Source organism: Microbacterium sp. F1-18 (genome assembly GCF_052921305.1).
In genome coordinates, this window is the sequence record NZ_JBREVD010000006.1 from 57,444 (window position 1) to 115,114 (window position 57,671).

Consider the following 57,671-nt stretch of genomic DNA (forward strand, 5'->3'; position numbering starts at 1 on the left):
GAGCCTCGGACCGATCGACCTGTGGGTCAACAACGTCATGTCGGGGGCGATCGCCACCTTCCTCGACACGACGCCGGGTGACTTCGACCGCGCCACGGCGGTGACCTACCTCGGCGCCGTCAACGGCACGCGGTCGGCGCTCCGGCGGATGCGCGACCGCGACCACGGTCACATCATCCAGATCGGGTCGGCGCTCGCCCACCGCGGCATCCCCCTGCAAGCCGCCTACTGCGGTGCGAAGCACGCGATCCACGGATTCACGGATGCCGTCGTGTCCGAGCTCACCCACGAGAAGAGCCGCGTCGCCGTCTCGATCGTCGACATGCCCGCCCTCAACACGACCCAGTTCGGCTGGGTGAAGTCGAACTTCGCGCAGCATCCGCAGCCGGTGCCGCCCATCTTCCAGCCCGAGGTCGGAGCGCGGGCCGTCGCTGACGTCGCCGACCGGCCGCGCCGGCGGACATGGGTGGGGGAATCGACCGTCGGTCTCATCCTCGGCACGCGCGTCGCGGGCCGCTTCCTCGACTGGTACCTCGCCAAGAACGCGTGGGAAGGCCAGTTCGCCCCCGGGTCGGACGCACCCGCGACACCGCCGAACCTGTATGAGCCGGTGCCGGGCGACCATGGTGCGCACGGCGCATTCGACGACCGGGCGCGGGGCGAGAGCCTGCAGACCTGGGCCATCCGTCATCGCGCGCCGCTGTACGCCGCAGCGTCGGCGGCGGCGTCCGCGGCGGTCGTGGGGGTCATCGCCGGAGCGAGGTCGCTACTGCAGCGTCGTTGACGCTCCGCCGAACCCGGGGCCGCGCCCGTTGACTAATTCGGTTAAGTCGGGTTCTCTGGCACGCGTCGGCACCGTGCCGACGACAGCGAACTCAATGAGGAGCATCATGTCGAGGACCCCCCGCCCCGCCCGCCGTTCCGCCGCGCTCGCCGCGCTCGCGGCGGCCGCGCTGGCCACAGCCGCATTCGCGCCCGGTACCGCCGTGTCGGCCGCGTCGGCCGCGTCGACCGACCCGCTGACCGTTGCGTACGTCGAGGTCAACAGCAACGAGCTCCGGACCGTCGGCGACTACGAGCTGGCCGACGGCTCGAACGCGTTCGACGTCGCGATCATCTTCGCCGCGAACATCAACCACGACGGTACCGGGGCCGTGCTGCACCTGAACGATCAGGTGACAGCCACCCTCGAGGATGCCGACACGCAGATCCGGCCCCTGCAGGACAAGGGCATCAAGGTCACCCTGTCGCTGCTCGGCAACCATCAGGCTGCCGGCTTCGCCAACTTCCCGTCGCAGGCCGCCGCCGCGGCCTTCGCCGACCAGGTCGCCGCCGTGGTCGAGCAGTACGGTCTCGACGGCGTCGACATCGACGACGAGTGGGTCACGTACGGCTCGAACGGCGTGCCGGCGGCGAACGCCGACTCCGCTCGGTGGCTCGTCGACGCGCTCGATGCGAAGCTGCCGGCCGGCAGCATCATCTCGCTCTACGACATCGGCGCCGCGGCCGCGAGCCTGAAGTCCGCTCCGGCATCGGTGCTCGACAAGCTCGACTACATCTGGAACCCCTATTACGGGCAGTACAACATCCCCGCCTACCCGGGGGTCGGCAAGGACCGCCTCGGTCCCGCCGCGATCGACCTGACGCAGACGTCGGCGACGACGGCGGCGAACCTCGCCCGCCGTACCGTGGACGAGGGGTACGGCGTCTACGTCACCTACAACCTGACCGCGGGCGACCGCAGCTCGTACGTGTCGTCGTTCACGCGCCAGCTCTCGGGTCAGGAAGCGGTCTACGTCGGCTGATGGTCGACATTCCTACGCGGGGTCAGCGCGTCCGCCGCGCCGTCCCCGCCTTCGCACCCGCCGACACCGCCGAATCCGACCGGCGTCGCTGCTTCCGGATCGACGTCGGTGCCGGCCCGTCCGTGACCGACCTGCCCGCTGCGAACGAGCAGCCCGACCTGCGCGGGCGCCGTGTCGCGGCGGGGGAACAGCTCACCGTCGACGTGTTCCCCGTCGCGGCGGAGTCCCGTGAGGGGATGCCTGACGATCGCTACGCGGCGACCGCCGTGGCCGTCGACCTCGTGTTCGATGACGGCACCACCCTCTCGGGGGCCGGCGCGCGAGACCAGTACGGCGACGCCGTCGACCCCGGCGCGCAGGCACGCTCGAAGCGCCTCTGGGTCGATCAGTGGAACCGCCGCACCGTCGACCTCTCGCCCGTCGTCGGGCGTCGGATCGCGGGCGTGCGCGTCGTTGTCGGCCCGGGTCGGGGCGGGCGCATCGTGTTCGTCGCCCCACCCGTCATCGAGCCCGTGCCGCACCGCCCGGAGCACCTGATGGGATGGGCCGACACCCGCCGCGGAACCCGGGGATCGGATCGCTTCTCGCGCGGGAACACCGCGCCCATCGTGACCCTGCCCCACGGCGGCGTGTTCGCGCTGCCGATGACCGATGCCTCGGCGGGCAACTGGCCCTATCGCTACCAGGTCGACCGCCCGGCGATCCAGGCGTTCGCGACGAGTCATATCCCGAGTCCGTGGATCGGCGACCGTGGTGTGTTCGAGCTCATGCCGAGCCCGAACGAGAGGCCCCAGCGCGACCGTCGGAAGCGGGCGCGCCGATTCGCCAGGGCCGGCGAACACGCATCCCCGCACGAGTACCGGGTCGAGCTCGACGGAGTCTCGGTGCTGCTGACCGCGGCCCGCCATGCCGTGGGCATGCGGTTCCGCTCGCACTCGGACAAGCTGTCGGTCGTCGTCGATCACCTGGGCGAAGCGGTCTCGGCCGCGTGGGCGGAACACGACGGGGCACTGCACCTCGATGTCCACCTCCGCGACGGCGGCGGTCGCCCCGACCACCATGTGCACGCCGTGCTGCCGGGGGTTCGCCGCCACGACCTCGCGCTCTCACGCGGCTCGCTGCGCGGCGCGATCGTCTTCGAGCGACCCGCCGTCGACATCGTCGTGGGGATGTCGACGATCGACGCCGCTCAAGCGGCCGAGAACGCCCGTGCCGCCGACGGTGTCGACGACATGCGCGCCGCGGCCGAGGCGGCGTGGCGCGGGGTGTTCGAACGGTTCGAGATCTCAGCGCCGGGCGCCGTCTCGGACGACACCCTCCGCTCGATAGCCGGATCGCTCGCCCGCGTCTTCAGCTACCCGAACGCCCACGACGAGCCGTCGCCCGACGGCCTCCGTTACCGCAGCCCGGTGGACGGTGTCGTGCGATCGGGCAGGTACTCGTCGAACAATGGTTTCTGGGACACCTACCGCACCGCCTGGCCGCTCCTCGGGCTCCTCGCCCCGCGCACCGCCGCGGCCCTCGCCGACGGCTTCGTGCAGCACTTCCGCGACGCCGGATGGGTCGCCAGGTGGAGCGCGCCGGAGCCGGTCGATTCGATGACCGGCACGACCAGCGACACGGTCTTCGCGGGGCTCGAGGCACTCGGGGTCGCGATCGACACGCGGCAGGCCTACCGATCGGCCCTGCGGCACGCGACCGTGCCCGCCGCGGATCCGCGGGTCGGCCGCAAGGGGCTCCGCCCCGCGATCTTCCGTGGCTTCACCGACACCGACACGCACGAGGGCATGTCGTGGACGCTCGACAACGCGATCAACGATGCTGCCGCTGCCCGCCTCGCCCGCGCGTTGCTCCGGAAGGAGACGGATGCCGCCGAGCGCGACCGACTCGCCGCGGAGGCCGACTACCTCGCGCGCCGCGCGCTCGCCTACCGTTCGGTGTTCCGTCCCGGCCTCCGCCGGCACGGCGACCACGACCTCGGCTTCTTCCTGGGGCGACGCCCGGACGGCGAGTGGCGCGTGGGCGCGGACGAGTTCGACCCCGCCGAGTGGGGGTACGACTACACCGAGACCAACGCGTGGGGCACGATGTTCACTGCGCCGCACGACGGGGCGGGGCTCGCCGCGCTGCACGGGGGCGAGCAGGCGCTCGGCGCCGCTCTCGACGCCTTCTTCGCCACGCCCGAGACGGCCGCCCCCGACCTCGTCGGCTCGTACGGGTTCGTCATCCACGAGATGAGCGAGGCGCGCGACGTTCGCATGGGCATGCTGGGGCTGTCGAACCAGCCCGCGCACCACATCCCGTTCATGTACTGCTTCGCGGGGCGACACGACGACGCCCACCGGATCGTCGTCGAGGCCCGCGACCGCCTGTTCGCCGGTTCGGACATCGGGCAGGGGTACCCCGGCGACGAGGACAACGGCGAGATGTCGGCGTGGTACCTCTTCGCCGTGCTCGGCCTCTATCCGCTCGTGCCCGGCACGGGCGAGTTCGTGCTGACGCCGCCGCTGCTACCCCGCGTCGTGCTGCATCCGGAGGGGCGTGAGCGCCCCCTCGAGATCATCACGACCGGCGCCGGGCGGCCGTACATCCGAGAGGTGCGCATCGACGGGCGGGTGTGGGAGCGCATCGCGGTGCCCGCGGATGTCGTCCGTCGAGCCGAACTCATCGAGGTGGAGCTCTCGGACGAACCAGCGGGGTGGGCGAAGACGACACGGCCCACATCCTTCAGCGTCGAGTTCGACGCACCGCCGCTCGTCGACCTGCTCGAGGTCGTGCCGCGATCGGTCACCGACGACATCGGCGAGAGCGTCCTGTGCCTCGAACCCGGCGACGCCGTCGACCTCCCGCTGCGCGCTTCGTCGAGCATCGGGCTCTACACGGTCACGCTCGCGGGGCGGCCCGCGCCGCTGCCGGTGAGGTGTCCCGACCCGGGCTCGCCCGCAGCGGTCACGACGGTGTCCTGGCGACTGCGCGGGCGCACCCCGTCGGGGGAGTGGTTCGACCTCGACGAACGCGTCGACGAACCTTCTGGTGAAGAACTCCACATCGCGTCGCAGACCCGGCCGTTCGCTACGCGGGGTGGGGTCCCTGACATCGCATGGGTGCGTTTCGAAGCGGTGACCCGGATCGATCTCGCTCAGCTGGAGGTCTTCGCCGGGCCGGTGCTCTCGCGCGCGGACAACGCGGGCGGGGCCGCGGCGACGGATGCCACCGGGCCGTCCGACCCGATGACATCCATCAAGGTCCGCGCGGCGAGCTCCCCGAGCGCATAGGTGTCGCGCGTGAGCGCCGTGATCGAGGGGCGCACGAGTCTCATCGCGATCGAGTCGTCGAAGCTCGCGACCGAGACGTCGCCGGGGATCGAGACACCGAGCTCCTGGGCGACCCGCAGACCCGCGAGCGCCAAGACGTCGTTGTCGTAGACGATCGCGGTCGGTCGGTCACCGCCGGCGAGCAACGAGTGGGTGGCCTCAGCCGACTGCTCGGCGGAGTAGTCCGTCGCCACGGAGAGCGGCGCCGGGGCGTCGTAGCGCCGAGCGCACTCGCTCAGGGCAGACCGGCGCAGCTCGGTGTGCTCGAAGTCGAGCGGCCCCGTCACGTGCGCGACGCGACGGTGCCCGAGGTCGAAGAGCGTCTCGAAGAGTGCCGTGGCCACGGCGTGGTCGTCGATCCAGACGCTCGGGATCGCCGCATCGATGCTCGGGTGGCTGCCGATCTGCACCGCCGGCAGGTCGAGTTCGGCCAGGAGCGCGATGCGCGCGTCGTCGCGGCGCGGGTCGACGACGATCACCCCGTCGACGCGCTGCGTCGCCTGCCACGTGCTGTAGGCGGCGAGCTCCTCCTCGAGTGACGAGACGACGAGGGTCTGCAGGCCGGTGTGGGTCTCCGACAGTCCCGCCTGGATGCCGGCCATGAGTTCGGGGAAGAACGCTTCGGTGCCGAGGGTCCGCGCGGGGCGGTTGATGACGAGCCCGATGACGTCGACGCGCGAGCGCCCGAGCGCGAGCGCCGCGGAGTTGGGTCGGTACCGAAGCTCGGCGGCCACGGCGAGCACGCGTTCGCGCAGCTCGACGCTCACCCCGGGACGGTCGTTGAGCGCGAACGACACGGCCGCTTTCGAGACACCGAGCCGCCGGGCGATGTCGGCGATGGTCGCCCGTTTGCGCGGTGTGGTCATCGGTTTCTCCTCGCGAGCTGAACCGGATAAGTGATCCTTGACTTACTCGGTTTAGTTGCTCAGGCTATACCCCGTCGCACCGTTTGCATACGAAGGAGTTGCACACCATGAGGAACTCGCGAACCCCCGCTTTGGCAGGGCTCGGACTGCTCGCCGCCACCGCGCTTCTGGCCGGGTGCTCGAGCGGGCCCGGAGCCGGCTCCGACCCCGACGGCGAGGTCGCGGGATCGATCCGGTTCCAGACCTGGTCGCTCACGCCCACCTATGCCGAGTACCTCGACGGCGTCATCGACGCCTTCGAGGAGAAGTACCCCGATGTCACCGTCGAACTTCTCGACCAGCCCGGCGACGGGTACTCCGAGAAGGTGCTGTCGCAGGCGTCGACGAACACGCTTCCCGACGTCGTGAACCTCCCGCCCGACTTCGCCCTTCCTCTCGCCCGGCAGAACCTGCTCTACGACGTCAGCAAGGCCACCGACCTCGAGTCGACCTACTTCGCGGGCTCGGTCGACGCCTACCGCTTCGACGGCGTCGAAGGCGTGTACGGCTATCCCTGGTACCTCGGCACCGACGTCAACTACTGGAACTCCACCCAGCTCGACGCGTGCGGCCTCGACTCGGCGAACCCGCCGAAGACGACCGACGAGCTCTTCGCGCAGGCAGCGACGATGGCGGATGCCTGCCCCGACGATTTCCTGATCAGCCGGGTGCCCGGCATCGGCGACTTCACGCTCGAGGGCATCGACATCCTCAACGACGACGGCACCGAGTTCGTGTTCAACACCCCCGAGGCGGCCGCGCTCGTCGATCGCTACGCGGAGGCCTACGCGAACGGCGAGATGCCGCCGACCGTGCTGAACGCCGACTACCTCGGGAACGCGCAGCTGTTCACGCAGGGCAAGGTCGCGTGGACGACCGGCGGCGCGACCGCCATCGATTCGTTCGAGGAGAACAACCCGAGTCTGAAGGGCAACGTCGCCATCACCCCCGCCCTGAACATCTCGCCGCTGTACGTGCAGGGCGTGAGCGTGGCTGCGAGCAGCGAGAACCTGGCCGCAGCGCTCGCCTTCGCCGAATTCGTCACCAACGCCGAGAACCAGAACGCCTTCGCCCACATCGCGAACGTCTTCCCCTCGACCCAGGGGTCCGACGCCGACCCCTACTTCACCGACGACGACGGCACCCCGTCGGCGAAGGCGCGCATCACCGGCTTCGAGTCGCTGAAGACCGCCGAGGTGCTCACCCCCTACTCGGTCAACGGGGCGATGAACGACTACCTGAACCAGCAGATCGCCCTGGCCATCCGCGGTGACATCTCGGGCCAGGAAGCGCTCGACAAGTCGGTCGAGAAGCTCAACGACCTGCTGGCACGGCAGTAAGGCCGGCCATGACCCTCACCAACCTCCCCGCGGCCGGGCTCGCCCCGGTCGCGGGGGCGCCCGCCGCCACCGCGGCACGACGGCGCCGTCCCGTCGGGCACGGCCCCGCGAACGCGACCCGTTCGTGGACGCCGTGGCTCTTCCTCGCCCCGGCCCTGCTGTGGCTGGCGGTGTTCTCGATCTGGCCTTCGCTCAACACCATCCGTATGGCGTTCACGAACGCCAAGCCGCTCGGGGGCAACGAGCAATACGTCGGCTTCCGGAACTTCGAGCTGATCCTCCGCGACGACCAGGTCATGGGCGCGCTGCTGAACAGCGTCGTGTTCATGCTCGTGTGCCTGCCGCTGCTGACGATCCTCCCGCTGCTCATCGCACTCCTGGTCGAGAAGAAGCTCCCCGGCATCGCCTTCTTCCGCACGGCGTTCTACACGCCCGTCATCGCCTCCGCCGTCGTCGTGGCCCTCATCTGGACCTTCATGCTCGACGACCGGGGGCTGGTGAACGGCCTCGCGCAGGCGATGTCGATCATCCAGCAGCCGCTGCCCTTCCTCACCGACCGCTGGCTCATCATCCTCAGCGCCGTGAGCCTGACGGTGTGGAAGGGTCTCGGCTTCTACATGATCATCTACCTCGCCGCCCTCGGAAACGTCAGCCGCGACCTGCACGAGGCCGCCGCGATGGACGGCGCCGGCGCGGTGCGACGCTTCTTCTCCGTCACCCTGCCCGCCGTCCGCGGAGCGATGTTCCTCATCGCCGTGCTGGTGTGCATCGCCGCTCTCCGCGTCTTCAGCGAGGTGTTCATCATGACCGGGGGCACGGGCGGCGCCGGCGGTGAGGCGATGACGATGGTCATGCTCATCCAGCAGTACTCCCGCGGGTTCTCGGGCGACCTCGGCTACGCCAGCGCGCTCAGCATCCTCATGTTCTTCGTCACGCTCGTACCGATGCTCGTCCTCGCCAAGATCAACAGCCGGAGCAGCGAATGAGCGCCACCGCCACCCGCGAGCGGGTCGAACCCCGCCGACGTCGCCGCGGCGGGTTCGGCTCGATGCGGCCGGGCGAGATCGTCGCCCGGTACGGGCTGCTCGTCCTCGTGCTCTTCATCAGCATCGGCCCGTTCTTGTGGCAACTCTCGACATCGCTGAAGAGCACGAGCGAAGACATCTACACCCGCATCCCGCAGCTGTGGCCGAGCCAGCCCACGCTCGACAACTACACCCGCGTCATGGATGCGATCCCGGTGTGGCAGTTCATCGGGAACTCGTTGTTCGTCGCGGTCTTCGCCGTGGGCGGCAACGTCGTGTTCTCGACCCTCGCCGGCTTCGCTCTGTCGCGCCTGCGGTTCCGGGGACGCAAGATCGTCATCGGCCTGTTCCTCGCGACGCTGATCCTGCCGGGCGAGGCGACGATCATCGCCAACTTCGTCACGATCCGCAACCTCGGCCTCGCCGACACCCTGCTCGGTGTCGCGCTGCCCGGCATGGTCGCCACCCTCAACGTGCTGCTGATGTACAACGCGTTCCGGGTGCTGCCCGAAGAGATCGACCAGGCGGCGATCATCGACGGCGCCAACGCCCTGCAGCGGTTCTGGAGCGTGTCGCTCCCGTCGGTGAAGGGAACGGTCGCCGTCATCGCGATCTTCAGCTTCATCGGCGCCTGGGACGACTTCCTGTGGCCGCTCATCGTGCTGACGAGCCCCGACCAGTTCACCCTCACGATCGGCCTGCAATACCTGTCGGGCACGTTCTCCAACGATCAGCGCATGATCGCCGCGGGCTCGATGATCGCCTTCGTCCCGATCGCGATCGTCTTCGCGGTGCTGCAGCGTCACTTCTTCAAGGGTGTCGAGGAGGGCGGGGTCAAGGGCTGAGCCCCACCCCCGCTTCCTCGCGTCGCCCCCTTCTCCGCCCCGTCGTCCCCGACCCCGGAAGGCCCCATGACCTCCCCGATCGACCCCGTGATGAGATTCGGCGTGAACTACACGCCCCGCGCCGGCTGGTTCCATGCGTGGCTCGACCTCGACCTCGACGAGGTGCGCCGCGACTTCGAGGCGGTCGCCGGGCTCGAGGCCGACCATGTGCGCCTCTTCCCGCTGTGGCACCTCGTGCAGCCGAACCGCGGACTGCTCCGGCCCGCGGCCCTCGCCGACATCGGCGCGGTGGTGGATGCTGCGGCCGAGTTCGACCTCGATGTCAACGTCGACGCGCTGCAGGGGCACCTGTCGAGCTTCGACTTCCTGCCCGCGTGGGTCACGACGTGGCACGAGCGCAACATCTTCACCGACCCCGTGGCCCTCGCGGGCGAGGAGGCGTACCTGCGCGCCCTCGGAGAGGTGCTGCGGCCGCGCCCCAACGTCTTGGGGCTGACCCTCGGCAACGAGGTCAACCAGTTCGCCGCGAGGCCGCACCCGCACCCGCATCCGATCGACGAAGCGCAGGCCGAGGAGTGGCTCGTGCGTCTCCTCGGCGTCGCACGCGAGAGCGCACCCGGCCTCATCACGCACGCCGCCTACGACGCGACCTGGTACGACGAGCGTCAACCCTTCCTGCCGTCTCACGCCGCCGAGCACGGCGACCAGACCGTCGTGCACTCCTGGGTCTTCAACGGCGCGGCCCAGCGTCACGGCGGCCTCGGCGCCGGATCGGTGCGGCACGCCGAGTACCTCGTGCAGCTTGCGGCCGCGTGGCACGCTCTCGCCGATCGCCCGGTCTGGCTCCAGGAGGTCGGCGTGCCCGTCACCGTCGTCGATCGCGGCGACGCGGCCGACTTCCTCGAACAGACGGTGCGTCGCGCCGCCGACGTCCCCGTGCTCTCCGCCGTCACGTGGTGGTGCTCCCACGACGTCGCCCGCTCCCTGCTCGACTTCCCGCCGGTCGAGTACGACCTCGGACTGATCGACGAGGACGGCGCCGTCAAACCGACCGGTCGCCGGTTCGCCGAGCTGGCGCGCGAACTGCGCGGCGCACCCCGCCCGGCGGCATCCCCCGTCGGCCTGGTACTCGACGACTCCCGCCCCTACCGCGCCGACTGTGCACCGGGCGGCGCATTCTTCGAAGCCTGGGTGCGCGCCGCCGAACGCGATGGCCGCGGCCCGCAGGTCGTCCTCGCCTCGCGGCAGACGGATGCCGCGCTGCTCGCCGCACGAGGGATCTCGAGGATGGAGCGAGTGGATGCCGCCGACCGAGGCGCACCCACCCCCGTCCTCGGCGGTGGCGCCGCCGCCACCCTGCCCTGACCCGACCCGGCCCGACCCGACCCGACCCGACCCGACCGAACGGATCCACCCACCCATGCACGACGACATCCCTCTCACCACCGGCCGCGCCGCACGCGTGCTCACCGAGCGCATCCGCCCCGCCATCCATTCCGCGCGCATCCCGCTCGAGATCTCGGCGAACCGGTTGCCGGGCGAGCCCATCGCGCCTGCCGCCGGTCTGGCGCTGGAGTTCGAGCCGTTCGAGGCGGGATCTCCGTGGGGACCGGCATGGTCGACGACCTGGTTCCGCGTGCGCGGGCGGGTGCCGGCGGCGTGGGCGGGTCGCCGGGTCGAGGCCGTCGTCGACCTCGGCTTCGACCCGAACATGCCCGGCTTCCAGTGCGAAGGGCTCGTCTACCTCCCCAGCGGCGAGCCGGTGAAGTCGCTCAACCCCCGCAACCAGTGGGTGCGCATCGCCGAGGAAGCCGCCGGCGATGAAGAGGTCGAGTTCTACATCGAGGCCGCCGCCAACCCCGTGCTGCTGGACTACCACCCCTTCCTCCCGACGCAGGAGGGCGACATCCAGACCTCCTCGCCCCGGCCCCTCTACACGGTCCGGCACATGGACCTCGCCGTATTCGAGCCCGAGGTGCACGAGCTCGCGCTCGACCTCGAGGTGCTCGTCGAACTGCAGGCGGAGCTGCCCGAGACCGCGCCCCGGCGCATGCGCATCCTGCAGGCACTCGACGACGCGCTGGACCGTGTCGACCTGCAGCACATCGCCGAGACCGCCGCGGACGCGCGGGCCGCGCTCGCCGAGGTGCTGGCGTCGCCCGCCGAGGCCAGCGCGCACCGCATCTCGGCCATCGGCCACGCCCACATCGACTCGGCGTGGCTGTGGCCGGTGCGTGAGACCATCCGCAAGGTCGCGCGCACGAGCACCACGATGACCGAGCTGCTGGCGGAGAGCGCCGACTTCCGGTACGGCATGTCGAGTGCGCAGCAGTACGCCTGGCTCAAGGAGCATCGTCCCGAGGTGTGGGCGAAGGTCAAGGATGCCGTCGCCGCGGGGCGCTTCCTGCCCCTGGGTGGCATGTGGGTCGAGTCCGACACCGTCATGCCCACCGGCGAGGCGATCGCCCGCCAGTTCCTCTACGGTCAGCGCTTCTTCGAGGAGGAGTTCGGCATCCGCTCGCGCGGCGTATGGCTGCCCGACTCGTTCGGATACTCGCCCGCGCTGCCCCAGCTCATGCGCCGCGCCGGCTTCGAGTGGTTCTTCACGCAGAAGATCTCGTGGAACCAGGTGAACAAGTTCCCGCACCACACCTTCGCCTGGGAGGGGATCGACGGGTCGCGGATGTTCACCCACTTCCCGCCGATGGACACCTACAACTCGCAGCTGTCGGGCATGGAGGTGGCGAAGGCGTCGCGGCAGTTCCGCGAATCGCGTGTGGCATCCGGATCCATCGCGCCCGTCGGGTGGGGCGACGGCGGCGGCGGCACGACCCGCGAGATGACCGGCAAGGCCGAGCGCCTCGCCGACCTCGAAGGCAGCGCACGCGTGCAGTGGGAGCACCCCGACGCGTTCTTCGAACGCGCGATGGCCGAGCTGCCGAAGCCGCCGGTATGGGTGGGGGAGCTGTACCTCGAACTGCACCGCGCGACCCTCACGAGCCAGCACAAGACGAAACAGGGCAACCGGCGCACCGAGCACCTGCTGATCGAGGCCGAGGCCTGGTGGGCCACCGCCGCCGTGCGCACCGGTGCCGACTACCCCTACGACGAGCTCGACGCGCTGTGGCAGCAGGTCCTGCTGCAGCAGTTCCACGACATCCTGCCCGGCACCTCGATCGCGTGGGTGCACCGCGAGGCCGTCGAGCAGTACGAGCGCGTCGCGGCGGCCGCCGAGGCGCTCATCGATCGTGCCCAGGAGCTGCTGGCCGGCCCCGGCGACGAGCGCGTCGTCTTCAACGCGTCGCCGCTGGCCCGCGACGGCGTCCCCGGGCTCGGCGCCGCCCCCGCCGCACCCCCGGCGGGAGCGGTCGACGTGCTCGAGCGCGACGGCGGATTCGTGCTGGGCAACGACCTCGTCCGGGTGACGATCTCGGCCGACGGCCTCATCACCTCGGCGATCGATCTCGCCACCGGGCGCGAGACCATACCGGCGGGCGAACCGGCGAACCTCCTCCAGCTGCACCAGGACTTCCCCAACATGTGGGACGCCTGGGACGTCGATCGCTTCTACCGGAACCGCGTCACCGACCTCACGGACATCGACGCGCTCGTCGCCGACACGCGTGACGGGGCGGCCCACGTCACGATCACCCGGTCGTTCTCGGAGTCGACGCTCACGCAGGAGCTCGTCCTGCGGCCCGGCTCGCGCACCATCGAGATCTCGCAGCGAACCGACTGGCACGAGGTCGAGAAGTTCCTCAAGGTCGCATTCCCGCTCGCGATCCAGGCAGAGCACACCGCCGCTGAGACGCAGTTCGGCTACGCCCGGCGCGTGACCCACACCAACACCAGCTGGGAAGCCGCGAAGTTCGAGACCTCGATGCACCGCTTCGTCCACGTCGCCGAAGAGGGTTTCGGGGCGGCCCTCGTGACCGACTCGACCTACGGGTACGACGTCACGCGCGACGCCGACCCCGACCGCGGCGTCACCACGACGGTCCGGCTCTCGCTGCTGCGCGCGCCGCGATTCCCCGATCCCGAGACCGATCAGGGTGAGCAGACCCACCGCTACGGTTTGGTGATCGGCGCCGACATCGAGACCGCGACGGCCGCGGGTATCGCACTGAACACCGCGATGCGCGAGCGCGTCGGAGCGCCCGTGGCGCCGCTGGTCACGGCGACACCCGGCATCCTGGTCTCGGGCGTCAAGCTCGCCGCCGATCGCTCGGGCGACCTCGTCGTGCGCGTGTACGAGCCGGCCGGGCGGCGCGTGGCCGGCGACGTGCGCATCGACGGGGCGGTGATCGTCCGCGAGGCCTCGCTCATCGAGGACGACCTCGGCGAGGTCGAGCATGACGCCGGCCGTGTGACGGTCGAGCTGCGGCCCTTCGAGGTGCGCACCTATCGGGTGAGCGTGCCCGTCGGTGCGAGGATCGAGGGATGAGCGAACACAGCGGATCCTCTCGCGCCCTGCCCCTCGACGAGGCCGCAGCGGCCGAGATGTGGGAGCAGTATCGGGCCGCGCACCCGGAGGCGGTGCGCGCGGCGCCCGAGTACACCGTCGAGCACTTCGGCGACAACGCACGCCTGGCCGACGAGCTGCTCGAGATCGTTCTCGCGGGCGGCAAGCGTGCCACCGCCGAGCTCGTCGCCGACTTCGTCGCGCGGGGAGATCTCATCCCTCGCCTCGGCTCGCACTGGATCGCGTGCGACAGCACGGGAACCCCGCGCATCGTCATCCGCACCACGGAGTTGCGCCTGGGGCCTTTCGCGAGCGCGGATGCCGCCTTCGCCGCCGACGAGGGCGAGGACGACCTCTCGCTCGAGAGCTGGCAGCGCGAGCACCGACGCTACTGGACCCGCGTCGCGGCGGCCCGCGGAGCCGAGTGGTCGGAGGACGAGGACATCGTCTTCGAGCGCTTCTCGGTCGTGTGGCCGCCCGAGCACGCCGACTGATGAAACCGCCGCGAAAACCGGGCCGCGTGCGCAGGCGAGCACGCGGCCCGGTTTACGCTGTGGGCGGGGCGGTGAGCCCGTCGCGCCACTGCGGCGCGGCGCCGTCCTCGGGAGGTCGATGTGAACTGGCTGCTCAACACGAACATCCTCTCCGGCCCAGCCGTCGTCGGGACGTGCATCGCGGCTGCCCTCGCGTTCGTGCTGCTCGTCGTGCTGCGGCCGAGCAACCGCTGGCTCCGCCGGCGCTGGACGATGACGGCAGCGACGGCGGCGGTCGTCGCGGGGCTCCTGGGCATCGGCCTGACCTGGCTGCTGGCGGATCACTACAACCTGTTCGGCGTGGTCCTCACGGCCGACTCGCGGATGTGGATCGCGCTCGGGTTCGCCGCCATCGGGGTCGCCCTGGTGTCGCTCTGGCGTCCCACCTGGCGCCGGGCCGTCGCCGCGCCGCTGGCGATCGTGCTCTTCGCGCTCACCGCAGCGATGGGCGTGAACATCGCGTTCGGACAGTACCCGACCGTGCGCCTCGCCCTCGGGATGCCCGCGTTCGGTTCCGCTGACCTGCCGTCCCTCGACGGCAACGCCGACCGTCCGACGATCGCCGACTGGACCGCCCCCGACGGGATGCCCTCGACCGGCGAGGTCGGCACGGTCACGATCCCCGCGACGGCGTCGGGCTTCACCGCCCGTCCGGCCGTCATCTACCGCCCGCCCGCAGCCCTCACCGACAACCCGCCGCTGCTGCCCGTGCTGATCGTGCTGTCCGGACAGCCCGGCCAGCCCCAGGATCCGCTGATCGCGGCCCACCTGCAGCAGTCGCTCGACGCTTATGCGTCGGCTCACGACGGCCTCGCCCCGATCGTCGTCTCGCCCGATCAGCTCGGCTCGCCCGACACCAACCCGATGTGCATCGATTCGCCGCTGGGAAACTCGGCGACCTACCTGACGGTCGACGTGCCGACCTGGATCAAAGCCAACCTGCCGGTTCTGGACGCCCCCGACTTCTGGGGCATCGGCGGCCTGTCGCAGGGCGGCACCTGCTCGATCCAGCTCGGTTCAGCCCACCCCGAGCTCTTCAGTGCGATCCTCGACGCCTCGGGCGAGGAGTTCCCTTCGCTGGGTGACGAGGCGACGACGATCGCGCAGGGCTTCGGCGGCGACCGGGCAGCCTACGAGGCGGCTAAGCCCGCCGCGATCATGGCGGCCCACGCGCCGTACCGCGACATGACCGCCGTCTTCGGCGTCGGGAGCAACGACGCCGGGTTCCTCCCGGGCGTGCAGCGGATCTATCAGGCCGCGCAGGCCGCGGGGATGGATGCCACCTACGTCGAGGCGCAGGGGAGCGCGCACGATGCGGCCTCGTGGACCTACATCTTCCAGCAGGGTCTCGAGATCATCGCCGATCACTGGGGGCTCGGCCGCTGACGGCGGGCTCGCGCAGCGACCCCGCCATTCGTACCGCCTGCCCGAGGGTGAGGGTGGGCAGGTAGCACCGCGTCAGAGCGACGCCCAGCGCGGGCAGCATCGCCGGGTCGGGATACACGGCCCACAGCGGCACGAACTCGGGCTGGAACTTGCGCTTGAAGTTCAGCAGCGACCGGAACCCGTACGCCGGCTCGAGCAGCCCGCCCAGCAGGTCGAGCAGTCGCGCGACATTGGTGCGCTCGGCGTCATCGCCGAGCTGCGTCGAGGCCAGCGGCGAACCCGACAGGCTCAGCAGGCCGAGCCCGTCGCTTTTCATCCGGTCGGCGGCGGCGCCGATGACGAACTCCATGATCCCGTTCATCGCGTCGCCACGTCGCCGCATGAAATCGAGGGTGTAACCCGTCACGGCTCCGTGATCGAACATCGGCAGCCAGCTCGTGACCGCCTCGATCCGGCCGCTCTCGTGCACCGCCATCATCAGCCGCACCGCCGGGTCGTCGAGCTCGTCGACGCCGCCGAGGGTGAACTCCATCTCGGGCAGCGTGCGATCGGCGACCCAGCCCTCGGAGATCTCGCGGATCTGAGCGTGCTGGCTCGAGGTGAGCTCCCGCCACGAGGTCCAGACGGCCGTGATCCCCTCGCGCGACGCCCGGTTGGTCGCGGTGCGGATGTCCTGCCGCTTCTTTCCCGCCGTGTTCCACTCGGGCAGGCGCAGGACGGCCTCCTCGGCCACCGGCATCCGCTGCCAGCCGAGGTGGTCGAAGACACTGCCCTCACGCGCGTCGACGCTGTAGAAGGTCGCGGTCCAGCCGTGCGCCCCGCAGAACTCCACGAAGCCCGACACCACGTCGGGCCGGTCGTGGTCGGGGCCGAACGGACCGCCGAGGGTCACCGCGATCGTGCCGCGCACGCGGTAGGCGATCGCCGCGTCGGCATCGGGCGCGAACCAGTAGGAGTTGCCGCGCCACGTCGACATGAACGACAGCGTGTCGCCGCCACCGCGTTCGAGCACGCCCCGGGCGCGCAGCCGGTCGGGTGCATCGAGCACGGTGCGCGAGTCGACGAGCACGCGGGCGACGGCGACGACCAGGATCAGCCAGAACACCAGCGACGGGAGGTACCACATCGCCTGGGCGGCACCGGACTCGGGCACGAACTCGATGATGTCCGAGGGGATGAGGGTCGGCGGCACGAGGCGCAGGGGCAACGCGCGCAACACCATGAGCGCATCCACGCCGGGCTGGAAGCCGTCGGCGATCACGAGCGTCCCGACGAACGAGACGACGAGCGTCGCCGCCGTCCCGATCACGATCGTCAGGATGAACGTGCGCTTGGCAGCCGCGGTGGTCGTCACCCGGGCGGCTCCCCGGAACACGATCAGCACGATCGCGACGGCCAGGGGCACGATGGCGCCGACGATCACCCCGGTGAGGGTCTGCCACACGAAATCCGCGGTCTCGGCGTTGACGGCCTCGCCGATGGCGGCGACGGTGTCGGGCTCGATCACGAAGAACGTGTAGAGCATGCCGGCGAACATCGCGAGGTTGATCGCGACGGCGACCTCGAGCGCGATGCGCCGGCCGTTGCGGATGCCCCGCGCCGCGAGCAGGAGGACGACCAGCGGGAGCAGTGCCACGACGCTCGACCACCCCTGCAGATCGGAGATGGAGGAGAAGTCATCGGGGCACGGGGCGCCCGCCGAGCCGAACGCGCACACCTGGCCGTCGACGATGCTCAGCGGGTCGATCGAGAGATAGCCGTAGATCGAGAGCAGGCCCGCGCCCGACCCCGAGGCGGTCGCGACGACCGGGCCGATCGCCGTGATCGCGACGATCGCTGCGAGCAGCACCCGCTTCTCGTAGTACGAGCTGCGCACGAGGCGGAAACCGCTGCTGCGCCCACCGAGTGCGAAGCCGAGCGCGAAGCCTACCGGCACGGCGAGGAGCGAGAACAGGTCGTTCGCGCCGCCCGAGTAGAGATAGAGCGTGACAGCGGAGAGCACCCCCAGCAGTCGAGTGCGACGCCGCCAGATCGTGCCGAAGAACGAGCTGGCAGCCATGGCCGTGGCGAGCAGCGGGGCGGTGGGCGAGAACACGTCGACGGCGGGCGCGTTCAACGGGATGCCGGCGAGGTAGGTCTGCTCGAACAGGTCGATCGCGAAACCCAGGAAGGATGCCGCGACGCCGCCCACGAGGTACGCGATCACGGTGCGCATGCTCCCCATCGCCCGTTCGGCGGCGCCCACCACCACGAGCACGAGGACGACGAACACGATGAGGGCCGGCACCGTCTCGACGACGAACAGCGAGGTCACGGAGCTCCACCAGTGACGAGTCGCGGCGCCGGCGCCACCGGCGTCCTGGGCGGGGATGAAACCCCAGTCGATCGGCTCGAAGATCAGCCCCGCGACACTCAGCCCGATCGTGAGGATCGCGATCAGGAGCGTCACCGGACGGTGGCGCAGCCAGGAGCCGGCGCCCGCGGCGAACGAACGCAGGTCGCTGAGGGATGTCGTCACCTGACGCACGATAGTGGCTCCGCCTGTGCGCGCAGAGCAGGCGCACAGCGGGCACTTATCCGGCGGGAAGCCTCATCCGGCTCGCACCGAACCGAACCACAGCGCGAAGTAGTAACTGAAGTTGCGGTTGCCGTACGACGAGCACGGGCCGCCCGAGCCCCATCCCGCCGACATGGCCGCGGGGTCGGGCTGGTAGGGCGTGTAGTTGTACAGCGCCGCCGTCGCGTCGTTCTCGATCGCGACTTCCGTCCCGCCGCACGCGGGGTCGGGGTGGAAGGCGATGAAGTGGGTTCCGGGCTGTCGCATGAAGTTCGACGCGCGGTACGAGGCCAGGTCGGTCGCTCCGGCCACGATCTGCGCGCCGACGCCCTCGTACTCCGGGTCGCACGGGGCGGTGTCGGGGCAGCTGGCGCCCATCGCCGCGCGCAGCCGGCCTTCCGACGGCGCGCGGGCCGCGCGGCCCTCGATCAGCGACTGCTCCTTCTGGAGGGTCACGAGGATGACGCGCGCCGAGATCCCGCAGGCCTCCTGCACGCGATGGATGATCTCCGCGACGGGCAGCTCGCCGCCCTCGATCGCGCGGCAGATCACGTCACCGGTGCGTTCCGACACCCGCGCCTCGCGCGATGAGATGCCGGCTGTCGCGACGTTCAGACACGCTCCATTGACGCATTCGCCGATCCGGTCGTCGAGGAAGTCCTGGATCTCCGCGGTCGAGAGCGCGTCGCGATCGAAGAAGAGGTCGTCGTCGATGAGGTTGCCGGGGTCGATGTCACCGGCGTTCGGCGGGAGTGCGCGCGGCTGATCGCCCGGAGGCGCGGCGCCGCCCGGGATCGCCGCGAGGTTCGTCGCGGTCACCCCGATCGCGACGATCAAGGTCACCAGCAGCACGGGCACCGTCACGAGGACGGCGACGATCCCGATCCGGCGACGGCGCCGCCGCATCCGGGATCGAGAGGCCATGGGAACGATCGTGCCGCACCCGGTCACGAGAACGCTGGGAGCGGCGCTCAGCCGTCCGTGACCGACGACTGCCGCACGATGAGCCGGGTCGGCAGCGGCGTCGCTTCGGTCACCACATCGGGCTGCTCCACCACGAGCAGCACCTTCTGCATGATGAGGGCGCCGAGCGCCGGGAAGTCCTGTTCGACGGTGGTGAGCGCGGGGTGCAGGAAGGCAGCCTCGGGCACGTTGTCGAACCCGACGATCCCGACGTCATCGGGCACGCGCAGTCCGCGCTCGCGGAGCGCCGAGAGCACGCCGATGGCCATGTGGTCGTTCCCGACGAAGATGCCGTCGCCCGGCGCGATGTCGCTCTCGATCGCGATGCCGAATCCGCTCGCGGCCGACCAGTCGCCGTAGGCGAGCGGCGGGATATCGAGCCGCCTCGCGACGAGCTCGTCGCGCCAGCCGCGCACGCGCTCGGCGGCGTCGGGATTGCGTGCGGGCCCCGCGATGTGGTGGATACGCCGATGCCCGCTCTCGGCGAGGTGGCGCACGGCACTGCGTGCACCCCGGTACTGGTCGATCGCCACGAGCTGCGGGTGCGGCCGGCTCGTGGCGGCGACGGCGACGAGGGGGATGTCGAGCTCGAGACCCTGGACGGCGGCGAGCACGTCGAGATCGACGACGATGAGGACGATGGCGTCCACGCGCTGCCGGAGCAGCCCGTCGATCGCCGACCGCACGGCGGCGACATCGCTCTCGGGCGAGCTGATCGCGTCGACGTTGTAGCGCTCCGACCGCGCGGCGAAGTTGAAGTGGGTCGCGACCGAGGTCGGCCCGAACTGCACCGTGCCGGGGGTGATGAGGCCGATCGTCCGGGTGCGCCGGGTCACCAGCGCGCGCGCCGCGGGAGAGGGGCTGTAACGCAGCTGCGCGATCGCCTTCTCCACCCGCTCGCGGGTGGCCGGACGCACGTTCGGCATGTCGTTGAGCACGCGCGACACCGTCTGGTGCGAGACGCCGGCCAGTCTCGCGACGTCGAAGATGTTCGCCGCCCGGGGCGTGCGCGCGTCAGTCATCGGCCTTGCCGGCGGGGTCATCGGCGCGGGCGACGAGGGCGATGAGCAGGTCCGAGGTCAGATCCGCGGCGGGCACGACGTGGGCGATGCGCCCATCGCGGACGACGGCGACGGTGTGCGAGACGCGCAGCACCTCGTCGAGCTCCGCCGAGATGTAGACGACCGACACGCCGTTGTCGGCGAGCTCTCCGACGAGCCGTTGCACCTCGGCCTTCGCGCCGACGTCGATGCCGCGGGTGGGCTCATCGAGCACGACCACCCGCGGAGACAGCGCGAGCAGTCGGGCCAGCAGCACCTTCTGCTGGTTGCCGCCCGAGAGCTCCCGCACCGGCCGGTCGATGTCGGCGGGACGGATGTTGAGGGCCTCGATCCAGCTCCGGGCGAGCTCGCGCGCCCGAGTGGCGCCCACGGGACGCAGGATGCCGCGTTGCGCCTGCAGCGCGAGCGTGATGTTCTCGAGCACGCTGAGGTCTCCCAGCACGCCCTCGGTGCGACGGTTCTCCGACGAGTACACGACCCCGCGCCCGATCGCCGACCGCGGACCGTGACCCCCGAGCGGGGTCTCGTCGAGCAGCACCGCGCCCTCGTCGAGCCGGTCGACCCCCGTGAGCGCACGCGCGAACTCGGTGCGACCCGAACCGAGCAGACCGGCGAAGCCGATCACTTCGCCCTCGACGAGCTCGAGGTCGAACGGGTGCCGGGTCCGGCCCGTGCGTGCGCCGCGGGCCGACAGCACCAGGGGCCCCTCGCTCGGCGGCGCCGGCTCGTCGTCGATCGCGGCGAGCCGCGCCGCCGAGTCGCCGAGCATCTTCTCGACGAGCTCGACACGCAGCAGCTCGGTGGTCGAGTACTCCCCGACGAACCGGCCCCCGCGGAGCACCGTGACGCGGTCGCACAGCTCGTAGACCTGGTCGAGGAAGTGCGACACGAACAGCACCGCGATGCCGCGGGCCGTCAGCTCGCGGACGACGCGGAACAGCTCGGCGACCTCGTCGGCGTCGAGGCTCGACGTCGGCTCGTCGAGCACGAGCACGCGGAGGCCGTCGCCCGACACGGCCCGGGCGATGGCCACGAGCTGCTGGATCGCGAGGGAGTGCGATGACAGGAGCGAGCCCGGGTCGATCGAGACGCCGAGGGATTCGAGCGCAGCCGCGGCCCGCCTGCGCATCTCGGCGTGATCGATGATGCCGAAGCGGCGCGGTTCGCGTCCGAGCGAGACGTTCTCGGCGACGGTGAGGTTCGGCAGCAGGTCGATCTCCTGGTACACCGTGGAGATGCCCGCCGCGATCGCGTCCGCGGGGCGGGCGAGGTGCACCGGGGCGCCGTCGAGGAGGATCTCACCGGCATCCAGGCGGAGCGCGCCGGTGATGGCCTTGATGAGCGTCGACTTCCCCGCGCCGTTCTCTCCCATGAGCGAATGCACTTCGCCCGCGAACAGGCGCAGATCGACGTTCGCGAGCGCCTGCTCGGGGCCGAAGCGCACGTCGGCTCCGCGCACCTCGAGCGTCGGCGGCGCCTCGGGATCCATGCGCACCATCATGCCGCCCCGAAGCGCCGCCGCGCTGCCGCGGCGCGGCGGGCCGTCACCGCCGCGTGGCGGATCGGCTGACGATCACCCGCTGCACCACGACGAACACCAGCAGCAGTGCGCCCACCGTGATGCGGGTCCATGACTGCTCGGCGCCCAGGAACGAGATGATCGTCCGGATGAGGCCGTAGACGAACACCCCGATGAGCGATCCGACGACGAAGCCGCTGCCTCCTGTGAGGAGAGTGCCGCCGATCACCACCGCTGCGATCGTGTCGAGCTCGGTGCCGACGCCGTTCAGGGGGTAGCCCGCGCCGGAGTACGCGGTCAGCACGATGCCCGCGATCCCCGCGCAGATGCCGCTGATGACGTAGACCAGCAGTCGGGTGCGCAGGACCGGCAAGCCCATGAGGCGTGCCGACTGCTCGCTGCCGCCGATCGCGTAGACGGTGCGGCCGAAGCGCGTGTAGCGCAGGACGAGGGCGGCCAGCACGACGGTGAGCAGCGCCAGGATGCCGGTGGGCGTGATGTACCAGCCGCCGAACGACAGCCGGGTCGACTGCAGCCACAGCAGACCCTCGTCAGCGACCTTGATCGACTCGAGGCTCACCACGAAAGCGAGGCCGCGCGCGAGGAACATCCCGATGAGCGAGGCGATGAAGGGCTGGACGTCGAAGAACTGCACCAGCACGCCGATCAGCAGGCCGATCGCACCGCCGATCGCGATCATCGCCGGAATCGCGACCGCGACGGGCACGCCCTCCGACAGCAGTCGCGCGCACAGGATGCCGGTGAAAGCCATGACCGCGCCCACCGAGAGGTCGATGCCCCCGGTGAGGATCACGAAGGTCATCCCGACCGCGAGCACCAGGAGGTAGGCGTTGTCGAGGAGGATCGACGACAGGATCCGCGGCAGCTGGAAGTTCGGGAAGTTGATCATCGCGCCCGCGATCATCACGAGGAGGATCGCGGCGGCCGCGAACACCGGGACGAGGGCGATGTGGCGGCTCAGGAAGCGGCGCCAGGGGCTCAGGGCGCGCTCGTGCGCGCGGGGGGCAGCGGTGAGCGATGTCATGACAGCACCTTCGCGTCGGAGCGGGTGGAGACCGGGCGAGCCGCGGGGCGGCGCCCGGAGGTGAACCAGCCGCGCACCCGGCGCGACTGCAGCAGCACGACCACGAGCACCGCGCCGGCCATGAACACCGGGCTCACCGCGGGCGGGACCCCGAGGAAGGTGATCGTGGTCTTGAGGGTCTGGATCGTGAAGACGCCGACCACGGTGCCGGCGATGCTGAACTTGCCGCCCGCGAGCGATGTGCCGCCCAGCACGACGGCGAGGATGGCGTCGAGCTCGATGTACATGCCCGCCGCATTGGCGTCGGCGGCCATGATGTTCGAGCTGTACAGGATGCCGGCGATCCCGGCGAGGGTCCCGCTGGCGATGTACGTGCCCCAGATGATCCCGCGCGAGCGCACGCCCGCCAGCCGGCTGGCCTCGGGGTTGATGCCGACCGCCTCGGTCAGCATCCCCAACGCGGTGCGCCGCTGGACGACGGCGACGACGACGATCGCCGCGACCGAGACGCACAGCGCGAAGGGCAGCCCGAAAACGTAGCCCTGCGCCATGAACTGGTAGGGCTCGCTGTTGATCGTGGTGATGAACCCGCGCGTGATGAGCAGGGCGACGCCGCGCCCGGCGAGCATGAGCACGAGGGTGGCGATGATCGGCTGGATCCCGAGCACCGCGACGAGGAAGCCGTTCCAGGCCCCCAGGACGAGCGAGGTGCCCACGCCCGCCGCGATGGCGATCGCGACGACCCCGAGGTTGCCCGGCTCGGGCGAGGCCTCGATGATCGTCAGGGCGACCGCGCCCGACACCGCCATGATCGCGCCCACCGAGAGGTCGATGCCGCGTGTGGCGATCACGAGCGTCATGCCGAGGGCGACGAGCATGAGCGGGGCGCTGTTGCGGAGGATGTCGATGAGCGAGCCGTACAGCTGCCCGTTCTGCACCGTCACGCTCAGGAACGACGGCCGCGACACGGTGTTGACCGCGATCAGGGCCACAAGGGCGAGCACCGGCCAGACGAGCCGGTGCGTGAACAGCTTCTTCACGCGATCTTCTCCTTACCCGAGGGGTCCTCGGAGTCGCCCTCGGCGATGAAGGCGACCAGTGTGTCGACGTCCACATCCTGCGTCATGAGCTCGCCGATCTTGCGACGATCGCGCAGGACGGCGACGCGTTGCGCGATGCGCAGCACCTCCTCGAGCTCCGAGGAGATGAAGACGACGGCCAGTCCCTGGGCCGCGAGCTCGGCGACCTTGCGCTGGATGTCGGCCTTGGCGCCGACGTCGATGCCGCGGGTGGGCTCGTCGAGGATGAGCAGTTCGGGGGCGGTGGCGAGCCATCGTGCCAGCAGCACCTTCTGCTGGTTTCCCCCCGAGAGGTTGCGCACGAGGGCGTTGGGGTCGGCGGGGCGGACGCCGAGCGCGTCGAGGTATTCGGCGACGAGCGCGTCGCGCTCGCTCTGCGGCACCCGCCGCAGCGCGCCGCGCCGTGCCTGCACGCCGAGCACGATGTTCTCGGCGACGGTGAGGTCGGCGACGATGCCTTCGGACCGGCGGTCCTCGGACGAGAACGCGATGCCGCGATCGAGCGCGTTCCGCGGGGTGCTCAGACGGGTGGGTGCACCATCGATCTCGACGGTGCCGCCGTCCGAGCGGTCGGCACCGGCGAGCAGCCGCGCGAGCTCGGTGCGGCCCGAGCCGAGCAGCCCGGCGAGCCCGACGACCTCGCCGCGGTGGACGTCGAGATCGGCCGCTTCGATGACGCCGCGCCGCCCGACGCCGCGAGCGCGGAGAACGGGCACGGCGTCGCGGTCGATCTCGCGCTCCGCCGTCGACGACAGGGCGTCGAGAGCGCTCAGCTCGCGCCCGATCATGCGCGCCACGAGCGCCTCGCGCCCGAGCTCGGCGACGGGGTACTCGCCGACGAGGCCGCCGTTGCGCAGCACCGTCAGGCGGTCGGAGATCTCGTAGATCTGGTCGAGGAAGTGCGAGACGAACAGGATCGCGACCCCGCGGTCACGGAGCCGTCGCATCACCGCGAACAGCTGCTCGACCTCGCCGCGGTCGAGGCTCGACGTCGGCTCGTCCAGGATCAGGACCCGGGTGTCGATGACCATCGACCGGCTGATGGCGACGAGCTGCTGCACCGCGATCGAGTGGCTGGCGAGCACGGAATGGGTGTCGATGTCGAGTCCGAGCTCGGCGAGATGGCCCGCGGCCGCCTCGTGCGTCGCACGCCAGTCGATGCGTCCCGCGCGGCGCACCTCGTTGCCCAGCATCACGTTCTCGGCGACCGAGAGGTTCGCGCACAGGTTGACCTCTTGGTAGACCGTCGAGATGCCCGCGGCCTGCGCGTCGGCCGTGCTGCGGAACGAGCGCTCGCGGCCGCCCACGACGATGCTGCCGCTGTCGATCGCGTAGACGCCGGTGAGCGCCTTGATGAGCGTCGATTTGCCGGCGCCGTTCTCTCCCATGAGCGAGTGGATCTCGCCGCCGTAGAGCGTGAGATCCACGGCGTCGAGCGCCTTCACGCCGGGGAACTGGATGGTGATCCCGCGCATCGCGACTGCGACCGGGCGTTCCGTGGTCATCATCGACCCGCTTTCTGAAGGGGGAGTGGCGGCCGGTGGTGCCGGCCGCCACCAGGGTGTCGGATCAGTAGGGGCGGCTGTCCAGGACTTCCTTCGCCTGCTCCTGCGTGAAGCTCTGGTCCTCGACGATGTAGGTCTTGTCGACCGACTCGCCCGCGACGACGGACTTCACGACCTCGGCCGTCTTCTCACCGAGGAGCGGGTTGCACTCGACGATGAAGTTGAACTCGCCGTTCGCGAGCGCGGTCATGCCGTCCTTCACCGCGTCGATCGTGACGATCTGGATGTCGGTGCCCGGCGTCATACCGGCCGCCTTGATCGCGTCGAGGGCGCCGAGGCCCATGTCGTCGTTGTGGGCGAAGAGCACGTTGATCTCGGAGCCGAACTTCTGGAGGAAGCCCTCCATGACCGTCTTGCCCTCGGCCCGGGTGAAGTTGCCTGTCTGGGAGTCGAGCACGGTGATGTCGGTGCCCGCGACCGCGGCGTCGAAACCGGTCTGCCGGTCGGTGGCCGCCGACGAGCCGGTGGTCCCCTCGAGGATCACGAGGTTCGTGGGCTTCGAGCCGAAGTTCTCGGCGACCCATTCGCCCGCCGTCTTGCCCTCCTGCTCGAAGTCGAGCCCGATCCAGCTGGCGTAGAGGTCGTCGGGTGCCGAGACCGTGCGGTCTTCGAGGATGACGGGGATGCCGGCATCCTTCGCCTCTTTGAGGACGTCGTCCCACCCGTCGCTGACGATGGGCGCGAGCACGATCGCGTCGACGCCCTGGTTGATGAAGCTGCGCACCGCGGCGATCTGGGCCTCGGGCTTGTTGTCGGCGGCGTTGAAGATCAGGTCGAAGCCGTTCTCAGCCGAGAACGCCTCCTTGATCGACTCGGTGTTGGCGCTTCGCCATCCGCTCTCGGAACCGGTCTGGGCGAACCCGACCGTGATGACGTCGTCGCCGCCGGAGCCGCCCGGCGAGCCGGAGCTCGCGCATGCGGTGGCGCTGAGTGCGACGACGCCGAGCATGGCGATCGCGGTGACGACGGACTTCACCTGGGACATCGGAAACCTCCTCGTTTCGTCCGGCGACGTCGCCGGATCTCTGATGCATGTCACCACAGGGGGACGCTCGAATGTTAGCGCTCACAATACGGGTCGTGTCAAGAGTGGTCTCCGTAACGAATCAGCAACCGCGGGGGCCGGGCAGTCACGGTCGCCATCGGCGCGGATCGCCCCGAGGTGAGCGCTCACACCTGTCGGCGGTGTGCGCGTTCCACCGGGCCGCACGTGCGCGACGGCGTGTCAAGGGCCCTGCCGTGCGGCGTCGACGCTCGGGTAGGGGTGGGACGAGGGTCGACGGGCGGCCCGACGTCACAGGAGGCGCACCATGTGCACAGGTGTCAGCTACACCACGCGGAACCACTACTTCGGCCGGAACCTCGACCTCGAGTTCTCGTATCACGAGACCGTCGTGGTGACTCCGCGCAACTTCCCCTTCCGTTTCCGGGCGACCGATCCGCTCGAGACCCACCATGCGATCATCGGCATCGCGACGATCGCCGACGGCTACCCGCTGTACTACGACGCCGTCAATGAGCGGGGGCTGGGCATGGCCGGGCTGAACTTCCCCGGCAACGCGGACTACAAGCCCGAGAAGGCCGGCACGACGAACATCGCGTCTTTCGAGTTCATCCCGTGGGTCCTCGGCCGCTTCGCGACCGTCGACGAGGTCGCGGCGGCGCTCACCGACGTCACGATCACCGACGCCTCGTTCAGCGACGCCTTCCCGGCCTCACCGCTGCACTGGATCATCGCCGACCGCGAACGGTCGATCACCGTCGAGAGCGTGCGGGAGGGGCTTCGCGTGTACGACAACCCCGTCGGCGTGCTCACGAACAATCCGACGTTCGACATCCAGCTGTTCGGCCTCAACAACCTCATGCACCTGTCGACCTACCCGCCGGAGAACACCTTCGCCCCCGAGCTCGCGTTGGACCGGTACAGCCGCGGTATGGGAGCGATCGGGCTCCCCGGTGACCTCTCGTCGTCCTCCCGTTTCGCCAAGGCGGCGTTCACCCGGATGAACTCCGTCGCCGGCGAATCGGAGTCGGAGTCGATCAGCCAGTTCTTCCAGATCCTCGGGTCGGTGGCGCAGCAACGCGGGTGCGTGCACGTCGGGGAGGAAAGCAAATTCGAGATCACCATCTACTCGTCGTGCTGCAACACCGACACCGGTGTGTACTACTACACGACATACGAGAACAGCCAGATCTCGGGAGTCGACATGCATCGCGAGAACCTCGACGCCGACACGCTCGTGCATTACCCGCTGGTGACGGGGCAGCAGATCAACATGCAGAACTGACGACCCGCCATACCGGATCGGTGGCTATACCGCATTGCCGTCCGGAACGCGAGTGGTCGCGCGGTGGGAATCGATCGACCTACCGTATCCGGACCGGGATGAACCGTCCCGGCATCCGGGATCAGACCCGGACGCAGATCGACGGAAGGGGCCGAATATGGGACTCGACGACAAGATCAAGAACGCAGCTCAGGACGTCACCGGCAAGGCGAAGGAAGCCGCCGGCAAGGCGACCGACAACGAGCGTCTCGAAGCCGAAGGCCACAAGGACCAGACCGCCGCCAACGTCAAGAAGGCCGGCGAGAACGTCAAGGACGCCTTCAAGTAAGACGCTCCCTCACGCGAGCGCCCCGGGTCCATGGACCCGGGGCGCTCTGCTGTCCGCCTGCGGGGCGCTCGGGGTGGATGTATTCATCTGACTGCATCCGCCTATCACGAGCGGTGTCGAGACTCAAGCGCTTCCGGGCTGTGCGGTCGCGCAGCACGATTCCCTCATGACAGATCTGCTCGCGCCGGACACGGCCGAGGACGAGCCCTCACGTCCCGGCTCCGAGGCCGAGCTCCACGCGCTCCTCACCGCTGTCGCCGCCGGCGACCAGGGTGCGTTCGCCGAGCTGTACGACGCCACCGCCGCCGCTGCCTTCGGGCTCGCGCTGCGGCTGACTGCGAGCAGGGATGCAGCCGAGGAAGCCGTGCGCCAGGCCTTCCTCGACGTCTGGCGCGAGGCGCGCTGGTTCGACGCGGGCGCGGGCACCGTGCGCGCCTGGATCCTCGCCCGCCTCCGGCGTCGCGCTGTCGGGCGCGGCCGGCTGACCGAGATGCGCGAAGCGCTGACGCGTCTCCACGAGACGAGCGGCCCAGCCTGACACCGGCCCCGTACCGCAACAGGCTCGATCGGGCAACAGGAGGTGCTCGGCCCGGCCCGGCCGAAAGACTGGGGCATGGCCTTCATCGGATATCACGCTTCGCACGAACAGCTCGCGCCCAGCGCGCTCCTGGAAGCCGTCATCGCAGCCGAACGCGTCGGCTTCGACGGTGCATTCAGTGCTGACCACCTCGCGCCGTGGACTCCCCGCCAGGGGCACTCGGGCAACACGATCGCGTGGCTCGGCGCCGCCCTCGCCTCGACCCGGTTTCCCATCGGATCGGTCTCCACACCCGGTCAGCTGTACCACCCCGTCGTGAGTGCACAGGCGATCGCGACTCTCGCCGAGATGTTCCCGGGGCGCTACTTCGCCGCCCTCGGCAGCGGCGAGCTGCTGAACGAGCACGTCACCGGCGCGCCCTGGCCCCCGAAAGACGAACGCACCGCGCGCCTGGGAGAGTGCGTCGAAGTGATGCGGGGACTGCTCGCCGGCGAGCGCATCGATCACGACGGCCGCATCCGCGTGCACGAGGCCCGTCTGTGGAGCCTGCCCGCGGGGCCGGCGACGCTCATGGCGACCGCCGCCTCGCCCGAGACCGCACGGTGGGCAGCCGGGTGGGCCGACGGACTCGTCACGGTCGGCACGCGCCGTGACCAGGTCGCCGAGATCGTCGACGCGTACCTGGATGCCGGCGGCCTCGGCCCCACCTGTCTGCAGGTGCACATCGCGCTCGCGGGATCGAGCGAAGAGGCCACCACGCTCGTGCGCGACCAGTGGCTGCACGGCGTGGTCACCCCGCCGGAGGCTTGGGACATCGCCCAGCCGGAAGACTTCGCCGCCCGAGCCGGCGACCCCACCGATGCCGAGCTGGCCGAGCACGTGCTCGTCGCGGACGATTCCCCCGGCGGCATCGCCGATCTCGCCGACCGCCTCGCGGGGCTCGTCGACACCGGCTTCGACCGCCTCTACATCCACGAGATCTCACAGGACCAGCGCGCGTTCCTCGGTGAACGGGCCGCGGCCCTCCTCACGGCACTGCGTGAGCGGCTGGGCGCCGAGCCGAATGACTCCGGGAGCGCACGATGAAGATCTCCGACACGAGCGACCTGTGGTGGAAGAACGCCGTGCTCTACTGCGTCGACGTCGAGAAGTACCTCGACGACGACGGCGACGGCGACGGCGACCTGCAGGGCCTCGCCCGGCGGCTGCCCTACCTCGCAGACCTCGGCGTGACCTGCCTCTGGCTCATGCCCTTCTATCCCACGCCCGGGCGTGACAACGGGTACGACGTGTCGGACTACTACGGGGTCGATCCGCGCGTGGGGACACACGGCGACTTCGTCGAGCTCATCCGCACCGCCGAGGACCGCGGCATCCGGGTCATCGTCGACCTCGTCATGAACCACACCTCCGACCAGCATCCCTGGTTCCTCTCGGCACGAGAGAGCCGGGAGTCGCCCTATCGCGACTTCTACGTGTGGCGCGACGAGATCCCCGACGACCCCCGCGAGACGCAGTTCCCCGGTGAGGAAGACGGCGTCTGGGAGTGGGACGAGAGAACCGGGCAGTACTACCTGCACAGCTTCTACGCCCACCAGCCCGACCTGAACGCCGAGAACCCGGCCGTGCAGCGCGAGCTGGCGAAAGTCATGGGCTTCTGGCTACAGCTGGGCGTGTCGGGCTTCCGGGTCGACGCGGTGCCCTCGTTCGTCTCTTCGCCCGAACGTCGCGAGCCGCAGCGCGACCACGACGTCCTGCGCGCGCTGCGCCGCTTCGCGCAACGGCGCTCGAGCGAGGCGATGCTCGTCGGCGAGGTCAACGTGCCGCACGACGAGCAGGCCGCCTACTTCGGCGCGGACGGCGACGGCGAGCTGCACATGCAGTTCGATTTCGCGAGCAACCAGGCGCTCTATCTCGCGCTCGCGCGGGAAGACCCGCAGCCGCTGCGCGCCTCGCTCGAGAGCCGTCCCGAGATCGCGACGATCTCGCAGTGGGCGAATTTCGTCCGAAACCACGACGAGCTCACCCTCGACCAGCTCTCCGACGCCGAGCGGGAGGAGGTGTTCGCCGCCTTCGCGCCCGAGGAGTCGATGCAGGTGTTCGGTCGCGGCATCCGGCGCCGGCTGCCTCCGATGCTGGGCGGCGACCCGCGCCGAATCCGCCTCGTGTACAGCCTGCTCTTCTCGCTGCCCGGAACGCCGGTGCTGTTGTACGGCGAGGAGATCGGAATGGGCGAGAACCTCGACATCGAGGAGCGCGACGCGGTCCGCGTGCCGATGCAGTGGCGCCCCGACGGCGGGTTCTCGACCGCGCCCGCGAGCGCGCACCCTCTGCCGGCACCGGAGGGCCCGTACGCCCCTCAGCACGTGAACGTCGAGAACCAGCTTCTGGTCCCGGACTCGTTGTTCGCATTCATCCGCGGGCTCGCGCGCAGCTACCGGCAGTCTCCCGAGATCGGGTGGGGCGAGCTCGAATTGCTGCCCGTCACCGCGGCATCCGTCCTGGCCCACGGCGCTCGCACGAGCGAGAGCCGATTCGTGGCGGTGCACAACTTCGCCGGCGAGCCGGTGGCGTTCGACGTCGATCTCGGCGACGAGCCCGCAGGCACCGAGCTCGTCTGCCTCGCCTCGGGCGAGAGCTGGGCGCTGGACGGCGGCACCGTCTCGATGGGCCTCGACGGCTATGGCGCGCGGCGTCTCCGCGTCACGCGTCCCGGCGACGGACGCTTGCGCTGACGGGTGAAACAGCGGGTGATTTCCGCGGCCTCAGCGGATCGAGGGCGGGGTCCGTGTCGAGGATGGGGGAGGGGCAACGGGGGCGAGGTACGGACGGCCGGGGGGATCGTCCGCACCTCGCCCCCATCTCCGCGACTCGTCGTCAGGGCGTGATCGACACGACCGTCTCGCCCGACCACACGACGGTCTCATCGTCGAAGGCGGCAACCGCCGCGGGCGCCGCCGGATCGGTTCCGGCAACGCATTCCGTCGCAGACACGACGCCGGCCGCATCTACCCATGACAGCGACAGGGCACCATCGCACGCACCGGCATCGACACGCGCGACCGCGGTCTCGCGGCCCAACACGTCGAGTGCGACGGCGTTCGCGAGCGGTAGGGGAGCGAACGCTCCCGTACCGACACGCGTATACGGGACGCCCTCGCAGATGACCGCGGTCTGCTGCGCGCCCACCCGCACGCTCGCGGGTGCGGCACACGGCAGCGGAATCTCACCGGAGGGCGAATCGAGCACGGTCGGAGCCGAACCCGCCGGGTACATCGCACGCGCCAGCAGATCGGGGTAGGGGTCCCAGAACCTCCCCTGAGTGAACGTGCGCAACAGCTGCGGCGTGCAATCCGCCAGATCGACGACGAGCTCGGCGTCGGCGCCGGAGAGACCCGACAGGGCGCGAACCTGGGCGATCCCGCGGGAGCGCGGCGTCACATCGACCCACGTCGCCCCGTCGTCGTCGGAGCGCTCCACGACCGGTTCCTCGCCGTTGCAGGCACCGGCCGTCGCCCGCCATAGCGTTCCCTCGGACGAACGGGCGAGGAAGCGCTCCGCGGCCCCGATCGCCGTCGGCGATGCGGTCGGAGCCGGCGAGTCGGTCGCGTCCGGTCGCGCCTCGCCGCGGAACGAGAAGCTCGGCACCGGCCCCGCGGTGGGGGCGACGGCCGTCTGCGAGCTGCGGTCGTGCTGGAGCGCGAGGGCCGTCAGAGCGACGACGACCAGGGCGAGCGCGCCGACACCCGCCACCGACAACGCACGAGCGATGGGCGATCCGGTCAGGTCACGTCGCGCCATGCGCCGTCAGCTCTCAGACGGATCGGAGCGCCGCGAGTCGTCGGAGGAGCGCGTGCGGAACCCCAGCTCGTCGAGGGTCGGCGGGGCGGCCGTCTCGCTCGTACCGGTGCTGCGGCCACGGCGGCCGCGCGGCTGCTTGGCGCGCGCGGCGGGCTGTGCGCGTCGCGCCTCGCGCGCTGCGGTCTCCTGCTGGGTGTAGCCGTAGCCGTAGCCATACCCGCCGTAGTACGCGTCGGGTCCGCGCGTGGGCACCATCGTGAGGACCACACCCGCGACCTTGGCATCGACGGTCTGCAGGGCGTCGATCGCGCCGGTGAGCTGGTGGCGGGTCGTCCGGCCCGCGGCCACACCGACGATCGCGCCGCTGGTGGCGCGGGCGAGGATCGCGGCGTCGGTCACCGGCAGAAGCGGCGGGGCGTCGCAGAGCACGACGTCGAAGTCGCGTTCCAGCACCTCGAGCAGCTGGCGCATCTGCGGTGAGGCGAGCAGCTCGCTCGGGTTCGGCGGGATCTTGCCCGACGGCAGCACGTAGAGGCTTCGGCCTCCCCACGGCAGCATGACATCTCCCAGACGCGCGCGTCCGATGAGGACGTCGGTGAGCCCCGCCCCGCCTTCGAGACCGAGGTACTCGTCGACCTTGGGCTTTCGCAGATCGGTGTCGAGCAGGGCGACCTTCTTGCCGGCGTCGGCGAGGGCGATGGCGAGGTTGATCGTCGTGGTCGACTTGCCCTCGCTGGGCACCGAGCTCGTCACCACGAAGCTCGAGCGACCACCCATGTCGAGGAACTGGAGGTTCGTCCGCAGCGCTCGGAACGACTCCGCACGCGGGCTCAACGGGTCGGCGTGCACGATGAGGGGCCGGTCCTTCGCCTTCGGGTCGAAAGCGATCGCCCCGATCAGGGGAGAGTCGGTGACCTGCTCGACATCGCGCGAGCTGCGGATGCGGGTGTCGAGGACGGTGCGCAGCACCGCGATGCCGATCCCGAGCGCGAGGCCGACGAGAAGTCCGAGCGCGAGGTTGAGCGGGACGTTCGGGCTCGACGGGCTCAGCGCCGGCTGGGCGTCGCGGACGCGTGAGAGCTGGATCGGGCTCGCGCCCGAATCGCTCGCGGGCTCGATCGCCGGGACCGCCGCCGACAGGCTCGCAGCGAGGGCGTTGGCGATGTCCGCCGCCGCGACCGGGTCGGGGTCGACCACGGTGATCGTGATGAGCGTCGTGTTCAGCGCCGCGCTCGCGTTGACCTTCTCGGCGAGCTGGCCCGCCGTGGTCTCGAGGCCGAGCTCCGCGATCACGGGATTCATCACGATGGGCGTCGAGACGAGCCCGACGTAGGTGTTGATCCGCGCCTGCGCGAACGTCGAGCCCTGCTGGAGCTCGGCGACGCTGCCGGAGGTCTGCGTCGACACGAAGACCGTGCTGGACGACTCGTAGGTGGGCGTGCGCGTCAGCGAGTAGGCGGCGGCCGCACCCACACCCACGAGGGTGACCACGAGGATCACGATCCAGTTCTTGCGGAGGATGCGGATGTAGTCGGAGAGCTCCATGCTGCCCTTCGGTGCGCGCCACGAGGGCATCGGCGGAAACTCGGATCAGTCTGCCACAGCCATGTTTCGGGCCGGGGTCGGATCGCGCGTGCCGGATCAGGCCGCCGTCGCCGTCGCGAGCCCGACGACGCGCACGACCTGGTCGATGGCGGGATCGAGCTGCGCCGCCGACAACTCGTACGTGGACCACGAGCGCCGGTACGGGTCGACGACGTCGTCGTCGGCGGGGTCGGCCGGCGGGAGCACGAGCCCCCGCTGCCCCGCGACCGCCGCGACCGCCGCGCGCAGCCGGCCGGCCGCGTCCTGGTCGGCGGCCGCATCGACGGCGTCGCGCAGCGCACGATCCGGAAGCGACGACGCCAGGCGTCCGAACTCGCGCACCGTGAAGGCGACGCGGGTGCGCGAGGGGACCAGCTCGGCCACCGCGCGCCGGTGCTCGCGTGCCATGGCCAGGACGAGGTCCGCCGAGCTCAGGTGCTGTTCGGTGAGGAAGCGCGCCCGGTGGGCGGCGGCATCCGACGCGGCCACGCCGCGGTCCAGCGCCAGCTGCTGCGCCTCGGGAGTCATCGCGTGATCGGCCAGGCCGCGCGTCCCCGCGCTGGCGACCCGGACATCCCTCCCGGCGAGCCGCGTCTGCAGCAGCAGTGCGGCGAGAGGGGAGCGGCAGATGTTGCCCGTGCAGATCGTCGCGATCTCGATCATGTGACCTCCGCATCGGGGCAGCGGCGGTCGGCGGGCCGCCGGTAACGTGGGCGCGTGCACACCCACCCTAGCGAGCCGGTCGCGTCCGTCGCCGATCCCGCCGTCGACCCGTCGGCGGAGTACGCCTCGTCGCGGTCGCGGCGTCCACGTCGCCGTCGCGTCGACTGGCGCCAGGGCGGATCCAGCGTGCGCCGCTGGCGCGAGATGATGCTCGCCTGGTCGCTCGTGAGCCTCGGCGGCGGCATCCTGCTGGGGTATCTCGTGCTGTGGCTCCAGCCCGCCGCTGCCTGGTCCGGCATCGCCGCGACGGCGGCGCTCTGGCTCGGGATGCTGATTCCCGTCGTCCTGGCGCTTCGCGTCTCGCGGCCGGCGGGGCTCCTCCGGCTCCGTGCCTCCGACCTCCTCATCGGTCTCGGATTCGGCGTCGTTCTCCGGCTCGCCCAGGGGCTCATCCAGCAGGGGGTCGACGGGCAGGCCCGGTTCCCCGGCCTCCTGCTCGTCGACGGCGGGCTTCCGGCGAGCTGGTGGCTGACGGATGCCGCCGCTGCCGGTGTCGTCGCGCCCGTCCTGGAGGAGTTCTTCTTCCGCGGGGTCGTGCTCGTCGCCGTCTACACGCTCCTGCGCCGCGCCGCGGGGCCGGCGACCGCGGGTGTCGCCGCCCTGCTCGTCTCGACGGCGGTCTTCCTGGTGAGTCACCTCATCGGCGGCGACCTGGGCGTCGACGGCGTGCTCTCGATCGCGCTCGTGGGGGCGGTGTGCGCCGGGCTCGTGCTCCTGACCGGGCGCATCTGGACCGGCGTCGTCACGCACGTCGTCTACAACCTCTCGGGGGTCGGCCTCGCCCTCGTCGGAACCTTCGCGGCCTGAGTCCTCGCCTCGGCACGGAGTCCGCATGACGACCTGGTGGAACGCGGTCTCCGGCGGCGGCTTCTACACCCGCTGGAGCGCCGCTGTGTCGCTGCTGGTCGCCGGGATCTTCTCGGTGCCCTCGATCGGCGGGGTGGGCATCGAGGCCTACCTGCGTGGCGCGACGGTCGCCGTCCTCGGGTGGGCGGTCCTCGCGGCGCTGCTCGTGCCCGTGGCCGTCGCGGAACGACGACTGCCGTCACGGACCGCCCGCGGCGCGCTGGTGCTCGTCGGCCTCGTCGCGGTGGCGACGATGCGCTCCTTCGTCAACGACGCGATCAGCTCGGCACTGTTCGGCATCGTTCCCAGCGGACCGATGCCCTCGCGCATCGCGACCAACCTCGTGACCGCCGTCGCGCTGCTGTCGATCGTGGCCGTCATCACGTCACGTCACGCCGCGTCGCGTGCCGCCGCCGAACGGCTGCGCGCGGCGCTCGCGCGGGTCGCGAGCGCCGAGGCGCAGCGACAGCGAATCGCATCGGAGTCGCGGGCGGCCCTGGTCACCGGTATCGCGGAACTGCGTCGCGCTCGCGAACACATGCTCGGCGGCCCGGTCGACTTCGAGGCCGTCCGCGCGTTCTCCGAGGAGGTTCGCGCACTCAGTCACCGTGTGGATCGGATGCGGCGACGTCCCGACGCCGGAGCCTCCGACGCTCCGCTGCCGCACGAGCCGCTGCCTCACGAGCCGAGCCCGCGCCTGTCGCTCCGTCTGATCGCCCCGCCCTGGCTCAGCGTCGCCCCGCTGTATGTCGTGGCCTGCATGCCGTACGCCATCGCGGCGGGTGGAGCGGGGGTCGGTCTCGCCGGTCTCGGCGGCGGCATCCTCGTCGATCTCGTCGCCGGTGCCGTTGTGCGCCGGTGGGCGCGCCCGCCGCGACCCGCCGCCTTCCTGGCGAGCTGGACCGCCGCCGGCGTCGCGATGAGCATGGTCACCTATCTCTTCCTGCCGCACATCAGTGTGCTCGGGCTGGTTCCCGTGCTCGCCGTCCCCGTCGTCGCGGTCCTGGTCGCTCTCTGCCGTGACGCCCTTTCCCGCGCCGGTGCCGACGAGCGCCGCGCGGCCGCGGGCCTCGCGGAGGTCGCCCGCGAGGCGGCCGAGGTCGACGAGGGGGCCTCCGCCCGCCGGGCGATCGACGTGCTCCATGGGCGCGCGCAGGGTGCATGCGTGGTCTTCGGGGCCCGCGTCGACGAGCGGGCCCCCACACCGGATGAGGTGGCGGACTTCCGGGGCCGAACCGAGGCGGCGTTCGACGACATCCTCGACAAGGGGGTCTCCGAGCGGATGCCTGCGAGCGAGTCGCTCGATCGTCTGATCGAGGCGTGGGCGCCCGCCGTCGCGGTCACGCAGCACATCGACGACGCCGTCCGGCACCGGCTGGCCGACCCGGAGACCGCCGACCGTGTCGTCTCCCTCGTCACCGACGCGCTCGTCAACGCCGTCAAACACTCCGGGGCGCGCCGGGCGCACGTGGTCGCGCGCGTCACGGGCTCGGGGGCGCTTCTCCTGCGAGTCTCGTCGCCCGGACGACTCGTGCCGCATCCCGGCCGCGGCCTCGGGACCCGCGGACGTCGAGTGTTCCAGGACGGCGACGACGTCGTCCTGGAATCGGTCTTCCCGCTGCCGTCAGTGTGAGGGCGGCAGGCGCAGGGTGACCGTCGTGCCGACCCCGCGAGTGCTCTCGATGAACGCCTCGCCGCCCAGCCGCCGCGCGATGTCGCGGACGCTCGCGAGACCCACGCCCGTGCCGCCGTCACCGGGGTCGGAGAGTCGTCCGCGGTGGTACGGCTCGAAGATCGACGCGAGGTCGGCCGGATCGATGCCGCGTCCGCTGTCGGCGACGGAGACGACAGCGGCATCCGGTTCCTCCGACACCGAGACGACGATCGCGTCCTCGCTGTACTTCGCGGCGTTGTCGATGATGTTCGCCAGAGCCCGGCGCAGCAGCGCGCGATCGGTCGACACGTGCGCGCGGCCCGCGCCCCGCACCGCCACCCGCTCGTTGACGTCGCCCGGCAGGACGAGCTCGGCCGCCTCGCGGGCGAGGGTGAGCAGATCGGTCTCCTCGCTCTCGTCGCCGTGGCCGCCCCGCACGTGCGCCGACAGCTCTCCCGCCATCGCGATGATGTGGTCGGTCACGCGCGACACGTGCTGCAGCAGTCCGGCCTGAGCCGCGGGGATCTCGTCCTCGAGCAGATCGACGTATCCCCGCAACGCCGTGATCGGAGAGAGGAGGTCGTGGGCGAAGGCGCGGAGGAAGCCGTCCTTCTCGTCGTCGATGCGCTTGGCCTCGCTGAGGTCGCGCACGATCTTCACGAAGCCCGCGGGCGCGTTGTCGTCGTCGCGGACGGCCGTGATGAGCACGTGCGCCCAGAAGAGCGAGCCGTCCCCGCGCACGCGCCAGCCGGTGTCCTCGACCGACCCCTCGGCGCGAGCGGCGGCGAGCAGTCGCTCCGGCCGGCCGCGCTCCCGGTCCTCGGGCCGGTAGAACCGCGAGAACGGCGTGCCGATGACGTCAGGCGCGGCGCACCGCTTGAGCCGCTCGGCCCCGGGGTTCCACGACCGCACCACGCCGGCGTCGTCGAGCTCGACGATCGCGACCGAGGTCACTTGCGCTGCCCAGTCGGTCGAGGCGCCCGCGAGGGGCGCCCTCGCCGCGGGGGCGTGGTCGTAGGGGGGAGCGCTCATCATCGTCGTCACCTCGAACGGGCCGAGTTGTCGGGAGTCTCAGCGTCGGGATCATTCTCCTGTCGCGGTGAATGTCGCGCCTGCACTTGACACGGGCGCGCTGAGGGGCCGCTCGCGTGGTGACGTGGTGGGCAGCACGATGGCCATCGCGGTGCCGCCGGACGCGGACGCTCCCACCCGGACACGCCCGCCGTGAGCCACGACCGCGTTGCGGACCACCGAGAGCCCGATGCCGAAGCCCTGGATCGCGTGCTCGCGGGCGTACGTCGTGCGGTAGAACGGGTCGAAGACGCGGGTCCGCTCGAGAGAAGTCAGGCCCGGGCCGCTGTCGCTGACGACGATGTGGATGCCCGAGTCGTCCACGCGCTGACCGATCACGACGGCCGACGCGGGTGGGCTGAACTTCAGGGCGTTGACCAGCAGCTCCTCGAGCGACTGGCGGATGCGCACGGGGTCGAGGACGACGCGTTCGTCCGTCGCGCCGATCTGCTGGATCGAGCTGCCGCGGCGCTCGGCCTGCGGCGTGACGGCGCGCACCGCCGAGGCGATCAGATCGCTGAGGGTCACGGGCCGCGGTGACACCTCGGTGTCGGTCGAGGCGGCGGCGAGCAGCTCGTTGATGCGGTCCGTCAGCACGAGGACGTTGCGCTCGACGAGCGAGAGGTAGCGCATCGCGGCCGGATCGTCCGACCCCACTCGCTCCGTCAGCAGATCGAGGTATCCGGTGACGCTCGTCAGCGGCGTGCGCAGCTCGTGCGACACGGTCCGCAGGAAGTCGTGCCGGATCTGCGCGGCGTCGGCCATCTCCGTGACGTCGTGGGCGACGACGAGCGTGCCCAGCAGGGTGCCGTTGGCGCGGCGCACGCGGTCGGAGTCGGCGAGGATCGCGCGCTGCGCCATCGGCGGCCCGACCCACTCGATGGCCTCGCTCACCCTCTCGCCCCGCAGGGCCCGGGGGATCAGCTGCTCGTGACGGGGGACGGGCGTGGCGCGGTCGGCGGCCAGCACCGCGTCGCCCGCGTAGGGGGGTTCGTCCAAGGAGAAGCCCGACGCGACCGAGAGGTCCTCGGCGGTCCGGTTGGCCAGGACCAGGCGACCCGCGTCGTCGTACAGCGCCACGCCGCTGCGCACCGTGTCGAGCACGGTGCGCAGCACCAGCTCGTTGTCGTGGGCTTGCGTGAGCGCGCGCGCCCGCTCCTCGTGCGATGAGCGGAGACGACGGCTGCTCCGGCGCAGATGCTGCGCCGCGATGTTGACGACGACGGCGACGGCGAGGATGAGTACCGGGAGAGTGAAGACGTTGACCCACTCGAGCGCCGTGACCGGCAAGGTGCCGCGCACGACGAAGGGCAGGGAGGTCATGAACGCCGCGCCGCCCACCGCCGCGACGAAGGCGACCGGCGGGAACCCGTACGCGATCCACAGGATCGGGAAGATCGCGAGCATGCTCACGCCGGGCAGCAGCCAGACGACCTCGGTCCGCAGCAGCGCGACGGCGAGGATGTCAGAGAACGCCAGCACGATCAGCCATGACGGCGAGAACCGTTCCCACGGGACGAGCGCGCCGGCCATCGTGGTGACGATGACGAGGATCACGGCTGCACCGACGAACGGCGACGACAGCGAGGACGGCGCCCCGACGGCGAGGGCGCAGATCACGACGAGCGTGCCGACGACGAACGGCAGCTGCGCGCGCGTGAACACCCGGATGCGCCCGACGCGCGCACGCTGCAATTCGAACAGGGGCATCCGGGGTCTCCGATCGGGGTGCATGAGAGATCGAGGACGGCCCGGGGGGACAGGCGCGGCTTTGATAACGTCGACCGATAGCGTACGCTGTCTCTTTGGTGCGCATGCCATGCAGGCGTGTCGCCACGAACGTGAGCCCTCCACTGGCGTGTTCGTCCCCGTCGGACGAACCACCCCGGAGCGGGATTCACGAACTCCTCCGTTCGATTCAAGAAAGCAGCACTACTGTGACGCGCACTTTCACCCCCAAGGCTGGCGAGATCCAGCGCGAGTGGCTGGTCATCGACGCAACCGACGTCGTTCTCGGCCGCCTCGCCTCGCACGCCGCCGTCCTCCTCCGCGGCAAGCACAAGGCTTCGTTCGCTCCTCACGTCGACACCGGTGACTTCGTCATCGTCGTCAACGCCGAGAAGGTGGCCCTGACCGGTCAGAAGCTCCAGAAGAAGATGGCCTACCGCCACTCGGGCTACCCGGGCGGTCTCAAGTCGGTCTCCTACGAGGAGCTGCTCGAGAAGAACCCCGTCCGCGCGGTCGAGAAGGCCATTCGCGGCATGCTCCCGAAGAACAGCCTGGGCCGCCAGCAGCTCTCGAAGCTCAAGGTCTACGCCGGTGCCGAGCACCCGCACGCTGCGCAGCAGCCCACCACCTACACCTTCGACCAGGTCGCCCAGTAAGCGCCGCGAAAACACTCAAGGAACCACTGATGGCGAAGATCGCTGACTCCCTCGAGGAGACCCCCCAGAACTACTCGACCGAGACGCCCGCCGCGGAGGCCGCTGCCGCTTCCGCTCCGCGTCCGGTCCTCTCGGTCCCCGGTGCCGCCGTGGGTCGCCGCAAGCAGGCCATCGCCCGCGTGCGCCTCATCCCCGGTTCGGGCACGGTCACGGTCAACGGGCGCACGCTCGAGGACTACTTCCCGAACAAGCTGCACCAGCAGCTCATCAACGACCCGTTCACGGTGCTCGAGCTCGCCGGCTCGTACGACGTCATCGCGCGCATCTCCGGCGGTGGCCCTTCGGGTCAGGCCGGCGCGCTGCGTCTCGGCATCGCCCGTGCGCTCAACGAGATCGACGCTGAGAACAACCGCCCGACCCTGAAGAAGGCCGGCTTCCTCTCGCGCGACGCTCGCGTGAAGGAGCGCAAGAAGGCCGGTCTCAAGAAGGCCCGCAAGGCTCCTCAGTACTCGAAGCGTTAAGCTCCGTGGCGCTGTTCGGTACGGACGGTGTTCGGGGGCTGGCCAACGGCCCCCTCACCGCCGAACTCGCACTCACCCTGGCCCAGGCGACTGCCGTCGTCCTGGGCCAGGGCCGTATCGCCGAGGCGCGCAAGTCCGCCGGCAAGCGGCTGACCGCTGTCGTGGCGCGTGACCCCCGCGTTTCGGGCGAGTTCCTCTCCGCCGCCGTGGCCGCTGGGCTCGCCTCCTCCGGGGTCGACGTGCTCGACGCGGGCGTTCTGCCCACCCCTGCTGCGGCGTTCCTCGTCGGCGACATCGACGCCGACTTCGGCGTCATGGTCTCGGCGTCCCACAACCCTGCTCCCGACAACGGCATCAAGATCTTCGCGCGCGGCGGCGTCAAGCTCCCCGACGAGGTCGAGCGCCGTATCGAAGAGGCCCTCACCGGTCCCAAGCTCCAGCCGACCGGTGCCGCCGTCGGCCGCATCCGCGTGTTCGCCGACGCCGAGGACCGCTACGTCGTCCACCTTCTCGGCTCGCTGCCCCACACGCTCGACGGCATCCACGTCGTCATCGACTGCGCGCACGGCGCCGCGTCGGGGGTGTCTCCGCAGACGTTCCGAGACGCCGGTGCGAAGGTCACCGTGATCGGTGCCGACCCCGACGGCCTCAACATCAACGACGGCGTCGGCTCGACCCATCTCGACCGGGTTGCGGCGGAGGTCATCCGCACCGGCGCCGACATCGGCATCGCCCACGACGGCGACGCCGACCGCTGCCTCGCCGTCGACGCCGACGGTCGCGTGATCGACGGCGACCAGATCATGGCCATCCTCGCGGTGGCGATGAAGGAACGCGGACGCCTGCCCTTCAACACCCTCGTCGCGACCGTGATGAGCAACCTCGGACTGCACCGGGCGATGGCCGAGCACGGCATCGCCGTCGAGCAGACCGCCGTCGGCGATCGCTACGTGCTCGAGCGGATGAATCAGGGCCGTTTCGGGCTCGGCGGCGAGCAGAGCGGGCATGTCATCATGAGCCGCTACGCGACGACCGGCGACGGCCTGCTGACGGGGCTCCACCTCGCCGCCGAGATGGCGCGCCAGCGCAAGACCGCTGCCGAGCTCGCATCCGTCATGACGGTGTATCCGCAGGTGCTCGTCAACGTTCGCGGCGTCGACCGCGACCGGGTCACGAGCGACGCGGGTGTCCAGGATGCCGTCGCCGCCGCGTCCGCGCGCCTCGGCGACTCCGGCCGCGTGCTGCTGCGCGCGTCGGGCACCGAGCCGCTCGTGCGGGTCATGGTCGAGGCGACGACGGAGGATGAGGCCCGGACGATCGCCGACGAGCTCGCCGGTGTCGTGGCCGACCGACTCTCCCTCAGCTGATCCGTCCCCGCTGCTCCGCCTCGTCCGTCGGCGCTTCGGCGAGGACGAGGCGCGCGGCATCCGTGGCGTCGGCGACGTTTCACAGCAGCACGCCGACCGGCGCGCCCGACTCGTCACGGTAGTACACGACCGTGCGGGCGCCCGCTTCGTCGTCACCGACCTCGACGACGAGCGTGTCGAGGTCGGGATCGAGCGTCCCGACGGCCTCCCACCGCACGCCGAACACCTGCGAGTAGAAGTACGGGGTGTGCCGGTACGCCTCGCCGCTGCCGGCCATCGACCGTCCGGCCGCACGGCCCATCTCCTGGGCGTTGTCCACGTGCTCCACCCGGGTGCGTCCCAGCAGACGGTCGGGGTAGGAGGCGATGTCGCCGGCGGCCCAGATCGCGTCGTCGGAGGTGGCGAGGGACTCATCGACCACGACACCGTCGTCGACGGTGAGTCCGGCCTGTTCGGCGAGGTCTGTCACGGGCGAGACCCCGAGCCCGAGCACGACGGCGTCACCGCGCAGCCGCGACCCGTCATCGAGCACGACGTCGAGCACAGCATCCGGTCCGTCCGCGTCGGACTCGCCCGCCACCACCTCGTCGACTCGGCGACCGGCGATGAGACGCACGCCGGCGTCACGGAACAAGCCCTCGTAGCGGTCGGCGAGCTGCGGCGGGAATGTGCCGTCGCCGAGCGTCCGGCTCGGGAAGACCAGGTCGACCTCGACGTCGTTCTGCACGAGCCCCGCGGCCAGCTCGGCGCCGATGTAGCCGCCGCCGACGACCACGATCCGGCGGGCCTCGGTCGCGAGCTCGCGCAGTCGGCGATAGTCCTCCGCGGAGCGGAAGAACAGCACCCGGTCGCTGTCGGGCGCGTCGACCTCGTGCGGGCGTGAGCCCGTCGCGAGGAGCAGCCGGCGATAGCCGACGCGTTCGCCGTCGCCGACCAGCACCGTCCGTCCGTCGCGGTCGATCTCGGTGACGACGGTCTTCAGGCGGATGTCGGCGCGGGTGTCCTCCGACGTGCCGAGCGGAACCTGGTCCCACGTGAAGTCGGGGTCGGTCCACAGCTTCTTCGACAGCGCCGGGCGTGTATAGGGCTCGTCGACGTCCGCACTGAGGATGCCGATCGTTGCGTTGTCGTCGATCTCGCGGATGCCGCGGGCCGCCGCATCCGCGACCATCCCGCCACCGACGATGAGGTAGTCGTAGCTCTGCATGCCGCCACGCTAGAGGCCGGCGGTGGGCGATCCCACGCCGTGCCCTCGAAGCGACGGGCGCGTAAGATGCTCCGCCCGAGAATCCACTGCCCGGACGCTCTTCCCCAATCGCGTCCGGGCAGTGAACCAGCCCGTCCCGCCACTTCCCCGGGCGGCAGTCGGACCCGAGCAACGAGCCTCATCGGATGTCGGCCCGCTCGGTCTCGGAACGAGATTCACAGTATTGCGTGACGGCGGCGAAGGCGACGGCTTCGGGCAACGTTGAGTCAACGTTGCGGTTGTCTTCGTGGCGCCTTGCGGTTCGGTTCCGGCCACGGGCATTTGGCGGGATCGGGGCTTCGTGGCACACTCGTGGGGATTGCTGGGGGAGGGACTCGGCGGGCGGTATGTGCCCGTCGAGATGATTGTTACCCACGAGGAAGACATGAAACCCGACAATCAAGATCCCCGGAACTCGCGCCGACGACGTTGGACGCGAGGCCTTCTCGCGACCCTGTCCACGGCCGCGCTCGTGCTCGGCGCTGCGGCCACGGCCCAGGCCGCAGACGAGGTCGCCCCGCAGGCGGCGACGCCCCGACCCGTGACCGTGACGCTGTCGGCGAGCGACCTCGCCACCGTGTCGTCCCGCTCGCCGCGGACCGTCCTGCGGAACCAAGCGCTGAGCGCCACGTCCACCCAAGACCGGGCCTATGCCCGCTTCACCCTGCCGGAAGACGTCGACACCACCCGACCTGTGACGGCGTCGCTGTCGCTGACCGTGCGGTACACGAACGCGACGACGGCCGGCGTCGACGTCTTCGTCGAGGGCGGCGCCTGGTCGGGGAAGACGCTGACCTACGCGAACCGCCCCTCCGAAGGCGGCGACCGGCTCATCCGATCCAGCCGGACCGCACGCACGGGGGCGACGCTGACGATGTCGCTCGGCGACGTGGTGCAGGACGTGCGCGACGGCGAGCTGTCGCTGAGGGTGGCGTACCGGCAGAAGAGCGTCTCGACGCTGTTCCACCGCACCGGTGACAAGGCGCCCTCGCTGAAGCTGACCTACACCCCCGAGCCCACGGCCACTCCCGCTCCGGAGCCGACTCCCGTGCCGGAGCCGACTCCCGTGCCGGAGCCGAGCACGCCGCCGACGGTCGACACGTCCCGCATGGTGTTCGCGCACTACTTCCCGCCCTACCCGATCTCCATCGACAATCGTCCGGCCGACAGCGACTACTACGCACGCAACTATCTGGACCCCGAGGGTGAGAACGGCAAGCACGCCGAGTACGGCGGGCTGCTGCGCGACCGGCCGCTCGCGGTCGCGCCGTCGGGCTCGTCGACGTGGCGCGTCGACAATCTGCGACGCGAGGTGTCACAGGCGCAGAGCGCGGGGATCGATGGCTTCACCGTCAACATCATGAGCGTCAGCGGCACCAACTGGGACGCCACGAAGAACCTCTTCACCGCGGCTGAGCGCCAGGGCCGATTCGCTGTGGTGCCGATGATCGATGCCTCGGCATCGGTGGCCGGCGTCGACCCCGAGACCGTGGCGGACCGCCTGGCGGAGCTCTACCGCTCGGCGGCGGCGTTCCGGGTCGGTGACCGGATGCTGCTGTCGTCGTTCGCGGCCGAGAAGCAGAGCGTCGACTGGTGGTCGCGCATCATCCAACGCCTGCAGCGTGTGCACGGTGTGCCGATCACCTTCCAGGCCGTGTTCCTCAATGCCTCCGACGCGAACATGTCAGCATTCCGTGACATCGCAGACGGCTACGGCAACTGGGGCGTGCGCAGCGAATGGCACACCTCGAACGGGCCCGACTACGCCGCTCGCGCCGCTGCTCTGGGCAAGACGTGGATGGCCCCGGTCTCCGTGCAGGACTACCGTCCGCGCGCCGGCGTGTTCGCCGAGTCGGGCAACACCGACAACCTCCGGGCGTCGTGGCGGCGCGCGATCGAATCGGGGGCGCAGTACGTGCAGCTGGTCACGTGGAACGACTACAGCGAGAGCACGCAGTTCGCGCCGTCCGCCGACCACGGTGACACGTTCCTCGACATCAGCCGGCCGTACCTCGACTGGTTCCACAGCGGTGCGCAGCCCCGGGTGACCCAGGATCAGGCGTTCCTCGTGCACCGCACCCAGTTCGTCGGTGCCCGGCCGGCCCTCGGCCACCTGCTGGCGTCTCCGACGCTCGGCGGCACATCGAGCAGCCCGACGGACGAGGTCGAGGCGGTCGTCTACCTGACCGCTCCGGCCACGCTCACCGTCAGCGTGGGTGGCGTGGCCACGCGCTTCGAAGCCCCCGCCGGGCGGTCGGTGTACACGGTGCCGCTCCGCGAGGGTACGGTGTCTGCGACCATCGAGCGCTCGGGACAGCGCGTGGTGTCATTGACGTCGCCCTACCGCGTCGTCGGGACTCCGGAGGTGCAGGACCTCAGCTACTACGGGGTCAGCAGCGTCGGCTGACGCTCCGGGACGCCGCGCCCCGGGCGCCGCGGCGTCCGGGGCGCCGCTGCTGCGTCCCCGGCCGCGTCGGCCGCTCTCGGGCACCACCGAGTACGTCGAGTAGCTGCGGCGGTCCGCGCGCGTGGGTCGTGCCAGATTGAGCACGACACCATGGATCGTCGCGCCCACCGAGGCCAGCCGCGCGGTCGCCCGCCGGACGTCGCGCTCGCGGGCGCGACCGGCGCCGACGACCAGCACGGCGCCGCCGAAGACACGGGCCAGGACGGCTGCGTCGGCGACCGGGTGAATCGGGGGCGCATCAATGATCACGATGTCGTGCGCGGCGCGCAAGCTCTCGAGCAGCTCGAGTGCACGCTCGGACTCGAGCAGTTCCGACGGGTTGGGTGGCACCGGTCCGGCCAGCAGAACATGCAGCCGTTCCGGCCCCCACGCGACGAGAGCGTCGTCGAGCGTCGCCTCGCGTGCGATGACGCTGGTGAATCCGAGATCGGGGGGAAGGTCCAGGATTCGGCTGAGACTCGGGCGACGCAGGTCCGCCTCCACGAGACACACCGAAGCGCCGGTGGCGGCGAGAGCGACGGCGGCGTTGGCAGCGGTCGTGCTCTTCCCTTCGCTGGGGACCGAGGACGTGAAGACGAACACCCGGTGGTCCTGAGAGGCCTGAACGAAACGGAGATTGCCCCGGAGGCGGCGATAGTCCTCCGATCGCAGAGAATGCGGCGCGGTCAGCAGGGCGAGCGGCGCCCGATCCGCGGTGCGGTCGGTGCTCACGGTGCCGATGACGGCAGCCCCGGCGGCCTCCTCGGCCTGCTCCACGGTGCGGACTCGCGAGCCGAACATCAACCGCAACAGGATGACGGCAGCCGCAGCGACGAGTCCGCCCAGTGCGCCGAGGATCACGAGCATGGGCGTATGCGGCGCGGAGGGCGAATTCGGCGGCACAGCGTTTTCGACGACGCGCAGCCGGACCGGCGAGGTGCCGTCGACCTGGGGCGAGAGCGTGGGCACGACCTCGGCGAGCTTGGCCGCGACGAGGTTCGCGATGCGAGCGGCCTCCCGCGGAGACGGATCCACCGCTGAGATCGAGATCATCGAGGTGTTCAGCGGCACCGAGGTCGACACACGCGAGCGCAGCTTGGCCGTCGAGTCGGACAACCCGAGCTCGTCGATGACCGGCGCGAGGACGATCTCGCGCGTCGCGACGGTGCTGAGATTGCGCGCCTGCTGCTGGGAGAAGTTGCTGCCCTGCGCGAGCTCGCCCGTCGTCGAGCTGCCGGTCACAGCGACGAACACGTCGGCCCGTGCCGTGTACTCCCGCGGCACCGTCCAGGCGTATGCCAGCCCGGCCGCGGCGCCCAGCGCCACCAGCACGATCACCGTCATCCAGTGATATCGGATCACCCGTAGAACACGGCTGGACTCCATAGCGTCCCCCATTCGCGCGTCGACAAAGCGACGCGGCCCCAATATGCCGCGTGCGAACACGCGGACCCCCGTCTGACATGATATGCGAGGGGGAGGCTCGTGGGGAAGCAGACCGGAACGATCGGCGAGACGTCGTTGCGCGGCGGCGCGCGCATCGCACTCGTCGCGCTGTCGATCGGCGTGCTGAGCGTCGTGATGCCGCTCGCTCTGGTGTCCGACATCCCCGACCGGGGACGAAGCGAGGCGTGGGTCGTCACGCTGCTGATCATGATCTACGGCGGCATCCGGCTCTCGCTGTCGTGGGTGTCGGGCCGCCCCCACCTGTTCGACTTCTTCTTCTGGGTGTTCGCATACATCTTCATGGGGCTGGCGCCGACCGCGCAGATCCGCGCCGACGCGGTCTCGACAACGACCCCCGGCATCGATCCGGCCTTCGATCTGCCGACGGCAGGGATCGTCGCCCTCGGCATCGCCTGTTACGAGGTCGCGCGTGCCGCATGGATGCTGCGGCAACATGCGCGTCCGCCGCATGCGGGGCAGGCGCCCCGACCGGTCAGCGCGGCACGGACCGTCGGACTCGCGGTGGTCGGGCTCGGTATCAGCGTGTTCTTCGTCGCGCAGCTCGGCCCCGCCGCAGCCCTCGGCAGCCGCGAGGCGGCTTTCGCGGCTCGCGAGGCGCGCTGGCCCGACCCTGCCGTGCGTGCCGTCATGTACGCGGCGTCGGTCTACCCGCTGCTCATCGCGACCGGTGCGCTGGCGCAGCTGCGACGAGTCGCGGTCTCACGGGCCGCACGCATCGCGTACACGGTCGCGGCTCTCGCCGCCTCGGTCGTCCTGCTCCTGATCGTGAACCCGGTCGCGAGCGCGCGGTACACCTTCGGAACCGTCGCCGTCGCGCTGGCGATCTTCGCCGGCGCGGCCTCCACCCGCCTCCGAGCCCGCCTCACGATGCTCGCCGCGATCGTGGCGTTCCTGTTCCTCTTCCCGATCGCCGACGCCTTCCGCACCGATGAGGTGCGGGTCAACCGGACCAGCTTCTTCGGCGAGTATCTGGCGAACCCCGATTACGACGCGTTCTGGCAGGTGGCGAACTCGCTCGCCTACTGGCTCGACGGCCTCGTGGAGCCGGCTCGACAGTTCCTCGGCAGCATCCTGTTCTGGGTGCCGCGGTCGATCTGGCCCGACAAGCCCACCGACACCGGCATCGTGCTCGCCGAGTACCGGGGATACAGCTTCGACAACCTCTCGGCGCCGGTGTGGGCGGAGGCCATGGTCAACGGCGGCATCGTCGCCGTCGTCATCGTCTTCGTCGGACTGGGCATCGTGCTGCGGGTGATGGACGTCAGGATCGTGACGGCATTCGCTTCCGGCGGCGTCTGGGCGATCGCCGGGGCGGTCCTGCCGGTATACATGACGATCCTGATGCGCGGCTCGCTGCTCCAGGCAACCGGTGCGACGACCGTGATGATCGTCTGCCTCCTCCTCGTCGCCGGGCGGGTGCATTCACCCGGCGACGGGGAGGAGGCGCCGCTCGGACCGAGCCGCGCAGGATCAGGCGGCGCGGAGCTCGGCGTGGCTGCGCCGGTACCAGGCGATGGTCCGGGCCAGCCCGCCGCGTAGCCCGATGCTCGGCGTCCAGCCCGTCGAGCGCAGCAGTGAGATGTCGAGGAGCTTCTGCGGAGTGCCGTCGGGCTTGGTCGTGTCCCAGCGCGTCTCTCCGCGGTAGCCCGTGATCGTCGCGATCTGCTCGGCGACCTCGCGGATCGTCGTGTCCTGACCGGTGCCGATGTTCACGTGAGAGGCCCCGTCGTAATGCTCCATGAGGTGCACGATCGCCGAGGCCAGGTCGTCGGCGTGCATGAACTCCCGACGCGGCGTGCCCGACCCCCAGTTGGTGACCACCGCGCTGCCGAGCGCGGCGGCCTCATCGTAGCGACGGATGAGCGCGGGCAGTACGTGGGATCCGAGCGGCGAGAAGTTGTCGTTCGGTCCGTACAGGTTCGTCGGCATGACGGAGATCCAAGGGAGACCGTGCTGTCGCCGCACGGCTTGGACGTTCAGGATTCCGGCGATCTTCGCGATGGCATAGGCGTCGTTCGTCGGCTCGAGATGGCCGGTGAGAAGACTGTCCTCGCGCAGTGGCTGCGGCGCGAACTTCGGGTAGATGCACGACGATCCGAGGAAGACCAGCCGCTCGACTCCCACTTCGGCCGCGGCATCCATCACGTTGGACTGGATCCGGATGTTGATGCTCAGGAAGTCGGCCGGATAGGTGCTGTTCGCGAGGATGCCGCCCACCTTCGCCGCGGCCAGCACGACGTAGCGCGGGCGGTGCGCGCGGAAGAATCGGAAGACGTCCCCGCGTTCGGTGAGATCCAGTTCGGCTGAGGTGCGGGTGAGGAGGCGGTCGAAGCCCTCGGCTTCGAGTCGACGGACCACCGCGCTGCCGGCCAGGCCTCGATGACCCGCGACGAAGAACGTCGCGTGCCGATCGAGCCGGGTCGGGTCGAATGCGAGCCCGTCGCTCACGCGGCCCATCCCGAGAGGGCGACCGTATCGATCCACGGGCGACCCGCGAACTCGAGGGCGCGGATGTCGGCGTCCACCATGATGCGTGCGAGCTCCAGCGGGCCGACCGTGGCCTTCCAGCCGAGCTTCTCCTCGGCCTTGCTCGGGTCTCCGATCAGCGCGTCGACCTCGGTCGGACGCAGGTAGCGCTCGTCGAAGCGGACATGGCGCCGCCAATCGAGACCCGCGTGGGCGAAGGCCGCTTCGAGGAAGTCGCGAACGGTGATACCGATGCCGGTCGCGAGCACGAAGTCCTCCGGCTCGTCGGCCTGCAGCATCCGCCACATCCCCTCGACGTACTCGGCGGCGTAGCCCCAGTCGCGGACGGCGTCGATGTTGCCGAGGTACACGTGGTCCTGAACGCCGAGCTTGATCGCTGCCACGGCGCGCGTGATCTTGCGGGTCACGAACGTCTCGCCTCGGCGGGGCGACTCGTGGTTGAAGAGGATGCCGTTGACCGCGAACATGTCGTAGGCCTCGCGGTAGTTCTTCGTGATCCAGTAGCTGTAGAGCTTCGCGGCGGCATACGGCGAGCGCGGGTAGAACGGCGTGGTCTCGCTCTGCGGCGGAGGCGTGGCGCCGTACAGCTCGGAGGAGGACGCCTGGTAGAAGCGGGCCCGGACCCCTGACATGCGCACGGCATCCAGGAGCCGCACCGAGCCGGTTCCGGTGGTGTCAGCGGTGTGCTCGGGCTCGTCGAACGACACGCGCACGTGCGACTGCGCACCGAGGTTGTAGACCTCGTCCGGCTGGATCTGCGCGAGCAGCGTCGTCATGCGGACGCCGTCGCTGAGATCGCCGTAGTGCAGGAAGAGGCGTGCCCCCACCTCGTGCGGGTCGACGTACAGGTGGTCGATGCGCGACGTGTTGAACGTCGACGCCCGCCGCACCAGGCCGTGGACCTCGTAGCCCTTCGCGAGCAGGAGCTCGGCGAGATAGGACCCGTCCTGGCCCGTGATGCCGGTGATGAATGCACGCTTCATGAGCGTTCTCCCCCAAAGCCTCGGCGCTGCAGCCCCGTCGCGCGACCCGAGCGGACCCCTCCGCTCGGCGCGTGCCGATCCCCAAATCGACGGTGTTGCGAGTATAGGGATGTCGAGCTGTCCACCACAAGCGCGGGTCACCGCGCGTACAGCTCGACCAGCCTCTCGGCGATCGCGGGCATCGTGAACCGCTCGCGTGTCAGGTCGCGGCCGCGTTCGCCGCGCAGGCGTGCATCCGCCGGGTCGGCGAGCAGTCGCCGCATCGCCGTGACGAGGGGTTCGAGTCCACCGTCGGTGACGAATCCCGCCCCGGCGTCGCGCACAGCCGGGGCCAGTCCGCAGGAGTCCGTGACGACCACGGGCAGACCCGCGGACATGGCTTCGAGCACCGACATCGGGTAGGGCTCGTCGACTGCCGGGAGCACGTAGCCGCTGGCTCGCCGCATCCGCTCTCCCGTGCGTGCGGGCTCCAACGCACCCTCCCAGCGGATGCGCTCGGGGTGGCCCGACGCCTCGATGGCCGCGCGGACGGCGTCGCCCTCGCCTTCGTCGGGGCCGACGAGGCGGAAGCGGGCCTCGGGGAACTCGGGCGCCAGTCGCGCCGCGGCCTCGACGAACTGCACCGGCCGTTTCCGGGGTGCGAGCCGGGCGAGGTACAGCAGCTCGGGCCCGAGCGGGGCGGCTGCGGGTGCCGTCGGAACCCCGTTGGGAAGCTCGACCAGCTGCGCACGGCCCCGGCCGATGGTCTCGAGCGAGGCGCGTTCGCGCTCGGTCAGGTAGGTCACGATGCGTGCCCCTGCCAGTGCCGGGCGCGTCAGCACCGCGTCGAGGGGGATTGCGAGCGGATTCGTCGACTCGTCGATCATCCCGTGGGTCTGGAGGACGGTGGCGACCCCGCGCGAGCGCGCGATCCGGGCGGCGGGCAGAGTGACGAGGTCGCGCGCGGCATGCACGTGCACGACGTCGAATTCGTCGACGTGCCGGCGGAGCGCACGCAGCAGTGCGGGCGATCCGACGCCCGCGAACCCGATGCCCGGGATGAGCGTACGTGCCGGGAAGAGTCGGGCCGGGATGCCGTCGATGTCGGTGGGAATGACGTCGTACCCCCGCGCCGCGCCCGCGAGCACGACGTCGTGCCCGAGATCCCGCAATGCCGCGAGCTGGTTCAGCGCCACCCGGAGGGGTCCGCCGTACTCGCCGTGCGGGCTCACCAGGGTGACGACGGCGAGGACCCTCACGACCGCACGACCGCGGCCGGGGCGAGCACGGTCGCGCCGGCGGGCACGTCGCGGACGACGAGCGCCGTGGCTCCGATCACAGCGTCCGCTCCGATGCGGACGCCGCGCAGCACCGTGGCGCGGGCGGCCACCCACGCGCCGTCTTCGACGACGATCGGCGCATTGTCGAACTCGAAGGTGGGTGATCGATGATCGTGGCTCCCGGTGCACAGCAGCGCGCCCTGCGAGATGCAGACATCGCTGCCGATCGAAACCGGCTCGAGATTCAAGATCCAGGCGCGCTCGCCGATCCAGGTGTCATCGCCGATCGTGAGCTTCCAGGGCCAGTGGACGCGGACCCCGGCGCGCAGATTCACACCGTTTCCGATGCGGGCCCCGAACGCACGCAGCACCGCGACCCGGACGCGGACCGGGACGAACCACGGCATCACCCCGATCGCCGAGGCGAGCTGCCACGCCGCTTGCCAGACGGGCCCGCGGCCCTTGTCGTATCCCCTGCCGCTGAACCCAGCGAGCCGTCGCCGTTCCCCCATGGCGCCTCATCGTACACACGGCCGCGGGATCGGCTGGAGACAGATGCCGCGCCGATGCGGTACCGTCCTCCGTACGGGCAGGCGTGGGGACGCGGCCCGGATTCGGGGGTATGGGGGAATGTCCGACGTACGGCGGCGACTGCGCCGCCTCTCGGGCGGGCTCGGCAGGATGTCGGGTTTCGCCCTGTCCATCGGGCTGCTGGCGATTGCATCGCTGGCGGCCATTCCGGTGATGGTCGCGGCGGAGGGCGATCGAGGCTGGGGGGCGATCGCGCTCGGACAAGCCGTAGGCGCCATCGCCGCCGCTGCGATCGGGTTCGGCTGGGGCGTCTCCGGCCCGGCGCGCATCGCCGTCGCCGACGAGTCCTCACGCCGCACGGCGTACATCGAGTCGGTCCGCGCACGGCTCGCGCTCTTCGCGCCGATCGCGCTCACGAGCAGTCTCGCCGCGGCCGCGATCGCCCCACAGTCGCCGGGCCTGGCCGCCCTCGGGGCGGTGACAGCGGCCGCTGCCGGCGTCTCGGCGAACTGGTACTTCGTCGGACGCGGGGCGCCGTTCTCGCTGTTGCTGGCCGAGACCCTGCCGCGCGTGGTCGGCACCGGGGTCGGCATCGCGCTCATGCTCGGCGGCGGCGGAGCCGCCGTGGGGCTGACCGGCATGCTGGGCGGCATGGTCGCGGCATTCGCCTGCTCGACCGTGTGGATCCTGGTCTCCTCGCGACGCCACCGCGCATCGGCGCCGCCGCCGGGTCGGCTGCTGCGCGTCCTGGCCGATCAGCGTCACGGCATGGGGTCGGCTCTCGGATCAGCGATCTACATCGCCCTCCCGCTCGTGGTCGTCTCTGTCGTCGCGCCGGCCGCGCAGCCGGTCTTCGCCCTCGTCGACAAGTTCCAGCGACAGGTCGGTGTCGCCCTGCAGCCGGTCATCACGGTCGCCCAGGGCTGGGTGCCCCGTCGCGATGGCGCCGAGAGCGCATCACGGGCTCGAAGCGCCCTGCTCGTCGGCAGCGGGATGTCGCTCGTGATCGGCACCGCGGTCGCGATGGCCGGCGGCGCGGCACTGGACTGGCTGGGCAACGGCGAGATCGACGTCATGCCGCTGGCGATCGTCCTGATGGCGCTGTTCGTCGCGGTCAACTTCTTCGAGTCGCTGGTCGCCAAGGCGCTGCTGCCCTCGCTGGGGCGGCTGCGTATCGGCGCGCAGGCGACTCTCATCAGCACGGTCGTGGTTGTCCCCCTCGTCGCGCTCGGCGCGATCCTGTGGGCCGCGCCGGGCGCTCTCGGGGCCGTCGTGGTGGGACTCCTCACGCGCGGCGCCGTCGAAGCGGTCGCCGCCTCACGCACCATCCGATCGAACAGATCCGCTGTCATCCGGGAGGAGATCGATGCCTGACAAGGTCCGCGACCTGCTGAGGCTGGCACTGTGGCTGCTGCCCGCGAGTCGCCTGAAGAATGCGCTCCTGCGCCGAGCCGGCCACCGCATCCACACCACGGCCCGCGCACGGGCGAGCATCGTGTGGCGCGTCGCGTCGTTCGAGCTCGACCCGGGTGCCACGTTCGGTTCGGCGAACGTGGTGAAGAACATGCGCGAGATCCGGCTCGGACGCGACGCCATGCTGGGGCGCTGGAACCTCATCTCGTCGCATCCCCTCTTCCTCCGGCACCTGCCGGAGGGGGGACGGCTGATTCTCGGCGACCACGCGAAGATCACCAGCCGCCACCAGCTCGACTGCTCGGGCTCGCTGACGCTGGGGGCATTCGCATCGCTGGCGGGACACCAGAGCCGTGTGATGTCGCACAGTGTGGATCTCCAGCGGAACGCGCAGGCCGCCTTCCCGGTCGTCATCGGCGAGCGGTCGTTCGTGGGCACGCGCGTGCTCATCCTGGGCGGTGCGGTGCTGCCGCCCCGATCGGTGCTCGGGGCGGGATCGGTCCTGACCCGTGCCCGCGGGGTGCCCGACGCGGGTCTGTGGGCGGGGGTGCCCGCCACCCTGCGCGGCACCGTCTCGGGCGCCTGGTTCGACCGACGCGAGACCTCGACCCACGACCTCTGGATTCCGGCGACGGACGAGATCGTGTCCACGCGATGAGAGCGGGTGTGCGATGAGAACGAGGATGCGAACGCATCGCGGCGGCGGCCACTGGTGGCAGATCGACTGGGGCGGCTTGCCGGTATGGGCGGTCGCGCTCTCCGCGGTGGCCATCGGCGGAGTTCTCGCCGGCGGGGCTGCGCTGCGTTCGAGCCCCGCCTCCGAGGTGCAATCCGCGCCGATCGTGGTGTTCCTCGGTGATTCGTACACGGCCGGCGTCGGGGCATCCGACAAAGCCCTCGGGTGGGCGAGCCTCGTCGGCGAGGCCGAGGGATGGCGGGTGCGCAACCTCGCGCGGGGCGGGACCGGCTACGCCGCGCGCGTGACGGGTGAGGCCGCACCGGCGGCCTGCGGCCGCGACGAATGCCCCGCCTTCGGCGAGATGGCCCGCGAGGGCGCCTCGCTCGTGCCTGACATCGTGATCGTGTCCGGCGGGCGCAACGACATCGGCCAGGCGCCGGTCGACGCGGATGTCGCCGACTTCTTCGACACCCTGGCGGCGGCCTATCCCGGCAGTCGCGTCTACGTCACCGATGTACTCTGGCACGACCAGGCGCCGGAGGCCGTTCAGGAGCTGTCGCGCATCGTCGAGGCGGACGCGCAGCGCGTGGGCGCTGTCTGGCTCGACATCGGACAGCCCCTGGCGGGCGACAGCGGACTGCTCGCTCCCGATGGGGTCCATCCCAACGATGCGGGACACGAGGCCATCGCCCAGGCCGTGATCGCGGCGCTCGGCTGATCGGCGCAGTCTAGGCGGGGGCGCCCGGCGGCGCGGCGCCGACCGGGGCGGCCAGCGACCGGAACCACTTGCGAGAGAGCAGTACCGTGATGCCGGTGGTGGCGAGCAGCAACGCGGAGTAGACGACGACGAAGATCTCCGGCGCGCCCCACAGCACGAACGCCACGGCGAGGACGCCGTAGTCGGCGGGCAGGAGCAGCACCGCCCGCAGCGTCGACGGCGGCGGCGTCGCGCCCGACCGAGGCGCGAGCAGAGAGTAGAGCGTCAGACCCGCGAAGAGCACGACCGCGATGAGCGCGTACGCGAGGGGGAGCAGCAGCCAGGCCCCGCCTGAGCGACCGCCGCCGGTGAAGCCGATGAGCACCGCGGCGTGCACGCCCACCATCTTGCCGGCGTCGACGACGTGGTCGAGCCATTCCCCCGCACGTGACGAGGCGCCGGTCAGACGTGCGACTTGGCCGTCCGCCGAATCCAGGGCGAAGCCGATGACCAGCAGAGCCGCAGCGGTGACGCCGCTCCAGGCGGTCGTCGGAACGGCCGCGACGACGACGAGTCCCGCTGTCGTCGCGAGCGCGGAGAGCGCCGTCACCGTGTTCGGGCCGATCCCCGTCGCAGCCGCCGCGGCGGCGAACACCCGCCCGAGCGGCCGGTTGACCCACCGCGAATAGAGCGAGACCCCTCGCTTGCCCTTCTGGGCCTGTCGCAGACTTCCCCACGCGTCGCTGAATCGCACTGTTTCCCCCATCGCGCCGATCGGCCGAATCCGATCTATGCGTCCCCTGGGCCACAGTGTACGATGCACGAAGTCGGAGTGGTGCTGGGGCACCGATCCGGGCTTGGGGAACGACGTGCGACGGGGGTCGCGCGTTCTGGGGAGCGTCCGTGAGGGCGCGCAAAATTGGGGAACACTCGTGCGTACACGCATCGCGGCCGTCGCCGCTGCCGTCTTGGCTCTTTTCATCGGGGCCGGAGTCGTGGGGATCACAGCCCCGGCATCCGCTCTGTCGCCCGGCGTCTCGTTCGCCGCCGACGACCAGTCCACCTGGCAGACCAACGGCACCGTGTACGCCCTGGGCGCTGCCGGGGGCAAGGTCGTCGCCGGCGGCACGTTCTCGCAGATCCGCCCGCCGGCGGGCCGATCGGATGCCGCTCGGGCCAGGAACGCCCTCGTCATCCTCGATGCCGAGACCGGCGAGCCCGACGCCTGCCAGTTCGCCGTCACGCTCAGCGGCGGTACTCCGACGGTGCGGGCGATCGCGGTCAGCGCCGATCAGTCGCGCGTCTACGTCGCCGGCAACTTCTCGACCATCGGCGGAGTCAACGTCGCCCGGATCGCGGTGCTCGACGTCCAGGCGTGCACGGTCGCGCCGTTCCGTGCGCCGTTGCCCGGTTCGACCGTCACCGCCCTCGCCACCCACGGCAACGTGCTCTACGCCGGCGGCCTCTTCAAGACTGTCGGAGGACAGACCCGCGAGGCCTTCGCCGCGTTCGACGCGACGACCGGCGCACTGCTGCCGTGGACCGCCAACGCCGTCCGCGGCCGCACCGACCTGCCGAAGGAGGTCAACGAGGGCCGTGCGATCGCCGTGTCACCCGACGGTGCGAAGGTCGTCGTCGGCGGCGACCTGTTCTCGATCAACGGGCAGTACTCGCACTCCATCGCCATCGTCAGCGGTGCCAGCCTGACCGACGGCAGCGGCGGCCAGGTGCTGCGCACCTACAGCCCGGGGTTCATTCCCGACACCTCGGTCACCAAGACGATCATCGACGGCGGCGACGGTCGCTTCTACATCGGCAACGAGGGGACCGGCGGCGGCGTGTTCGACGGCAAGGCGGCGTTCTCGTGGGCGACGGGCGACCAGGTCTGGCGCGACACGTGCCTCGGCGCGACGCAGTCGCTCGTGATGTACCAGGGAACGCTCTACTCGGCCAG

At 70.7% G+C, this 57,671-nt stretch carries 46 protein-coding genes and 1 pseudogene (2 of these 47 cut by a window edge); 26 read left to right on the plus strand and 21 right to left on the minus strand.

Annotation, left to right across the window (positions count from 1 at the left end; translation table 11 throughout):
• From ACU6RU_RS15320 to ACU6RU_RS15330, 3 genes and pseudogenes are all read left to right on the plus strand, one after another.
• On the plus strand, positions 1-784 hold the 3' portion of the coding sequence (locus tag ACU6RU_RS15320) for an SDR family oxidoreductase (protein WP_446726991.1). Its footprint begins 239 nt before the window's first position; the window shows 784 of its 1,023 coding nt (coding positions 240-1,023); its start codon lies off the left edge, out of view; its stop codon occupies positions 782-784.
• Positions 785-890: 106 nt separating this feature from the next.
• Positions 891-1,805, plus strand: a complete 915-nt coding sequence (locus tag ACU6RU_RS15325; RefSeq protein ID WP_289330205.1) for an endo-beta-N-acetylglucosaminidase H — start codon at positions 891-893, stop codon at positions 1,803-1,805.
• A gap of 536 nt (positions 1,806-2,341) precedes the next feature.
• Positions 2,342-4,477: pseudogene (locus tag ACU6RU_RS15330) on the plus strand (glycoside hydrolase domain-containing protein); the annotation flags it as partial.
• Between the two features lie 467 nt (positions 4,478-4,944).
• Here ACU6RU_RS15330 and ACU6RU_RS15335 read toward each other — a convergent pair.
• Entirely contained in the window at positions 4,945-5,985 is a 1,041-nt protein-coding gene (locus ACU6RU_RS15335) for a LacI family DNA-binding transcriptional regulator (protein ID WP_289330204.1), read from the minus strand.
• Positions 5,986-6,092: 107 nt separating this feature from the next.
• On the opposite strand from ACU6RU_RS15335, the gene ACU6RU_RS15340 reads away from it, so the two are divergent.
• The 7 genes from ACU6RU_RS15340 (at position 6,093) to ACU6RU_RS15370 (ending at position 15,615) form a co-directional block, all read left to right on the plus strand.
• Positions 6,093-7,364: an ABC transporter substrate-binding protein gene (locus tag ACU6RU_RS15340; RefSeq protein ID WP_289330203.1), complete on the plus strand. Its 1,272-nt coding sequence runs from the start codon at positions 6,093-6,095 to the stop codon at positions 7,362-7,364.
• Positions 7,365-7,372: 8 nt separating this feature from the next.
• Complete coding sequence (locus tag ACU6RU_RS15345; RefSeq protein ID WP_289330202.1) at positions 7,373-8,350, plus strand: carbohydrate ABC transporter permease; 978 nt, start codon at positions 7,373-7,375, stop codon at positions 8,348-8,350.
• A complete protein-coding gene (locus tag ACU6RU_RS15350) occupies positions 8,347-9,234 on the plus strand; it encodes a carbohydrate ABC transporter permease (RefSeq protein ID WP_289330201.1) in 888 nt (295 codons plus the stop codon). Before ACU6RU_RS15345 ends, ACU6RU_RS15350 begins: the two co-directional genes overlap by 4 nt.
• A gap of 66 nt (positions 9,235-9,300) precedes the next feature.
• On the plus strand, positions 9,301-10,599 hold the full coding sequence (locus ACU6RU_RS15355) for a glycoside hydrolase 5 family protein (RefSeq protein ID WP_289330200.1): 1,299 nt from the start codon (positions 9,301-9,303) through the stop codon (positions 10,597-10,599).
• A 55-nt stretch (positions 10,600-10,654) separates the two neighbouring features.
• Positions 10,655-13,678 (plus strand): alpha-mannosidase, encoded by a 3,024-nt coding sequence (locus tag ACU6RU_RS15360; RefSeq protein ID WP_446726992.1) that lies wholly within the window; start codon positions 10,655-10,657, stop codon positions 13,676-13,678.
• Positions 13,675-14,190, plus strand: coding sequence for an ASCH domain-containing protein (locus tag ACU6RU_RS15365; protein ID WP_289330198.1), 516 nt, complete (start codon positions 13,675-13,677; stop codon positions 14,188-14,190). The genes ACU6RU_RS15360 and ACU6RU_RS15365 overlap by 4 nt, the downstream gene beginning before the upstream one ends.
• Before the next feature lie 120 nt (positions 14,191-14,310).
• On the plus strand, positions 14,311-15,615 hold the full coding sequence (locus ACU6RU_RS15370) for an alpha/beta hydrolase (protein ID WP_289330197.1): 1,305 nt from the start codon (positions 14,311-14,313) through the stop codon (positions 15,613-15,615).
• Here the strand turns inward: ACU6RU_RS15370 and ACU6RU_RS15375 are convergent.
• The 8 genes from ACU6RU_RS15375 to ACU6RU_RS15410 all read right to left on the minus strand — a co-directional run bounded on the left by ACU6RU_RS15375 (position 15,584) and on the right by ACU6RU_RS15410 (position 26,389).
• Complete coding sequence (locus ACU6RU_RS15375; RefSeq protein WP_446726993.1) at positions 15,584-18,133, minus strand: bifunctional lysylphosphatidylglycerol flippase/synthetase MprF; 2,550 nt, start codon at positions 18,131-18,133, stop codon at positions 15,584-15,586. The two genes, ACU6RU_RS15370 and ACU6RU_RS15375, sit on opposite strands and share 32 nt — an antisense overlap.
• A 72-nt stretch (positions 18,134-18,205) precedes the next feature.
• On the minus strand, positions 18,206-19,096 hold the full coding sequence (locus ACU6RU_RS15380) for a hypothetical protein (RefSeq protein ID WP_446726994.1): 891 nt from the start codon (positions 19,094-19,096) through the stop codon (positions 18,206-18,208).
• Positions 19,097-19,143: 47 nt separating this feature from the next.
• Positions 19,144-20,157 carry a LacI family DNA-binding transcriptional regulator gene (locus ACU6RU_RS15385; RefSeq protein ID WP_446726995.1) on the minus strand — a complete coding sequence of 338 codons (1,014 nt, stop codon included), beginning with the start codon at positions 20,155-20,157 and terminating at the stop codon, positions 19,144-19,146.
• The gene (locus ACU6RU_RS15390; protein WP_120265253.1) at positions 20,150-21,685 is read right to left on the minus strand and encodes a sugar ABC transporter ATP-binding protein; all 1,536 of its coding nucleotides are present in this window, start codon (positions 21,683-21,685) and stop codon (positions 20,150-20,152) included. Before ACU6RU_RS15390 ends, ACU6RU_RS15385 begins: the two co-directional genes overlap by 8 nt.
• A 55-nt stretch (positions 21,686-21,740) precedes the next feature.
• Positions 21,741-22,760, minus strand: a complete 1,020-nt coding sequence (locus tag ACU6RU_RS15395) for an ABC transporter permease subunit (RefSeq protein ID WP_446726996.1) — start codon at positions 22,758-22,760, stop codon at positions 21,741-21,743.
• Positions 22,757-23,800: an ABC transporter permease gene (locus ACU6RU_RS15400; protein WP_120265255.1), complete on the minus strand. Its 1,044-nt coding sequence runs from the start codon at positions 23,798-23,800 to the stop codon at positions 22,757-22,759. Before ACU6RU_RS15400 ends, ACU6RU_RS15395 begins: the two co-directional genes overlap by 4 nt.
• Positions 23,797-25,344, minus strand: coding sequence for a sugar ABC transporter ATP-binding protein (locus tag ACU6RU_RS15405; protein WP_259455413.1), 1,548 nt, complete (start codon positions 25,342-25,344; stop codon positions 23,797-23,799). Before ACU6RU_RS15405 ends, ACU6RU_RS15400 begins: the two co-directional genes overlap by 4 nt.
• 64 nt (positions 25,345-25,408) lie before the next feature.
• A complete protein-coding gene (locus ACU6RU_RS15410; RefSeq protein ID WP_120265257.1) occupies positions 25,409-26,389 on the minus strand; it encodes an ABC transporter substrate-binding protein in 981 nt (326 codons plus the stop codon).
• Between the two features lie 325 nt (positions 26,390-26,714).
• Here ACU6RU_RS15410 and bsh point away from each other — a divergent pair, with 325 nt between their 5' ends.
• The 5 genes from bsh (at position 26,715) to ACU6RU_RS15435 (ending at position 31,293) form a co-directional block, all read left to right on the plus strand.
• A complete protein-coding gene (gene bsh, locus ACU6RU_RS15415; protein ID WP_446726997.1) occupies positions 26,715-27,692 on the plus strand; it encodes a choloylglycine hydrolase in 978 nt (325 codons plus the stop codon).
• A 157-nt stretch (positions 27,693-27,849) separates the two neighbouring features.
• Positions 27,850-28,020, plus strand: a complete 171-nt coding sequence (locus tag ACU6RU_RS15420; protein WP_289330192.1) for a CsbD family protein — start codon at positions 27,850-27,852, stop codon at positions 28,018-28,020.
• A gap of 166 nt (positions 28,021-28,186) precedes the next feature.
• Positions 28,187-28,558 carry a sigma factor gene (locus ACU6RU_RS15425; RefSeq protein WP_446726998.1) on the plus strand — a complete coding sequence of 124 codons (372 nt, stop codon included), beginning with the start codon at positions 28,187-28,189 and terminating at the stop codon, positions 28,556-28,558.
• 75 nt (positions 28,559-28,633) lie between these two features.
• Entirely contained in the window at positions 28,634-29,644 is a 1,011-nt protein-coding gene (locus ACU6RU_RS15430) for an LLM class flavin-dependent oxidoreductase (RefSeq protein WP_289330190.1), read from the plus strand.
• Positions 29,641-31,293 (plus strand): alpha-amylase family protein, encoded by a 1,653-nt coding sequence (locus ACU6RU_RS15435; RefSeq protein WP_120265262.1) that lies wholly within the window; start codon positions 29,641-29,643, stop codon positions 31,291-31,293. The genes ACU6RU_RS15430 and ACU6RU_RS15435 overlap by 4 nt, the downstream gene beginning before the upstream one ends.
• A gap of 142 nt (positions 31,294-31,435) precedes the next feature.
• Here ACU6RU_RS15435 and ACU6RU_RS15440 read toward each other — a convergent pair whose 3' ends face one another.
• From ACU6RU_RS15440 to ACU6RU_RS15450, 3 genes are all read right to left on the minus strand, one after another.
• Entirely contained in the window at positions 31,436-32,359 is a 924-nt protein-coding gene (locus ACU6RU_RS15440) for a hypothetical protein (RefSeq protein ID WP_446726999.1), read from the minus strand.
• A 6-nt stretch (positions 32,360-32,365) separates the two neighbouring features.
• Entirely contained in the window at positions 32,366-33,904 is a 1,539-nt protein-coding gene (locus ACU6RU_RS15445) for a polysaccharide biosynthesis tyrosine autokinase (protein WP_446727018.1), read from the minus strand.
• A 96-nt stretch (positions 33,905-34,000) separates the two neighbouring features.
• Positions 34,001-34,606 (minus strand): arsenate reductase/protein-tyrosine-phosphatase family protein, encoded by a 606-nt coding sequence (locus ACU6RU_RS15450; protein WP_120265265.1) that lies wholly within the window; start codon positions 34,604-34,606, stop codon positions 34,001-34,003.
• Positions 34,607-34,660: 54 nt separating this feature from the next.
• Here ACU6RU_RS15450 and ACU6RU_RS15455 point away from each other — a divergent pair, with 54 nt between their 5' ends.
• Positions 34,661-35,473: a CPBP family intramembrane glutamic endopeptidase gene (locus tag ACU6RU_RS15455; RefSeq protein WP_446727000.1), complete on the plus strand. Its 813-nt coding sequence runs from the start codon at positions 34,661-34,663 to the stop codon at positions 35,471-35,473.
• Positions 35,474-35,498: 25 nt separating this feature from the next.
• Positions 35,499-37,145, plus strand: a complete 1,647-nt coding sequence (locus tag ACU6RU_RS15460; RefSeq protein WP_446727001.1) for a hypothetical protein — start codon at positions 35,499-35,501, stop codon at positions 37,143-37,145.
• Here the strand turns inward: ACU6RU_RS15460 and ACU6RU_RS15465 are convergent.
• Together ACU6RU_RS15465 and ACU6RU_RS15470 are read right to left on the minus strand one after the other, a co-directional pair.
• On the minus strand, positions 37,137-38,201 hold the full coding sequence (locus ACU6RU_RS15465) for a PAS domain-containing sensor histidine kinase (protein WP_446727002.1): 1,065 nt from the start codon (positions 38,199-38,201) through the stop codon (positions 37,137-37,139). The two genes, ACU6RU_RS15460 and ACU6RU_RS15465, sit on opposite strands and share 9 nt — an antisense overlap.
• A gap of 48 nt (positions 38,202-38,249) precedes the next feature.
• Positions 38,250-39,947, minus strand: a complete 1,698-nt coding sequence (locus tag ACU6RU_RS15470) for an ATP-binding protein (protein ID WP_446727003.1) — start codon at positions 39,945-39,947, stop codon at positions 38,250-38,252.
• Between the two features lie 227 nt (positions 39,948-40,174).
• On the opposite strand from ACU6RU_RS15470, the gene rplM reads away from it, so the two are divergent.
• From rplM to glmM, 3 genes are read left to right on the plus strand one after another with little or no spacing between them, the layout of a single operon-like run.
• Positions 40,175-40,621, plus strand: a complete 447-nt coding sequence (gene rplM, locus ACU6RU_RS15475) for a 50S ribosomal protein L13 (RefSeq protein ID WP_120265270.1) — start codon at positions 40,175-40,177, stop codon at positions 40,619-40,621.
• Positions 40,622-40,650: 29 nt separating this feature from the next.
• Positions 40,651-41,142 (plus strand): 30S ribosomal protein S9, encoded by a 492-nt coding sequence (gene rpsI, locus ACU6RU_RS15480; RefSeq protein WP_120265271.1) that lies wholly within the window; start codon positions 40,651-40,653, stop codon positions 41,140-41,142.
• 5 nt (positions 41,143-41,147) lie between these two features.
• Complete coding sequence (gene glmM / locus ACU6RU_RS15485; RefSeq protein ID WP_120265272.1) at positions 41,148-42,509, plus strand: phosphoglucosamine mutase; 1,362 nt, start codon at positions 41,148-41,150, stop codon at positions 42,507-42,509.
• Positions 42,510-42,588: 79 nt separating this feature from the next.
• Here the strand turns inward: glmM and ACU6RU_RS15490 are convergent, their stop codons facing one another.
• Complete coding sequence (locus ACU6RU_RS15490; RefSeq protein ID WP_446727004.1) at positions 42,589-43,716, minus strand: NAD(P)/FAD-dependent oxidoreductase; 1,128 nt, start codon at positions 43,714-43,716, stop codon at positions 42,589-42,591.
• Positions 43,717-44,140: 424 nt separating this feature from the next.
• Between ACU6RU_RS15490 and ACU6RU_RS15495 the strand changes: the two genes are divergently transcribed.
• Positions 44,141-46,162: an endo-1,3-alpha-glucanase family glycosylhydrolase gene (locus tag ACU6RU_RS15495; RefSeq protein WP_446727005.1), complete on the plus strand. Its 2,022-nt coding sequence runs from the start codon at positions 44,141-44,143 to the stop codon at positions 46,160-46,162.
• Here the strand turns inward: ACU6RU_RS15495 and ACU6RU_RS15500 are convergent.
• Complete coding sequence (locus tag ACU6RU_RS15500; protein ID WP_446727006.1) at positions 46,082-47,599, minus strand: polysaccharide biosynthesis tyrosine autokinase; 1,518 nt, start codon at positions 47,597-47,599, stop codon at positions 46,082-46,084. The two genes, ACU6RU_RS15495 and ACU6RU_RS15500, sit on opposite strands and share 81 nt — an antisense overlap.
• 87 nt (positions 47,600-47,686) lie before the next feature.
• Between ACU6RU_RS15500 and ACU6RU_RS15505 the strand changes: the two genes are divergently transcribed.
• Positions 47,687-49,207, plus strand: a complete 1,521-nt coding sequence (locus ACU6RU_RS15505) for a hypothetical protein (RefSeq protein ID WP_289330180.1) — start codon at positions 47,687-47,689, stop codon at positions 49,205-49,207.
• Here the strand turns inward: ACU6RU_RS15505 and ACU6RU_RS15510 are convergent.
• From ACU6RU_RS15510 to ACU6RU_RS15525, 4 genes are all read right to left on the minus strand, one after another.
• Positions 49,139-50,125 carry a GDP-L-fucose synthase family protein gene (locus tag ACU6RU_RS15510; RefSeq protein ID WP_120265277.1) on the minus strand — a complete coding sequence of 329 codons (987 nt, stop codon included), beginning with the start codon at positions 50,123-50,125 and terminating at the stop codon, positions 49,139-49,141. The genes ACU6RU_RS15505 and ACU6RU_RS15510 overlap by 69 nt on opposite strands.
• Positions 50,113-51,138, minus strand: coding sequence for a GDP-mannose 4,6-dehydratase (gene gmd, locus ACU6RU_RS15515; protein ID WP_120265278.1), 1,026 nt, complete (start codon positions 51,136-51,138; stop codon positions 50,113-50,115). Before gmd ends, ACU6RU_RS15510 begins: the two co-directional genes overlap by 13 nt.
• A gap of 137 nt (positions 51,139-51,275) precedes the next feature.
• Positions 51,276-52,376: a glycosyltransferase gene (locus tag ACU6RU_RS15520; protein WP_446727007.1), complete on the minus strand. Its 1,101-nt coding sequence runs from the start codon at positions 52,374-52,376 to the stop codon at positions 51,276-51,278.
• Positions 52,373-52,909 carry a DapH/DapD/GlmU-related protein gene (locus ACU6RU_RS15525; protein ID WP_120265280.1) on the minus strand — a complete coding sequence of 179 codons (537 nt, stop codon included), beginning with the start codon at positions 52,907-52,909 and terminating at the stop codon, positions 52,373-52,375. The genes ACU6RU_RS15520 and ACU6RU_RS15525 overlap by 4 nt, the downstream gene beginning before the upstream one ends.
• A 118-nt stretch (positions 52,910-53,027) precedes the next feature.
• Here ACU6RU_RS15525 and ACU6RU_RS15530 point away from each other — a divergent pair, with 118 nt between their 5' ends.
• From ACU6RU_RS15530 to ACU6RU_RS15540, 3 genes are read left to right on the plus strand one after another with little or no spacing between them, the layout of a single operon-like run.
• Positions 53,028-54,302 (plus strand): hypothetical protein, encoded by a 1,275-nt coding sequence (locus ACU6RU_RS15530; protein WP_120265281.1) that lies wholly within the window; start codon positions 53,028-53,030, stop codon positions 54,300-54,302.
• Positions 54,295-54,999: an acyltransferase gene (locus tag ACU6RU_RS15535; protein WP_289330177.1), complete on the plus strand. Its 705-nt coding sequence runs from the start codon at positions 54,295-54,297 to the stop codon at positions 54,997-54,999. The genes ACU6RU_RS15530 and ACU6RU_RS15535 overlap by 8 nt, the downstream gene beginning before the upstream one ends.
• A 25-nt stretch (positions 55,000-55,024) precedes the next feature.
• Positions 55,025-55,738, plus strand: a complete 714-nt coding sequence (locus ACU6RU_RS15540) for an SGNH/GDSL hydrolase family protein (protein ID WP_289330176.1) — start codon at positions 55,025-55,027, stop codon at positions 55,736-55,738.
• A gap of 10 nt (positions 55,739-55,748) precedes the next feature.
• Here ACU6RU_RS15540 and ACU6RU_RS15545 read toward each other — a convergent pair whose 3' ends face one another.
• Positions 55,749-56,483, minus strand: a complete 735-nt coding sequence (locus tag ACU6RU_RS15545) for a CDP-alcohol phosphatidyltransferase family protein (RefSeq protein ID WP_446727008.1) — start codon at positions 56,481-56,483, stop codon at positions 55,749-55,751.
• A gap of 166 nt (positions 56,484-56,649) precedes the next feature.
• Here ACU6RU_RS15545 and ACU6RU_RS15550 point away from each other — a divergent pair, with 166 nt between their 5' ends.
• A protein-coding gene (locus ACU6RU_RS15550) for a LamG-like jellyroll fold domain-containing protein (RefSeq protein ID WP_446727009.1) crosses the window boundary here: on the plus strand, positions 56,650-57,671 show its beginning. It continues 4,492 nt past the right edge of the window; the window shows 1,022 of its 5,514 coding nt (coding positions 1-1,022); the start codon lies at positions 56,650-56,652; its stop codon lies off the right edge, out of view.

Excerpts from the sequence above, each read along its gene's own strand:
- ACU6RU_RS15340 (WP_289330203.1), top strand. The coding sequence starts at position 6,093 with ATGAGGAACTCGCGAACCCCCGCTTTGGCAGGGCTCGGACTGCTCGCC.
- ACU6RU_RS15325 (WP_289330205.1), top strand. The coding sequence starts at position 891 with ATGTCGAGGACCCCCCGCCCCGCCCGCCGTTCCGCCGCGCTCGCCGCG.
- bsh (WP_446726997.1), top strand. The coding sequence starts at position 26,715 with ATGTGCACAGGTGTCAGCTACACCACGCGGAACCACTACTTCGGCCGG.
- ACU6RU_RS15460 (WP_446727001.1), top strand. The coding sequence starts at position 35,499 with ATGACGACCTGGTGGAACGCGGTCTCCGGCGGCGGCTTCTACACCCGC.
- ACU6RU_RS15410 (WP_120265257.1), bottom strand. The coding sequence starts at position 26,389 with ATGTCCCAGGTGAAGTCCGTCGTCACCGCGATCGCCATGCTCGGCGTC.
- ACU6RU_RS15365 (WP_289330198.1), top strand. The coding sequence starts at position 13,675 with ATGAGCGAACACAGCGGATCCTCTCGCGCCCTGCCCCTCGACGAGGCC.
- ACU6RU_RS15420 (WP_289330192.1), top strand. The coding sequence starts at position 27,850 with ATGGGACTCGACGACAAGATCAAGAACGCAGCTCAGGACGTCACCGGC.
- ACU6RU_RS15530 (WP_120265281.1), top strand. The coding sequence starts at position 53,028 with ATGTCCGACGTACGGCGGCGACTGCGCCGCCTCTCGGGCGGGCTCGGC.
- ACU6RU_RS15405 (WP_259455413.1), bottom strand. The coding sequence starts at position 25,344 with ATGACCACGGAACGCCCGGTCGCAGTCGCGATGCGCGGGATCACCATC.
- ACU6RU_RS15535 (WP_289330177.1), top strand. The coding sequence starts at position 54,295 with ATGCCTGACAAGGTCCGCGACCTGCTGAGGCTGGCACTGTGGCTGCTG.
- ACU6RU_RS15380 (WP_446726994.1), bottom strand. The coding sequence starts at position 19,096 with ATGGCCTCTCGATCCCGGATGCGGCGGCGCCGTCGCCGGATCGGGATC.
- ACU6RU_RS15385 (WP_446726995.1), bottom strand. The coding sequence starts at position 20,157 with ATGACTGACGCGCGCACGCCCCGGGCGGCGAACATCTTCGACGTCGCG.
- ACU6RU_RS15465 (WP_446727002.1), bottom strand. The coding sequence starts at position 38,201 with ATGATGAGCGCTCCCCCCTACGACCACGCCCCCGCGGCGAGGGCGCCC.
- ACU6RU_RS15430 (WP_289330190.1), top strand. The coding sequence starts at position 28,634 with ATGGCCTTCATCGGATATCACGCTTCGCACGAACAGCTCGCGCCCAGC.
- ACU6RU_RS15360 (WP_446726992.1), top strand. The coding sequence starts at position 10,655 with ATGCACGACGACATCCCTCTCACCACCGGCCGCGCCGCACGCGTGCTC.
- ACU6RU_RS15500 (WP_446727006.1), bottom strand. The coding sequence starts at position 47,599 with ATGGGGGACGCTATGGAGTCCAGCCGTGTTCTACGGGTGATCCGATAT.
- ACU6RU_RS15345 (WP_289330202.1), top strand. The coding sequence starts at position 7,373 with ATGACCCTCACCAACCTCCCCGCGGCCGGGCTCGCCCCGGTCGCGGGG.
- ACU6RU_RS15525 (WP_120265280.1), bottom strand. The coding sequence starts at position 52,909 with ATGGGGGAACGGCGACGGCTCGCTGGGTTCAGCGGCAGGGGATACGAC.
- ACU6RU_RS15545 (WP_446727008.1), bottom strand. The coding sequence starts at position 56,483 with ATGGGGGAAACAGTGCGATTCAGCGACGCGTGGGGAAGTCTGCGACAG.
- ACU6RU_RS15335 (WP_289330204.1), bottom strand. The coding sequence starts at position 5,985 with ATGACCACACCGCGCAAACGGGCGACCATCGCCGACATCGCCCGGCGG.
- ACU6RU_RS15350 (WP_289330201.1), top strand. The coding sequence starts at position 8,347 with ATGAGCGCCACCGCCACCCGCGAGCGGGTCGAACCCCGCCGACGTCGC.
- ACU6RU_RS15395 (WP_446726996.1), bottom strand. The coding sequence starts at position 22,760 with ATGACATCGCTCACCGCTGCCCCCCGCGCGCACGAGCGCGCCCTGAGC.
- ACU6RU_RS15540 (WP_289330176.1), top strand. The coding sequence starts at position 55,025 with ATGCGAACGCATCGCGGCGGCGGCCACTGGTGGCAGATCGACTGGGGC.
- rpsI (WP_120265271.1), top strand. The coding sequence starts at position 40,651 with ATGGCGAAGATCGCTGACTCCCTCGAGGAGACCCCCCAGAACTACTCG.
- ACU6RU_RS15470 (WP_446727003.1), bottom strand. The coding sequence starts at position 39,947 with ATGCCCCTGTTCGAATTGCAGCGTGCGCGCGTCGGGCGCATCCGGGTG.
- ACU6RU_RS15355 (WP_289330200.1), top strand. The coding sequence starts at position 9,301 with ATGACCTCCCCGATCGACCCCGTGATGAGATTCGGCGTGAACTACACG.
- ACU6RU_RS15435 (WP_120265262.1), top strand. The coding sequence starts at position 29,641 with ATGAAGATCTCCGACACGAGCGACCTGTGGTGGAAGAACGCCGTGCTC.
- ACU6RU_RS15450 (WP_120265265.1), bottom strand. The coding sequence starts at position 34,606 with ATGATCGAGATCGCGACGATCTGCACGGGCAACATCTGCCGCTCCCCT.
- ACU6RU_RS15390 (WP_120265253.1), bottom strand. The coding sequence starts at position 21,685 with ATGGATCCCGAGGCGCCGCCGACGCTCGAGGTGCGCGGAGCCGACGTG.
- gmd (WP_120265278.1), bottom strand. The coding sequence starts at position 51,138 with ATGAAGCGTGCATTCATCACCGGCATCACGGGCCAGGACGGGTCCTAT.
- ACU6RU_RS15425 (WP_446726998.1), top strand. The coding sequence starts at position 28,187 with ATGACAGATCTGCTCGCGCCGGACACGGCCGAGGACGAGCCCTCACGT.
- ACU6RU_RS15510 (WP_120265277.1), bottom strand. The coding sequence starts at position 50,125 with ATGGGCCGCGTGAGCGACGGGCTCGCATTCGACCCGACCCGGCTCGAT.
- ACU6RU_RS15440 (WP_446726999.1), bottom strand. The coding sequence starts at position 32,359 with ATGGCGCGACGTGACCTGACCGGATCGCCCATCGCTCGTGCGTTGTCG.
- ACU6RU_RS15495 (WP_446727005.1), top strand. The coding sequence starts at position 44,141 with ATGAAACCCGACAATCAAGATCCCCGGAACTCGCGCCGACGACGTTGG.
- ACU6RU_RS15445 (WP_446727018.1), bottom strand. The coding sequence starts at position 33,904 with ATGGAGCTCTCCGACTACATCCGCATCCTCCGCAAGAACTGGATCGTG.
- ACU6RU_RS15490 (WP_446727004.1), bottom strand. The coding sequence starts at position 43,716 with ATGCAGAGCTACGACTACCTCATCGTCGGTGGCGGGATGGTCGCGGAT.